Here is a 57463-nt window from a genome sequence, read left to right on the forward strand (position 1 = left end):
TGTGCCACCAAGGCATCCGGGGCCGACTACGACCGCACGGGCATCCGGCATACCTCAGACGACCCAGCCGACGTGGGCCAGCCACGCGCCGGACCAGCCGACGTGGACCAACCGCGCACCGGACCAGTCGCCGTCCCCCAGCGGCACCAGCCGCCGTGGCCCGGCCGTCGCGTCGAACCAGCCACCGTGTCCCGACCACTCAGCGGACCCACGGCTGGGTCCCGCCCCCGCGCCGGACCAGTCGCCGTGGCCGAGCCGCCCGCCGGACCAGCAACCGTGGGCCGACCACTCAGCGGACCCACGGCCCTGCCCCGCCGCACGCCGAACCAGCCGCCGTAGCCCGGCCGCACGCCGAACCAGCCATAGTGGCCCGGCCACTCAGCGGACCCACAGCCGCGGCCCAGCCCCGCGCCGGACCAGTCACCGTAGCCCGGCCGCACGCCGAACCAGCCACCACGACCGACCACTCAGCGAACCCACAGCCGTGTCCCAGCCGCCCGCTGGACCAGCCACCGTAGCCCGGCCACCCGGCGAACCCACGGCCACAGCCCAGCCCCCGCCGAACCAGTCACCGTGACCCAGCCACCCGGCGGACCCACAGCCATGACCCCGCCGCGCGCCGGACCCCTCGCCCTCGCCCCGGTCCGGCTCGTTCAGTTGCCCGGCTCGAGGAAGCCCTGTTCCACCAGCAGGCGGATCTGCGCGGGGGTCCGGTCGCGGAGCAGGACCGGGTCCTCGTTCATGAGCTGGGCGATGGCGTCCAGGATGCGGCCCGCGCTCAGCGTGCCGTCGCAGACGCCCGCGAACCCGGCGCCGACCGTGTCCACCTTCGTGGCCCGGCGCATCCCGCGGTGCTGGCGCAGCACCACGTGCTCCGGGTCCTCCGCGCCGGGCAGTCCGACCTGCTCCTGGACCACCTCGGCAGCGAGCCTGAAGTGGCTTTCGAGCAGCGCCGCGTCGTCGTGCTCCCGGAGGTAGTCGAGCCGCTCGAAGTGCGCCAGGATCGTGTCGCCGAGGGGCTGCTCAACGGGGTGCGGCCACTCCTCCACCGTGACGACGGGCTCGGCGGAACCCGTCCGGCGCAGGGTGATCCAGCCGAAGCCGACCGCCTTGACCTTGCGCGCCTCGAACTCGTCGAGCCAGGCGTCGTACCGCGCCTGGTAGTCCGCCGGATCCCCGCGGTGGTCACCGGCGTCCCTCAGCCACAGCTCGGCGTACTGCGTGATGTCCTGCACCTCGCGCTGCACGATCCAGGCATCGCACCCGCGCGGCACCCATGACCTGAGTCTGTCCTGCCAGTCCTCCCCTGCCATGTGCTGCCAGTTGGCGAGGAACTGCGCGAACCCGCCCTCGTTCAGCCGTTCCCCCGCCTGCTGAACGAGCGAGCGGCACAGATCGTCCCCGCCCATGCCACCGTCCCGGTAAGTCAGCCGGGCGCCGGGCGAGATGACGAAGGGCGGGTTGGAGACGATCAGGTCGAACGTCTCGTCGTCCCGGACCGGTTCGAACAGCGAACCCTCGCGCAGGTCGGCGGCGGGTGCGCCGGAGAGCGCGAGGGTGAGCGCGGTGATGTGCAGCGCGCGCGGGTTGAGGTCGGTCGCCGTCACGCACGTGGCGTGCTGGGCGGCGTGCAGAGCCTGGATGCCGGAGCCGGTGCCGAGGTCCAGGGCGGAGGCGACCGGCGTACGTACGGTGATACCGGCGAGGGTCGTGGAGGCGCCGCCGACGCCCAGGACGACGGCTGCGTCCGCCTGACGGCCCAGCTGCCCGATACCGCCGGCCCCGCCGACCGCGCAGCCCAGGTCGGAGACGATGAACCAGTCCTCGCCGGCGGGGCCGCCGTAGGGCCGTACGTCCACCGTGGCGGCCACCTCGTCGCCGCCCACGCGCGTGAGCCACCGGGCCTCCAGCACCTCCTCGACCGGCAGAACGGCCGCCACGCGCGCGTACGGCACCGGTTGCTGGAGCAGGAACAGCCGTACGAGCGTCTCCAGCGGCGTGTCGCCACGGGTCGCCCTGAGCGCGGGCACGGTCTCGCTGCGGGCCAGCGCCGCGTACGCGGGGGCGCCGAGCAGGTCGAGCAGCCCGTCGGCGGTGAAGGAGGCGGCCAGCAGCGCGTCCCGCAGGCGCGCGGCGACGTCGGGCCGGTCGGAAGCGGGCAGGGAGGCGAGTCCGGAGTCAGTCACGCCCCCCATTGTGGCCCGGGGCAGCTGCCGGACGCGGCCTCAGCACGCCTCGCCGCCCCGGCTCCGATCAGCCTCTGTCGGCCGGGTACCCGACGGACTGGCCGAGCGAGGCCACCGGCCCCGCGTCGGCCGCGCACCACCGGCGGCCGTGAACCGCCGACCACGGACCAGTGGCCGCCCCGAACCGCCTGCCGTGGACCACTGGCCACCGTGAGCCGCCGATCGTGAACCACCGTTCGTGAGCCATCCTTCTGGACCGCCGAACGCAGGCCGCCGCCTGAACGGCCCCGTCAGCCCGCCGACGACGAGGGCGAAGCCGGTGCCGTCGCCGTCGCCGCGGCCTTCTTGCAGCTGGCCTGCTGCGCCATCGCCTGCTGGACGTCGCCCTGCTCCAGACGCTTCAGCGCCTCCGTGCCGCTGTCGCTCTGCTTGCCGACCTCCTTGGTCTGGGTGGCGGCGACGTCCTTGAGGCCCTGGGCGAATTTGCCCTGGTCGCTGGTGTCGAGCCCGTCGACCTTCTTCTTCAGGGCTGTGTACGAAGCGGAGAGACCGGCGAGGTTCTTGGCGGCGTCCTGCTGCCGCTTGGTGCCGTCGGCGACCCCGGGGGGAGCCCCGGCGTTGTCGAGGGCGTCGGCGAGCGCCTTGTAGCCGTCGGCCATGTCCTGGAAGGCCTGCGAGTAGGTCTTCTGGGCGCTCTTGGGCGGCAGGTTGCTGTCGGTGGCGATGGCCGAGATCGACGCGTTCGCCGCCTTGATCTTCGCGTCCTGCGCGGGCACCGCGTCGCACACCGACTTGGCCCAGGCGACCAGTTTGGGGTCGGGCCCCTTGTCGCCGCCGCCGCTGCTGCTGCATCCCGACAGCGCCACCACCAGTACCGCACCGCCGGACAGTGCGGCCGCGAGCTTCTTGTTCACCGGATTGGTCCCTTCCATGGCTCTCGGCCCACGGACCCTACACGGCGGACCCACACCCACCGCACCCCGAACGCCCTCCAAGACGCCCTTTGTGACTCTTTGCACCATGCGAGAGAAGGCTCACCACGCGGGCGAGCCCACGGACGAACCCATGGACGAACCCGCGAACGAACCCCATGGACGACAGCGGGCGGGCGGCGCGTCAGCACGCGCCGTCCGCCCGCCCGTTGAGCAGGGCTTTCCCAGAAGGTCTAGGAAACCACCGCCGTGTTCGGTGAGTTGGCGACCCGCTCGGCGCTCCCCTCGTCACCGACGGCGATCCCGCGCCGCTTGGAGATGTACACGGCAAGGACGATCACCACGAGCGAGAGGGCCGCGATCAGGATCCGCACGCCCAGGTTCTTGTCGGCGCCGTAGGAGAACTTGATCACCGCGGGGGCGATGAGCAGCGAGACCAGGTTCATGACCTTCAGCAGCGGGTTGATCGCCGGTCCCGCGGTGTCCTTGAAGGGGTCTCCCACGGTGTCGCCGATCACGGTGGCCGCGTGGGCCTCGCTGCCCTTGCCGCCGTGGTGCCCGTCCTCCACCAGCTTCTTGGCGTTGTCCCAGGCGCCGCCGGAGTTGGCGAGGAACACCGCCATCAGCGTGCCCGCGCCGATCGCGCCGGCGAGGTAGGAGCCGAGCGAGCCGACGCCGAGCGTGAACCCGACGAAGATCGGCGCCATCACGGCGAGCAGACCGGGTGTGGCCAGCTCCCTGAGCGCGTCCTTGGTGCAGATGTCGACGACCTTGCCGTACTCGGGCTTCTCGGTGAAGTCCATGATCCCGGGCTTCTCACGGAACTGCCGCCGTACCTCGAAGACCACCGAACCGGCCGACCGTGACACGGCGCTGATGGCCAGTCCGGAGAAGAGGAAGACGACCGCCGCACCCGCGATGAGGCCGACGAGGTTGTTGGGCTGCGAGATGTCCAGGGACAGGCTCAGGGGCGCACCGGGGCCGGTGAGCTTCTCCCCGACGTCCTGCACGTTGGTGGTGATCGCGTCGCGGTACGACCCGAACAGCGCCGACGCGGCGAGGACGGCGGTGGCGATGGCGATGCCCTTGGTGATGGCCTTGGTGGTGTTGCCCACCGCGTCCAGGTTGGTGAGCACCTGGGCGCCGGCGCCCTCGACGTCGCCGGACATCTCGGCGATGCCCTGCGCGTTGTCGGAGACCGGCCCGAAGGTGTCCATGGCGACGATCACGCCGACCGTGGTGAGCAGGCCGGTGCCGGCCAGCGCGACCGCGAACAGCGCGAGCATGATCGACGTACCCCCGAGCAGGAACGCGCCGTACACGCCAAGCCCGATGAGCAGCGCGGTGTAGACGGCCGACTCCAGGCCGAGCGAGATGCCGGACAGGACGACCGTGGCCGGGCCCGTCAGGGAGGTCTTGCCGATGTCCCGGACCGGACGGCGGTTGGTCTCGGTGAAGTAGCCGGTCAGCTGCTGGATGACGGCGGCGAGCAGGATGCCGATCGCCACCGCGACCAGGGCGAGGAGCCGCGGGTCGCCGGTCTTGCCCTTGATCGCCGCGTCTGTCACGCCGCCGAGGCCGGAGTACTTCGACGGGAGGTAGACGAAGGCGGCGATCGCGACCAGTGCCAGGGAGATCACCGCGGAAATGAAGAATCCACGGTTGATCGCGGTCATGCCGCTGCGGTCGGTGCGGCGCGGGGCGACCGCGAAGATGCCGATCATCGCCGTGAGCACGCCGATGGCGGGCACCAGCAGCGGGAACGCCAGCCCGGAGTTGCCGAAGGCGGCCTTGCCGAGGATCAGTGCGGCCACCAGGGTGACGGCGTACGACTCGAAGAGGTCGGCCGCCATGCCCGCGCAGTCGCCGACGTTGTCGCCCACATTGTCGGCGATGGTCGCGGCATTGCGCGGGTCGTCCTCCGGAATGCCCTGTTCGACCTTGCCGACAAGGTCGGCGCCGACGTCGGCGGCCTTGGTGAAGATGCCGCCGCCCACACGCATGAACATGGCGATCAGGGCGGCACCGAGGCCGAAGCCCTCCAGCACCTTCGGCGCATCGGCCGCGTACACCAGCACCACGCAGGAGGCGCCCAGCAGACCGAGCCCCACCGTGAACATGCCGACGACGCCGCCTGTGCGAAATGCGATCTTCATCGCGGTGTGCGAGACGGTGGTGAGATCCTTTTCTGGTTCGCCTGGTGCCGGTGTGGCTTCCCGGGCCGCCGCGGCGACCCGGACATTGCTGCGTACGGCGAGCCACATGCCGATATAGCCGGTGGCCGCCGAGAACGCCGCGCCGATCAGGAAGAACACCGATCGTCCGGCACGCTGATTCCAGTCGTCCGCAGGCAGCAGCATGAGCAGGAAGAAGACGACGACGGCGAATACGCCGAGCGTGCGCAACTGCCGGGCGAGATACGCCTTCGCGCCTTCCTGGACCGCCTCGGCGATCGTCTTCATGCTGTCGGTGCCCTCGCCCGCGGCCAGCACCTGGCGCACCAGGATCCCCGCGACCACCAGAGCGGCCAGGGCGACCGCCGCGATGACGGCCACGATGATCCGGTTGTCGTCGGTCAGGACCGCGGCCGCGAGGGATGTGGGGTGATCCGATTGTGGGATGGAAAGCCCCGCCATTCGTCCTCCTTGACGCTTGGACTGAGCTCAAGATGTGGACGGATTCTAGGTACCTCGGAGTGATCTCAACAGGGCGCGGTAAACGGAATTAGCCTCAACGGGCTCATCAGCAAAAGATCGAGATCGGCACACAACCCGAATGGAGTAATGCCCCCAGGGCATTGAGGAATGATCGCGAAAGATCGTGAATTCCTTCACGAATTCGGGAGGTGGCCTGTTCATATGGAAAAACGCCGAGGGCCCTGCTTGGCAGGGCCCTCGTGAAGTGCTACGGCAGCGCTCAGAGAAGCGCTGTGGCCGACGCCGCGGCCGGCGGTGTGGTCGGCCAGGTCATGCGAATCAGGCCGCCGTCGTGTCCGGTGCTGACCTGGACGTCGTCGACGAGGCCGCTGATGACCGCAAGGCCCATCTCGTCCTCCTCGATCTCCTCGCCGTCCTGTGCGGCGCCGGGCGTGTCGCCCGGGACCGCGTGCGGCGCCTCGTCGCCGACCTCGATGGAGAACTGTTTCTCCTCCTCGATCAGCGCCACCTTCACGGGCGCGCTGATGCCGCTGCTCTGATGCAGTCCGACAGCGCGGGAGCAGGCCTCGCCGACGGCGAGCCGGACCTCGTCGAGGACGGCCTCGTCCACTCCGGCCCTGCGTGCCACCGCGGCCGCCACCAACCGGGCGGTCCGGACGTGCTCGGGCAGCGCGCTGAAGCGGAGTTCGACGGTGGCCATGCATCCCCCTCGCGACTACGGGCGTGCGGACGGGGGCGGGGCCGCCGAGCGCCCGCACCCCCTGGTGTGCTTCTGTGCCCCGGACCGCTTCGGAGCCCGGGACGGAACCGGCCGACTCACCGGCCGCGTACGCAACGGGCCGGACGGGACCGGCCGGCGTCGGGACTCCGGCAGGAGCCCGGCGCCGGTGACCGGTCCAGGGTCAGTCGGTGGCCGCCACCGCTTCCTCGACCGAGGTGTGGATCGGAAACACCTTGGTGAGGCCGGTGATGCGGAAGATCTTGAGAATGCGCTCCTGGTTGCAGACCAGGCGCAGCGAGCCCTCGTGGGCACGCACTCGCTTCAGGCCGCCGACCAGCACGCCGAGCCCGGTGGAGTCGAGGAAGTCCACGCCCTCCATGTCGACGACGAGGTGGAAATTCCCGTCGTTCACCAGCTCGACCAGCTGCTCGCGCAGCTTGGGCGCGGTGTATACATCGATTTCGCCACCGACCTCGACGACCGTACGATCGCCGACGGTACGGGTCGACAGGGACAGGTCCACGGATCCTCCAGCACCTTGCTATCGAGCGGTCGCCCCTCGGGCACCTCGGCTTGCGGCCCTCGGGACGCTTCGCCAGCCGCGATGGCATTCAATCACTTACCGGCAGGCGTGCACGACGCCTTGGCTCCATTGTCCGTCACGCCAGTGACACACTCGGTGCCGATGGCCAAGAATCACCGATCCGATCGATCCCCGGCGGACCCGGCGTCCCGCCCGTCTCCGGGCACGGTCCTGGACCGGCTCGCCTCCGGGCCGAGCCGGTCTGCGCGCATCACTCATACGGAGCACTTGCCCCCGCGCGAGGGCCGCCATGCCGTCTGGCCTGACCGGATTCGGTCCGAGGTGATCGCGGCCGTCCAGGCCTGCGGCATCGAACACCCCTGGGCGCACCAGTCGCTGGCCGCCGAGCACGCCCTGGACGGCGATTCGGTGGTCGTCGCCACCGGCACCGCCTCCGGCAAGTCCCTGGCGTACCTCGTGCCCGTCCTGTCGACCCTCCTGGACGGCTCCGAGGCTCCGAACGGCCGCGGGGCCACCGCGCTGTACCTGGCGCCCACCAAGGCGCTCGCGGCGGATCAGTGCCGGTCGGTGAAGGAACTTTCACAACCTCTCGGCAGCGCCGTACGGCCCGCCGTGTACGACGGCGACACCCCGTTCGAGGAACGGGAGTGGATCCGCCAGTACGCCAACTACGTCCTCACCAACCCCGACATGCTGCACCGCGGGATACTCCCGTCCCACCCGCGCTGGTCCTCCTTCCTGAAGTCGCTCAAGTACGTCGTCATCGACGAGTGCCACACCTACCGCGGCGTCTTCGGCTCGCACGTCGCCCAGGTGCTGCGCCGGCTGCGCCGCCTGTGCGCCCGCTACGGCGCCTCGCCCGTCTTCCTGCTGGCCTCCGCGACCGCCGCCGAGCCCGCCGTCGCCGCCCGCCGGCTGACCGGCCTGCCGGTGACCGAGGTCGCGGACGACGCCTCCCCGCGCGGGGAGCTGGTCTTCGCCCTGTGGGAGCCGCCGCTCACCGAGCTGCACGGCGAGAAGGGCGCCCCGGTACGCCGCACCGCCACCGCCGAGACCGCCGACCTGCTGACCGACCTGACCGTGCAGGGCGTGCGCTCGGTCGCCTTCGTACGGTCCCGGCGCGGCGCCGAGCTGATCTCGGTGATCGCCCAGGAGAAGCTGGCCGAGGTCGACCGCTCCCTGGTCCGGCGGGTCGCGGCCTACCGCGGCGGCTACCTCCCCGAGGAGCGCCGCGCCCTGGAGCGCGCGCTGCACTCCGGCGAACTCCTCGGGCTGGCCGCCACGACGGCCCTGGAGCTGGGCGTGGACGTCTCCGGCCTGGACGCGGTGGTCATCTCCGGCTACCCGGGCACGCGCGCGTCCCTGTGGCAGCAGGCGGGCCGCGCGGGCCGCTCCGGACAGGGCGCGCTCGCGGTCCTGGTGGCCCGCGACGACCCGCTGGACACCTTCCTGGTCCACCACCCGGAGGCCCTGTTCGACCAACCGGTGGAGTCCACCGTCCTCGACCCCGACAACCCCTACGTCCTCGCCCCGCACCTGTGCGCCGCCGCCGCGGAACTCCCGCTGACCGAGGAGGACCTGGACCTCTTCGGCCCCGCCTGTGCGGACGTACTGCCGCAGCTGGAGGCCGCGAAGCTGCTGCGCCGGCGGACGAAGGCCTGGCACTGGACGCGCCGGGAGCGGGCCGCCGACCTGACCGACATCCGCGGCGCGGGCGGGCGCCCGGTGCAGGTCGTGGAGTCCGGCACGGGCCGTCTGCTCGGCACGGTCGACGCCGCCGCCGCGCACTCCGCGGTCCACGAGGGCGCGGTCCACCTGCACCAGGGCCGCACCTACCTGGTTCGCCAGCTCGACCTGGAGGACTCGGTCGCCCTGGTCGAGCAGGCCGACCCGCCGTACTCCACGGTCGCCCGCGACACCACCTCGATCTCCATCCTGGAGACGGACACCGAGATCCCCTGGGGCGCCGGCCGCCTCTGCTACGGCTCGGTCGAAGTCACCAACCAGGTCGTCTCCTACCTCCGCAGGCGCCTCATCACCGGCGAAGTGCTCGGCGAGACCAAGCTCGACCTCCCTCCTCGTACGCTGCGCACACGCGCGGTGTGGTGGACGGTGACGGACGACCAGCTGGACGAGGCCCGGATCAACCCGGAGATCCTCGGTGGCTCCCTGCACGCCGCCGAGCACGCCTCCATCGGTCTGCTGCCCCTCTTCGCGACCTGCGACCGCTGGGACATCGGGGGCGTCTCCGTCCCCCTCCACCCCGACACCCTCCTTCCGACGGTCTTCGTCTACGACGGCCACCCCGGCGGCGCGGGCTTCGCCGAGCGTGCCTTCCACACCGCCCGCGCCTGGCTCACCGCCACCCGCGAGGCCATCGCCTCCTGCGAGTGCGAGGCCGGCTGCCCGTCCTGCATCCAGTCCCCCAAGTGCGGCAACGGCAACGATCCGCTGCACAAGAGGGGGGCGGTACGACTGCTCACGGTGCTGTTGCGGGGAGCACCGGAGGAGAAGCCGGGGGAACAGCCGACGGAGGAACCGACGGAGCCGGCGCCGGGGCGGGCGCCGCGGGCTTGAGGGAGCCCGGCACGGGTCTCTCCGGTGAGGCTCCCTCCGACCCGGATCCCGTCGGGACGGATCCGGCCCGCACCGGTTCCTCCGGCCCCCATTCCGCCGGCCCGGGTTCCCGCGGCCCCGATGCCGCCGGATCTGGTCCCACCGGCCCCGCTCTGGCCCTGGCCTCCGCCGCGAACGGTCCTCTTCCGGCGGCTGCCGTCACATCCGAGGTCTCGCCGACGATCGCGCACCGCACCAGCCGTACCCCCTGGGCCGCCGCCAGCCGCTCGGCCCGCGCGCAGGCCGCCGCGCCGCCCTCGGTCCAGTGGGCCGCCGCCGCGAGCGCCGCCAGATCCGCGCCGCCGGCCGCCCGATGCCGGACGACGACGGCCTGCCCGAGCGCGAGCACGGCGCCGAACACCGCACAGAGCACGGCGATCGCCCCCAGGCTCCACACGGTGGCGGACCCACGGTCGGAGCCCGGCCGCTCCCGCTTCACGGCCCCGCCTCCCCCGTGCCCAGGGTCTCCTCGGCCGGCGCGACGGCCTCCTCCCGCACCTCGAACGGCAGCCCGCTCAACACCGGCGGCCTGGCCACCACCGTCACCCGGACCTGGCCGTCCTCGCGCCCGACGGTCACCCGCGCCCCGCGCGGCGCCGCCTCCCGGGTCACCGTCACCACCGCGTCGGCCGGGTCCTGACGCGCGGCGGCCCGGGCGCCGATGCGGGCGGCGTCCACGCACCGGATCTGTGCGGCCACCACGAGCAGCCCCCAGACCAGCGCCATCGTGAACGCCACCAGCACACAGAGCACCACGGCCGCCTCCGCGGTCACGAACCCCCGGTCCGCCCCTCGCTCACATCCGCGCACTGAGGGCCTTCTTCACGATGTCCTGCAGCTCCGTCCGGACCTGGCCGCTGGTGACGACCTCGTAGAGCAGCAATGCGAACCCGACGGCCGCGATGATCCCCATCGCGTATTCGGACGTCACCATTCCGGCATCTGAGCGGCGCATCCCCCGCAGCAGCCGCACCGCCGCGTCCTTGATCTTCCCGTTCATTCCAACCCCCTTGATTTACAGGTCTTTTGTGGTTCCCGCCGGTGACTCAGGCTGGTTCCTTCTCGTACGCCTCACCTGCCTCTCATCACCCCGCCCGCGAGTCCGATCACGACGGGCAGTACGCCGACCGCGACGAAGGCGGGCAGGAAGCACAGGCCCACCGGCGCGGAGATCAGTACGGCCGCACGCCGGGCCCGGGCCGTCGCGGTGCGGGCCCACTGCGCGCGTGCGTCGGAGGCGAGACGGGTGGCCGGTGCGGCCGCCGGAAGCCCGGACTCGTCGGCCCGCTCCAGCAGCCGCGCGAGGGCCCCGGCGCCAGGCAGCGCGGCCAACCTGCGCCAGGCGTCCGCCGGTTCACCCCCGAGCCGCACCTCCGCCGCGCCCCGCGCCAGCGCCTCCCCGACCGGTCCGCCGAGCGCCTCACCCACCGCCTGGGCGGCGACCACCGGCCCGGCGCCGGCCGCGATACAGGCGGCCAGCAGGTCGGCGGCGAGCGGGAGTTGGCGTGCGGCTGTCGCTGTGTCGACCGGATCCTCCCGATCGGCCGCGATCCGGCGACTCCGCCACCGCCACAGCAGGGCCCCGGCACCCAGCCCCAGCAGGGCCCCGGCCACACCACCGACCAGAACCCACGCGCCACACACCACCCCGGCCGGTGGCAGCCAGCGCCGCACCGCGCCCGCCGCGGTCAACCGGCTCCTGGGCACCGGCACTTCCAGGCCGAGCAGCTCGGCCACCCGCCGCCGCGCCCGACGCCGCCGCCGGACCAGATCCAGCCGCCGGACCGCCCAGCCGAGGACCAGCACCACCCCGCCGACCATCCCCAACCTGTGGACAACTTCCCCGTTCACGCCGCCCTCTCTCCCCACGTCCCTTGGCCCGCCCATCGCGTCCCGCACACCGCCGCACACGCCGATCCCCCGCTCACACCGCCCCCGCTCCCCGCACAATCCGCACGGCCCACCACACACCCGCCGCCTCGAACGCCGAGCCGACCACCAGGCAGGCGAGGCCGGCGCCGGTGTGGAGCAGTACGTGGAGGGGGTGCGCGCCCATGGCCGAGCCGAGGAGGAGCCCGAGGGCGGGCAGTACGGCGAGCAGCACCGTGGTCGCCCGGGCGCCCGCCAACTGGGCGCGGAGATCGGCGCGTTGGTCCCGCTCGGCGCGCAGGGCCGCGTCCAGCCGGTCCAGGCCGACCGCGAGTCCGGCGCCCTGGTCCACGGCCACCCGCCAGCACGCGGCCAGCCCGAGCAGGCCCTCGGCGCCCGGCTGCCGGGCCGCCGCGGCGAGCGCGCCCGGCACGTCCCCGCCGAACCGCGCCGCCGCGACCACGGCCGCCTCCGCCTCGCCGAGCCCGCCGGAGTCCCGCGCCGCCCGCAGCAACGCCTCGGCGGGCTGCCGTCCGGCGCGCACCTCCCCGGCGAGGGCCCCGCACAGGGCGATCACCGCGTCCGCCCGCCGCTCCCGGACGAGCCGGGCCTGCCGGGCCAGCCGCACCCGGCGCAGCACCGGCACCCCGGCCGCCCCCGCGACGACCGGAATCACCGAGGCCCCCAGCAGCCCGAGCAGCAGGCCGGCCACGAGCGCCCACCACTCGGCCCCCACACGGCCGCTCAGCCGCCGCAGTTCCGCGAGAGCCTGGTCCCAGGAGGGCGGGCCGGTCGTCACCACTCCACCGCCCGCGAGCAGCAGCCGCGCCCGCCGCATGCCGAAGTGCCACCCGCCCAGCAGCCAGACCAGCGCGCCGAAACAGATCAGCGCGGCACCCATGGACGTCTCACCGATCACTTCCCGTACCCCTCTCCGAGTCCGCTCCGGCGTCCAGGAGCCGCTGCAGCCGCTCCCAGCCCCGCTCCCGTACGAAGGCCCGCTCGCCCCAGCGCAGGGCCGGCACCGTCCGGACCAGCCCCGTGGCGTCCCGCTCCAGTACGTGCACCTCGGCGATCCGGCGCCGCCCGGACCGGTCCCGTACGAGATGCACGACCACCGAGAGCGCGGCCGCCAACTGGCTGTGCAGCGCGGCCCGGTCCAGCCCGGCGGCCGTGGCCAGCGCCTCCAGGCGGGCCGGGACGTCTCCGGCGGCATTGGCGTGGACCGTGCAACAGCCGCCCTCATGGCCGGTGTTGAGGGCCGCGAGCAGATGCACGACCTCCGGGCCGCGGACCTCTCCGACGACCAGCCGGTCGGGCCGCATCCGCAGCGCCTGCCGGACGAGGTCCTCCAGGGTGACCAGCCCGGCGCCTTCCTGGTTGGCGGGCCGGGTCTCCAGCCGGACGACGTGCGGGTGGTCCGGCCGCAGCTCGGCCGAGTCCTCGGCGAGCACGATCCGCTCGCCCGGCCCGACCAGCCCCAGCAGGGCGCTGAGCAGGGTCGTCTTGCCGCATCCGGTACCGCCGCTGACCAGGAAGGACAGCCGGGCCGCCAGCAGCGCCCGCAGGATCCGGTCGCCGCCGGGCGGCACGGTGCCGGCCTCGACCAGTTCCTCCAGCGTGAACGCCCGGGGCCGTACGACCCGCAGGGCCAGGCAGGTGCAGCCGACGGCGACCGGGGGCAGCACCGCATGCAGCCGGGTGCCGTCGGGCAGCCGGGCGTCCGCCCACGGCCTGGCGTCGTCCAGCCGGCGTCCGGCCACGGCGGCCAGGCGCTGCGCGAGGCGTCGTACGGCCGCCGCGTCGGGGAAGGTCACGGGGGTCGGCTCCAGGCCGCGGCCGCGGTCCACCCAGACCCGGTCCGGGGCGGACACGAGCACGTCGGTGACGTCCGGGTCGGCGAGCAGCGGCTCCAGGGGGCCGGCGCCGACGAGTTCGGACCTCAGTTGGCGGGCCGCGCCGAGGACTTCGGCGTCGCCGAGCACCCGGCCCTGTTCCCGCAGCGCCTGGGCCACGCGCGCGGGGGTGGGTTCGGCGCCGCTCTCGGCCAGCCGGCGCCGGACGCCGTCGAGCAGGGCGGCGCCGTCCGCGCGGTCGAGTCCGGGGAGGCTCATCGGGTGCCCCCGGCCTCGACCAGGGCGCGCTCCCAGAAGTGCGTGCAGAAGCGGGCGAGGGGTCCGCGTCCGGTCGCGGCGGGCGGTTTCGCGCCGCCCTGCGGGCGCAGCAGCGGGGTCTCGACCGGCACCTCGCCGGCCAGCGGCAGGCCGAGCAGGCGGGCCACCTCCTGGTCGTCCAGGCCCGGCGCGTACGGCCCGCGTACCGCCACGCGGAGGTCGCGCACGACCATGCCGACGGCGGAGGCGACGCGCCCGGCGGCCGCGACCGCGCGCAGTTCGGCGGGGACCACGAGCAGCGCCAGGTCGAGCTGGGCGAGGACTTCGGCGACCCCCTCGTCGAGGCGGCGGGGCAGGTCCACCACGACCGTGCCGCCGCGCCGTCGGCCGGCGGCGAGCACCGCGCGCACCGCCTGCGGCGGAACGGCGACGCAGTCGCCGCGGTCCCAGCTCAGCACCCGCAGGGAGTGCAGTTCGGGCAGCGACTCCTCCAGGGCGCCGCCGCCGACCCGGCCGCGGGAGGCGGCGAAGGCGGGCCAGCGCAGTCCGTCGGCGCTCTCGCCGCCGAGGAGTACGTCGAGTCCGCCGCCCAGCGGATCGGCGTCCACGAGGAGGGTGCGCAGTCCCTCGCGCGCGGAGGTGACGGCGAGGGCGCACGCGAGCGTGGAGGCGCCGGCCCCGCCGCGGCCGCCGATCACCCCGACGGTGAGGGCCGGGCGGCCGACTCCCTCGGCGACGTCGGCGATCCGGTCGACCAGCCACTGCTCGCCGTCGGGAAGCATCAGGACGTGGTCGGCGCCGATCTCCACGGCGCGTTGCCACACCCCCGGGTCGTCCTGGTCACGGCCGACCAGCACCACTCCGCGCCGGCGCGTAGCCCCGCCGACCCGGCGGGCGGCGTCGTCACCGACCAGCACCAGCGGGGCTCGCTCCCAGCCGTCGCCGTGTTCCGGTACGCCGTGGTGGACCTCGGGTGTGGCGCCGGCGGCCGCGCACAGGCGCAGCAGGTCGTCCAGGAGTTCGGCGTCCTCGGTGACGATGAGCGGCCGGTCCGGCCGGTCCGAGGTGCCGGGCGGCGGGTCGTGGGTGACGGTTCCGGTCACGGGTGTTCCCCCTTCGCTGCACGGGCCACGCAGCCCCTGCGGCCACGCGATTCCCAAAGGTGTGAAGAACCGGCAAGCGGCCCCCCATATGAGCGGCCTGCAGAAACCGGCCGTACGCGCTCCGGCAATCGGAACCGGCCATGAACTCGCCGCGGCCCGAGCGCGTCGGAATCACGGTGCAGCGATCCGCGAAATGATGTGGATCTTGGTGGAAAACTGTGGACAACTCGGCGGCTGTGAATATCGCCTTCACCCATACCGGTGACCTCTGTACCGATCCCTGTGCGACTTCCACAGAGCAGCGCGACGATTACCGGGAGTAACGGATCATGGACATGCGTCAGCGGCGGCCTCGGAGGCGTGTTGCCGGCCCCGCGGTCGCGTGGAGAAAGGGGAGAGGAAGAAAACCCGTCCGGACATGCGACGACCCCCGCCGGGGGGGAGAGCGGGGGTCGTCCCCACGGCCGACTCGGGGGGGGAGGAGTCGGACCGGGTTAGCACGGTCGCGAACGATCCGTGACTTCCATGGTGTACCCGAGAGCCCTCTCAGGCAAACCCACACGCCTCACCTTACGCCGAATGGTGGGCGCCTATGCTCAGGGACGTGGAAAACCACTCCTTGCCCCGCGCAGCAGCCTTCTTTGACCTGGACAAGACGGTCATTGCGAAGTCGAGCACGCTCACCTTCAGCAAGTCCTTCTACCAAGGTGGGCTGATCAACCGCAGGGCCGCGCTGCGAACCGCATATGCCCAGTTCGTCTTCCTGGTCGGTGGCCTGGATCACGACCAGATGGAGCGCATGCGCGAGTATCTGTCCACCTTGTGCCGCGGCTGGAACGTGCAGCAGGTGCGGGAGATCGTCGCCGAGACCCTGCACGATCTGATCGACCCGATCATCTACGACGAGGCCGCCTCCCTCATCGAGGAGCACCACACGGCCGGGCGTGACGTGGTGATCGTGTCGACCTCGGGCGCCGAAGTGGTCGAGCCCATCGGCGAACTGCTCGGCGCGGACCGGGTGGTGGCCACGCGGATGGTGGTCGGCGAGGACGGCTGCTTCACGGGGGAGGTGGAGTACTACGCCTACGGCCCGACCAAGGCCGAGGCGATCCGGGAGCTGGCCGCTTCCGAGGGCTACGACCTCGACCGCTGCTACGCCTACAGCGACTCCGCGACCGATCTGCCGATGCTCCAGGCGGTCGGGCACCCGCACGCGGTGAACCCCGACCGCGCGCTGCGCCGCGAGGCAGTCACGCGCGGGTGGCCGGTTCTGGAGTTCCGCCGGCCGGTGCCGCTCAAGAAGCGGCTGCCCGCCTTCTCCGTCCCGCCCCGGCCCGCGCTGGTCGCCGCGGCGGCCATAGGAGCGGCGGCCGCGACGGCGGGCCTCGTCTGGTACACCAGCCGGCGCCGGAGCACCGCCTGACGCTGGAGCACCGCCCGTCTGGCGCCCGTTTCACCCTGGTTTGAAACCGCAAGTAAAGAACTGCGGGCAGGGGTTCCGCTTCCTTGGGGCTCGCGGTACAAAGGCCTTAGGCCCGCGAGACCAAAGGACATCCGAGAGGATCACCTACCACTACGCACATGGCCCCACGGACCCCGCATGCACACTGGGCACCCACGCGACGTCGACCCGTCGATTACGGGCCAGCCGCACCAGGTGACGGGCAAGGTCCCCGACCTGATGGGCACATATCGAGGACGCTTGGTAACCCGGTGAGCATGCCAGCGGCGGTACGAGGACTCGTACCGCCGCAACTCATGTCCGGGCCGGTTTCCCGGCCGGACGACTCAGGCCGCGCCGCGCTGCAGCGCCTCGCACACCGCCGTCGACTCGCGCGCCCCCAGCTCGATCGCCCTGCCGCAGTGCGCGATCCAGGCCGCCATGCCGTCGGGGGTGCCGGAGACGTATCCCTCCAGCGCGGCCAGATAGGAGGCGCGGCCCAGTTCGGCGTGGCCGACCTCGGCCGGACAGATCGCCTTCGGGTCCAGGCCGCTGCCGATCAGCACGATCCGTTCGGCCGCACGCGCGACCAGGCCGTTGTGGGACGCGAAGGGCCGCAGTGCGAGCAGTTCGCCGTGCACCACGGCAGCGGTCACCAGCGCGGGCGCGGACGTCCCGGCGACGATCAGTTCCGCGAGCCCCTCCAGCCGGCCGGAGACCTCCTGGGCGTCCGGCAGCGGCAGCTCGATCAGCGGCTCGTCCACCGGCTCGCCCACCTGGCGCGGCCTGCCGACCTCGTCACTCCCGCTCGCCGCGGCCACCAGGTGCAGCCGGGCCAGCACCCTGAGGGGCGACTGCCGCCAGACGGACAGCAGCTGTCCCGCCTCCACCGAGAGCCTGAGGGCCGCACCCATGATGCGCGCCTCGGCGTCACCGCCGAAGTCGGTGCGCCGCCGCACCTCCTCCAGCGCCCAGTCGGCGCCGGACAGCGCAGCGGAGCCACGGGCGGCGCGCAGGGCTGCCTCGCCGGTGATCTCGGTGCCGCGCCGCCGCATGATCCGGTGCCCGTAGACCCGGTCCACGGCCTTGCGCACGGACTCCACGGAGTCGGCCACACCGGGCAGCGAGCCCAGGGCCGCGAGCGGGTCGGCGTTCGCGCCTGTCGTACTCATGAGTACGACACTACGCACCCCGTCGGCCGACCCCTCGAAGGAGTGGTCTTCTTCACTTCCAACCGACACCTACAGCTATCTCGTGACTACTGTTGGTGAACATGAAAATTGCTTTCGTTGGGAAGGGCGGCAGCGGCAAGACCACGCTCTCCTCCCTCTTCATCCGCCACCTCGCGGCCGCCGGCGCCCCGGTGGTCGCCATCGACGCGGACATCAACCAGCACCTCGGGCCCGCACTCGGCCTCGACGAGGCGGAGGCCGCCGCACTGCCCGCCATGGGCGAGCGGCTGCCGTTGATCAAGGACTATCTCCGCGGCAGCAACCCTCGCATCCACTCCAGCACCACGATGATCAAGACGACCCCGCCCGGGGAGGGCTCGCGGCTGGTCCGGGTGCGGGAGCCGAACCCGGTCTACGACGCCTGCGCGCGGCCGGTGGAACTCGACGGTGGCGCCGTCCGTTTGATGGTCACCGGCCCCTTCACGGACGCCGACCTGGGGGTCGCCTGCTACCACTCCAAGACGGGAGCGGTGGAGCTGTTCCTGAACCACCTCGTCGACGGCCCCGACGAGTACGTCGTGGTCGACATGACGGCGGGTTCGGACTCCTTCGCCTCCGGCATGTTCACCCGCTTCGACATGACGTTCCTCGTCGCCGAGCCGACCCGGAAGGGAGTCTCCGTCTACCGCCAGTACAAGGAGTACGCCCGCGACTTCGGCGTCGCCCTGAAGGTCGTCGGCAACAAGATCCAGGAACAGGACGACATCGACTTCCTGCGCGCGGAGGTCGGGGACGACCTGCTCGTGACGGTCGGGCGCTCGGACTGGGTACGCGCCATGGAGAAGGGCCGCCCGCCCCGGTTCGATCTCCTGGAGGAGGCCAACGCCCGCGCCCTGCATACCCTTCGGGCCACCGTGGACGCCACGTACGAGCTGCGGGACTGGGAGCGCTACACCCGCCAGATGGTGCACTTCCACCTGAAGAACGCCGACGCGTGGGGCAACGAGCGCACCGGGGCCGACCTGGCGGCGCAGGTCGACCCCGCCTTCGTGCTCGGCGAAGGCGTCGGCGCGGAGGTCACAACTCCCGTGTGAGGAGTGCCGCTTGCGCGCGACGCCCACCGCGCGCAGGCAGCGCCTACTGCTTGACCGCCGGTGCCCCGGGTACGCCCTTCGGCGCCGGGGCCGGGCGGCCGGAGAGGAAGGACGCCCAGCCCTGCCTGGGAGCCTCGCCCACGCTCAGGGTGCGCAGCTTCTCCAGGGTCTTCGGGTCCTGGGCGTCCAGCCAGTCGACCAGCTGGTGGAAGGACACGCAGCGCACATCGGGCTTGTTGCACACCTCCCGCACCGTGTCCTCGACGGCGCGCATGTAGGTGCCACCGTTCCAGGACTCGAAGTGGTTGCCGATGATCAGCGGCGCGCGGTTGCCGTCGTACGCCCGGTAGAAGCCCTTGACCAGGCCGTCGCGCATCTGGTCGCCCCAGTAGTCGAACTTGTCCGGGTCGCCCTGGGTCTGGGTCCCGGACTGATTGACCATGAAGTTGTAGTCCATGGTCAACTGCTCGTAGGTGTGCCCGGGGAAGGGCACCAGCTGCATCGACAGATCCCACAGCCCCTGCTTCTTCTTGGGCCAGACCTGGTTGTTGACGCCGCTGGAGTCATAGCGGAAGCCCAACTGGCGGGCCGCCTTCATGAAGTTCTTCTGGCCCTCGAGGCAGGGAGTGCGGGCGCCGATCAGCTCCTTGTCGTAGTCGAAGGGCAGCGGGGCCGACTTCTTCATGCCGGTGTTGGTCTTCCAGGTCCTCACGAACCGCTTGGCCTGGGCGATCTCGCTCTTCCACTCGCTCACCGACCAGGTGCCGACCCCGCCGTCGGGCCCGCAGAAGTGGCCGTTGAAGTGGGTGCCGATCTCATTGCCCTCCAGCCAGGCCAGCCGTGCCTGCTTGACGGTGTCGGCGATCCCCTTCTCGTCGTTGAAACCGATGTCGGAGCTGCCCGGCGAGTGCTGCGGCGGCTTGTACAGGTCCTTCTTCTCCTCCGGCAGCATGTACACGCCGCTGAGGAAGTACGTCATGGTGGCGTGGTTCTCCTTGGAGACCTCGCGGAAGTGCGAGAAGAGTTTCTGGCTGTCCTCGCCCGCGCCGTCCCAGGAGAACACCACGAACTGCGGCGGCTTCTGACCAGGCTTCAGCCGCTCGGGTCTGGGCAGATGCGGCTGCGCGCCGGTGTACGCGGTGGATCCGTCGCCGATCAGCCGGAACACGCTCTTGGGGGCGGCCGCCCCTTTCGGCGGGCCGGACGCCCCTTCCTTCGGGCCGTTGGAGCCGGTCGCGCAACCGGCGAGCGACGAGGCACAGGCCGCGGCGGCCACGACGCCGACGGCGATCCTCTGGGTGGCGGCCATGTTCCGCCCACCTTCTTCCTTCTCTCAGGCACACGCGGACGAGGGCTGTTTTCTGGTGATGTGCCGGGCTTGCACCGACAGTGCCGCCAAGGTCGCACGAGACCTTAGAAGGAATTAGTACGACAAGCCGATCAAATGATTAGTTCACTCACGCGAGTGATCTGATGCGCCATTTGCCCCGGAAAGTTATGCATTGTCTTTACTCTTCATTACGTTTCTTTTAATGGCGTTGATCCATCCCGCCCAGTCCGCGACCGTGCCGCCCCGGAGGAGACGGGACCATGTCAGCCTGCGCACCCGCACACCCCCAGCACCCGCACCCCCCGCACATTCCGCCGCCGGGCCGACGGCGCCGCTTCCCCATGGCGGGCGCCGACCTGTCCGCGTCCGTCGCGGTCTTCCTGATCGCCCTGCCCCTGTCCCTCGGCATCGCCCTGGCCACCGGCGCTCCGCTCCAGGCCGGCCTGGTCGCCGCCGCCGTGGGCGGACTCGTCGCCGGCCGGCTCGGCGGCTGCCCGTTGCAGGTCAGCGGCCCCGCCGCCGGACTCACCGTGGTCACCGCCGACCTGATCCACCGCTACGGCTGGCGGGCGACCTGCGGCATCACCGTCCTCGCCGGACTCGCCCAACTCGGCCTCGGCTGCCTGCGGGTGGCGCGCGGCGCACTCGCGGTGAGCCCGGCCGTGGTGCACGGCATGCTCGCCGGGATCGGCATCACCATCGCCGTCGCCCAGCTGCACATCGTCCTCGGCGGCAGCCCCGACAGCTCCGTCCTCACCAACCTGCTTGCCCTGCCTGCCCAGCTGGCCCATCTGCACCCGGCCGCCGTCTCGATGAGCGCGCTGACGCTCGCCCTGCTGCTGGTCTGGCCCCGGCTGCCCGGGCGCGTCGGCCGGCTGCTCCAGAGCGTGCCGGCCGCCCTCGTCGCCGTGGCCGGGGCGACCGTCGCGGCGGCCCTCACCGGTCTGGCCCTGCCCCGGGTCGACCTGCCGTCCTGGCGCAGCCATGCCCTGGCCGGAGTGCCCGAGGGCCCGGCGCTCGGCCTCGCCGCCGCCGTGCTCACCACCACCCTGGTGTGCAGCGTGCAGTCGCTGCTCGGCGCGGTGGCCGTGGACAAACTGGTCGCGGCCCGTCCCGGCCCCCTCGCCCGTGTCGGCCGCTCCGATCTCGACCGCGAGCTACTGGGTCAGGGCACCGCCAACATCGTCTCCGGGGCACTCGGCGGACTGCCGGTCGCCGGGGTGGCCGTGCGCAGTACCGTCAATGTGAAATCCGGTGCCGTGAGCCGGAACTCCGCGATGCTGCACGGCGTTCTCGTAGTAGTCGCCGCGCTGCTGATGGTCCCGATCCTGGAGGAGATCCCGCTCGCCTCCCTCGCCGCCCTGGTGATGGCCGTCGGCATCCAGATGGTGTCCCTGCACCACATCCGCACGGTGACGCGCCACCGCGAAGTGCCGGTCTACGCCGCGACCACACTGGGCGTGGTGCTCCTCGGTGCCCTTCAGGGCGTGTTCCTCGGAGTCGCCGTGGCCGTCGCCCTCGCCCTGCACCGCCTCACCCGCACCCGCATCACCCACGAAGAGAAGAAAGGAGTCCATCACGTAAGAATCCGAGGTCAGTTGACGTTCCTGGCGGTGCCCCGGCTCAGCCGAGCCCTGCATCTCGTACCCCAAGGCGCCCACGTCGTCGTGGAGTTGGACGGATCGTTCATGGACCACGCGGCGTACGAGTCACTGCAGGACTGGCGCAGCGCCCACACCGCACGCGGCGGTACGGCCGAGCTGTCGGGCCGACGCGGCGGAATCCGGACCGCCGAGCCAACCCTGTCCACCTCCAGCCCGCCTCTGTCCCCTGCCGGGACGCCCCTGTCCGTCACCGGTCCACCCCTGTCCACCTCTAGCCCGCCCCCGTCCCCCGCCGGGACGCCCCGGACCGCCACCGCCCCGGCCCGGACCGCCACCGGCCCAACCCCGTCCGCCGGGTGCCGGTGCCGGTGCCGGCCCTGGACGCCCTGGCGGGATCACCGGTTCTGCTTCCCGGAAGCGGTCGCCGCTCCGGCGGGCCGGGAGACGGAGCATGAACTGGCCCGTGGGATCGGCTCGTTCCAGCGCAACACCGCGCCGCTGGTACGGGAGGAGCTGGCGCGGCTCGCTAGGGAGGGCCAGCGGCCCGCACAGCTCTTTCTCACCTGCGCCGACTCCCGGCTCGTCACGTCGATGATCACCGCCAGTGGTCCCGGCGACCTGTTCGTCGTCCGCAACGTCGGCAACCTGGTGCCGGTGCCGGGCGAGGAGCAGGGCGACGACTCGGTGGCGGCCGCCGTCGAGTACGCGGTGGAGGTGCTCGGGGTGCGTTCCATCACCGTGTGCGGGCACTCGGGTTGCGGGGCGATGAAGGCGCTGCTGGCCGCGGCCGGCGAGGGCGGGGACACTTCGCTGCGGCGCTGGCTCCGGCACGGGTTGCCGAGTCTTGTGCGGATGGCGGGGGACCACCGCACCTGGCCCCGGCTCGCCGGCCGGTGCCCGGCGGACGCGGTGGAGCAGCTGTGCCTGGTCAATGTGGTCCAGCAGCTGGAGCACCTGCGGGCGCACGGCCCGGTGGCCCGGGCGCTGGCCAGGGGCAGGCTGGAGCTGCACGGGATGTACTTCCACGTGGGCGAGGCACAGGCGTATCTGCTGGCGGGGAGCGCGGAAGACGGGGCGTTCGAGGGCGTCATGGAACACATCGACAGGGGAAGGAGGTATGCGGCGCGGGGTGAGAACCCAGGTTCCCTACAGGTCTAAACCAATTTTTCGGATCGCCCTTGTCATGGGACCCCCGCGTCTGATGAGCTGTGGCCTGGGACACAACGGACACCCTTCGAAAGGGAGATGTCGTGAGCAACGAAAGCCTGGCCAACCTGCTCAAGGAAGAACGCAGGTTCGCGCCGCCCGCCGACCTGGCCGCGCACGCCAACGTCACCGCGGAGGCGTATGCACAGGCCAAGGCTGACAGGCTCGGCTTCTGGGCCGAGCAGGCCCGTCGGCTGACCTGGGCCAAGGAACCGACCGAGACGCTGGACTGGTCCAACCCGCCGTTCGCGAAGTGGTTCAAGGACGGCGAGTTGAACGTCGCGTACAACTGCGTGGACCGGCATGTGGAGGCCGGGCACGGGGACCGAGTCGCCATCCACTTCGAGGGTGAGCCCGGCGACAGCCGCTCGATCACCTACGCCGAGCTGAAGGACGAGGTCTCCAGGGCGGCCAACGCCCTGCTGGAGCTGGGTGTCCGCAAGGGCGACCGGGTCGCCATCTACATGCCGATGATCCCGGAGACCGCGATCGCGATGCTGGCCTCGGCCCGGATCGGCGCCGCGCACTCGGTGGTCTTCGGCGGCTTCTCGGCCGACGCCCTCGCGACCCGTATCCAGGACGCGGACGCGAAGGTCGTCATCACCGCCGACGGCGGCTACCGGCGCGGCAAGCCGTCCGCGCTGAAGCCGGCGGTCGACGAGGCGATCGGGAAGGTCGACAACGTCGAGCACGTACTGGTGGTGCGCCGTACCGGGCAGGACGTGGCCTGGAACGACGAGCGGGACTTCTGGTGGCACGAGCTGGTGGAGCAGCAGTCCGCCGAGCACACCCCGGAGGCGTTCGAGGCGGAGCACCCGCTGTTCATCCTCTACACCTCCGGCACGACCGGTAAGCCGAAGGGCATCCTGCACACCTCGGGCGGATACCTCACGCAGGCGGCGTACACGCACTGGGCGGTGTTCGACCTCAAGCCGGAGACGGACGTCTTCTGGTGCACAGCCGACGTCGGCTGGGTCACCGGGCACTCGTACATCGTGTACGGCCCGCTGGCCAACGGCGCGACGCAGGTCATGTACGAGGGCACGCCGGACACCCCGCACCAGGGCCGGTTCTGGGAGATCGTGCAGAAGTACAAGGTCACGATCCTCTACACCGCGCCGACGGCGATCCGGACGTTCATGAAGTGGGGCGACGACATCCCCGCGAAGTTCGATCTGTCCTCCCTGCGCATCCTCGGCTCGGTGGGCGAGCCCATCAACCCCGAGGCGTGGATCTGGTACCGGAAGAACATCGGCGCCGACAAGACGCCCGTCGTGGACACCTGGTGGCAGACCGAGACGGGCGCGATGATGATCTCGCCGCTGCCCGGCGTCACCGAGGCCAAGCCCGGTTCCGCGCAGACCCCGCTGCCCGGCATCTCGGCGACCGTCGTCGACGACGAGGCGAACGAGGTGCCCAACGGCGGCGGTGGCTATCTGGTGCTGACCGAGCCGTGGCCGTCGATGCTGCGCACCATCTGGGGCGACGACCAGCGGTTCATCGACACCTACTGGTCCCGGTTCGAGGGCAAGTACTTCGCCGGTGACGGCGCGAAGAAGGACGACGACGGCGACATCTGGCTGCTGGGCCGGGTGGACGACGTGATGCTCGTCTCCGGGCACAACATCTCCACCACCGAGGTGGAGTCGGCGCTCGTCTCCCACCCGTCCGTCGCCGAGGCGGCCGTCGTGGGCGCCACCGACGAGACCACCGGCCAGGCGATCGTCGCGTTCGTGATCCTGCGTGGTTCGGCCGCCGAGACCGAGGCGCTCGTCGGCGAGCTGCGCAACCACGTGGGCGCCACGCTCGGCCCGATCGCCAAGCCCCAGCGGATCCTGCCGGTGGCGGAGCTGCCCAAGACCCGCTCCGGCAAGATCATGCGCCGACTGCTGCGGGACGTGGCCGAGAACCGCCAGCTCGGTGACGTGACCACCCTGACCGACTCCACGGTCATGGACCTCATCCAGGCGAAGCTGCCTGCGGCGCCGAGCGAGGACTGAGGCGAAACGGCAGCTAGGCCCTGTCGTTTGGATCATCCCGACGTCGCGGGGTCTGGTCGGTTGGAAGGCGCCGTGACCTACAGCCGGCCTGATCCAAACGACAGGGCCTAGGGGCGCCCGGTGTCACCACCGGGCGCCCTCTTTTCGTTCGCCCAACTAACTTCCGGCGTCAAAATCGAGTAAAATGGCGATCTCAGGGTGTGCCGGGAAGTCTGGTCGGCGACGCCGTCGGCGATCCCGCGCGACGGCGTGATCATCGCCGTACCGACCCCGGAGGTTCCCGCCGTGGCCGCCCCCCGTACTCAGAAAGCCCCCCGTAAGGCGCTCGGACGCCTCTCCCTGCCCGAGCGGGCCTTCGTCGCGGACGCGCTGCGCACCGAGACCGTCGGCGGTGTTCTGCTGCTGCTCGCCGCCGTAGCGGCGCTGATCTGGGCGAACATCCCCGCCCTGCGCCACAGCTACGAGTCGGTGAGCCACCTCCACCTCGGCCCCGGCGCGCTCGGCCTGAACCTCTCCGTGGCCCACTGGGCCGCCGACGGCCTCCTCGCGGTGTTCTTCTTCGTCGCCGGTATCGAGCTCAAGCGCGAGCTGGTCGCCGGAGACCTGCGCGACCCCAGGGCGGCCGTACTGCCCGTGGTGGCCGCGCTGTGCGGCATGGCCGTACCGGCGCTCGTCTACACCCTCACCACCCTCACCGGGCATGGTTCGACACAGGGCTGGGCGGTGCCCACGGCCACCGACATCGCCTTCGCGCTCGCCGTACTCGCGGTCATCGGCACCTCGCTGCCCAGCTCGCTGCGCGCCTTCCTGCTCACCCTCGCGGTCGTCGACGACCTGTTCGCGATCCTGATCATCGCGATCTTCTTCACCGACCGGCTGGACTTCGCCGCGCTCGGCGGGGCCGCCGCCGGTCTGGTGGTCTTCTGGCTGCTGCTGCGCAAGGGGGTGCGCGGCTGGTACGTGTATGTGCCGCTCGCGGTGGTGATCTGGGCGCTGATGTACAACAGCGGCGTGCACGCCACCATCGCGGGCGTGGCGATGGGCCTGATGGTGCGCTGCACCACCCGGGAGGGTGAGCAGCACTCGCCGGGCGAGCACATCGAGCACCTGGTGCGGCCCCTGTCGGCAGGGCTCGCCGTGCCGGTTTTCGCGCTGTTCAGCGCCGGGGTGACGATCTCCGGCGGGGCGCTCGGGGATGTGTTCACCAGGCCCGAGACGCTCGGTGTGGTGCTCGGGCTCGTCCTCGGCAAGACGCTCGGCATCTTCGGCGGCGCCTGGCTGACCGTCCGCTTCACCCGCGCCTCCCTCAGCGAGGAGCTCGCCTGGGCCGACGTCTTCGCGGTGGCCTCCCTCGCCGGGATCGGCTTCACCGTCTCGCTGCTCATCGGCGAACTGGCCTTCGCCGGGGACACCGTGCTCACCGACGAGGTCAAGGCGGCCGTCCTCACCGGGTCGCTGATCGCGGCGGTGTGCGCGACGGTACTGCTGAAGATACGGAACGCCAAGTACCGCAGGCTGTGCGAGGAAGAGGAACGCGACGAGGACCTCGACGGCATCCCGGACGTCTACGAGCAGGACGACCCGGCCTATCACCTGCGCATGGCCGAGATCCACGAGCGCAAGGCCGCCGAGCACCGGCGGATCGCCGCCGAGCGGGCGGCCGCGGCGCGCCACGGGCTTCAGGAAGTGCCGGGCGGGGCAGGCGAGGAGGACGACCGTCCGGCATGATCTGACGAGACGGTACAAAACAAGACGGCCACAGGAGCAGGCCCGCCGGCCGCGTACGGCGGTACGGCGCACTTGCGGCACACGAGAGACCTCTGAGGGAGAAACGCGATGAGCGCACCCGACGGCAGCCCGGTCGGCGCCGAACGCAGCATCGGCCAGCTGTTCGCCTCGGCGACGACCGAATTGTCGGCGCTGGTGCACGACGAGATCGCGCTGGCCAAGGCCCAGCTGAAGCAGGACGTGAAGCGCGGCGCGATGAGCGGCGGCGCGTTCACGGCGGCCCTGGTGCTGCTCGTCTTCTCGCTCCCGATGCTCAACTTCGCCCTCGCCTACGGCATCCGGACCTGGAGCCACTGGAACCTGGCGATCTGCTTCGTGCTGTCCTTCGCGGCGAACGTGCTCGTCTCCCTCCTCCTCGCCCTGATCGGCGTGGCGTTCGCGAAGAAGGCCAAGAGGGGCCAGGGACCGCAGAAGGTGGCCGCGTCGGTCAAGGAGACGGCGGGCGTGCTGCAGAACGCCAAGCCGCACCCGCGCGCGGAGCTGCCCGAGGACCGGACCCCCGCGGCCATCGAAGCTGTGGCACGCTCACAGTCATGACCGACCCCGCCCCTTCCGCCGTACGGATCGACGGCCCCTGGACGCACAGGGACGTCGCCGCGAACGGCGCGCGCTTCCACATCGCCGAGCTGGGCGACGGCCCCCTGGTGCTGCTGCTGCACGGTTTCCCGCAGTTCTGGTGGACCTGGCGGCACCAGCTGGTGGCGCTCGCGGACGCGGGCTACCGGGCGGTGGCGATGGATCTGCGGGGCGTCGGCGGCAGCGACCGCACGCCCCGCGGGTACGACCCCGCCAACCTCGCACTCGACGTCACCGGCGTGATCCGCTCGCTCGGCGAGCCGGACGCCGCGTTGGTCGGCCACGACCTGGGCGGCTATCTGGCGTGGACGGCGGCCGCGATGCGCCCCAAGCTCGTACGACGGCTCGCGGTCGTCTCGATGCCGCATCCGCGGCGCTGGCGCTCGGCGATGCTCCGGGACGCCCGCCAGACGGCCGCCAACTCCTACATCTGGGGCTTTCAGCGGCCCTGGGTTCCGGAGCGTCAACTCACCGCGGACGGCGGTGCGCTGGTGGGCCGGCTGATCCGGGAGTGGTCAGGGCCACGGCTGCCGGAGGACGACGCGGTGGAGGCCTACCAGCGGGCCATGTGCATCCCGTCGACCGCGCACTGCGCGATCGAGCCGTACCGCTGGCTGGTGCGCTCGCTGGCCCGCCCGGACGGCATCCAGTTCAACCGCAGGATGAAGCGGCCGGTTCGGGTGCCCACGCTGCATCTGCACGGCTCGCTGGACCCGGTGACGCGCACGCGCAGCGCGGCCGGTTCGGGCGAGTACGTCGAAGCGCCGTACCGCTGGCGCCTGTTCGACGGGCTCGGCCACTTCCCGCACGAGGAAGACCCGGCCGTGTTCTCCACGGAGCTGGTCAACTGGCTGAAGGATCCCGAGCCCGACCGGTGACGTACCGCGTGCCGCACTCGGTGACGTACTCGTTGACGTACACCGGAGAGGTACACCCGGAACCGGTGATGTTCACCCGGATCGGTGATGCACATCGGTGACCGTACGGTGCCGGTTCGATGCGTGGAGTATCCGGTTCCTGGACAGTTGTCCCTCGAACGGCCACATGCCTGCCGCATAGGCCAATTGGGCGCCGCTCAGGCGGTTATCGACCTTCGGGCGGGGGCACACGTCGGGGTATGGGCTGGACGCACGACTACAGTGACGCACCCCGCAACCGCCGCTCGAGCGCCGGCGTGGGCACGCCTCAGCGAGGCAACCCGCAACTCGCGGAAGGGGACCTCCGCGTGGGGATCCCGCGCATCCTGCGCCGCCGGGCCCGCTGGGTCTCGGTGCGTCTGCGCCACCCGCGCGGCTGAACCTCCGCCCCGGGCTCACAGCGCGCAGCTGTCCGTACCCACCTGCTCGTTCGCCGTACGTCCCTTCTCGACGTCGGGCTGGATCTCGTCCGCCGTGAGGGCGTAACCGGTGTCGGCGTCGTCGAGGGACTTGGCGAACACCACGCCGTACACCCGGCCGTCGGGGGTGAGCAGCGGGCCGCCCGAGTTGCCCTGGCGGACGATCGTGTACAGCGAGTAGACGTCGCGGCGGACGGTGCTGCGGTGGTAGATGTCCGGACCGTTGGCCGTGATGCGCCCGCGCACGCGCGCGGCGCGCACGTCGTACGAGCCGTTCTCCGGGAAGCCCGCGACGATCGCGCCGTCACCGCCGGCCGCGTCCTGGGCGGAGAACCGCAGGGCGTGCGCCTTCAGGTCCGGTACGTCGAGTACGGCGATGTCGCGCTTCCAGTCGTACAGGACGACCTTGGCGTCGTACTTGCGGCCCTCGCCGCCGATCTGCACGGTGGGCGCGTCGACGCCGCCCACCACGTGCGCGTTGGTCATGACCCGGCGGTCGGCGAAGACGAAGCCGGTGCCCTCCAGGACCTTGCCGCAGCTCTGGGCGGTGCCGGTGACCTTGACGATGGACCGCTGGGCGCTCCGGGTGACCGGGCTGTTCGCGAGGGCCGGGTCGGGCGGCTGGACGTCCTTGATCGGCTCGTTGGCGAAGGGGCTGAAGACCTGCGGGAAGCCGTTCTGCGCGAGGACGGAGGAGAAGTCCGCGAACCAGGTGTTGGCCTGCGCGGGCAGCGCCCGGGAGACACCGAGGAGCACCTTGGAGCCGCGGACCTCCTTGCCGAGCGTCGGCAGGGTGGTGCCGGCCAGGGCGGACCCGATCAGCCAGGCCACCAGCAGCATGGCGACGACGTTGACGAGGGCGCCGCCGGTGGCGTCCAGGGCGCGGGCCGGGGACCAGGTGATGTACCGGCGGAGCTTGTTGCCCAGGTGGGTGGTCAGGGCCTGGCCGACGGAGGCGCAGACGATGACGACGACCACGGCGACCACGGCGGCGGTGGTGCCGACCTGCGCGTTGTTGGTCACGGCGTCCCAGATCACGGGCAGCGTGTACACGGCGACGAGGCCGCCGCCCAGGAACCCGATCACCGACAGGATGCCGACGACGAAGCCCTGGCGATAGCCCACGACGGCGAACCACACGGCCGCGACCAGCAACAGGATGTCCAGCACGTTCACAAGCGACACCCTGTCATGACCGCCAGTCGAGTGGGACCTGCTTCTCTCTGTCCCAGGGGCGCTCCCAGCCCGCGAAATGCAGCAGGCGGTCGATCACTCCCGCCGTGAAACCCCACACCAGGGCCGATTCGACCAGGAATGCCGGGCCTCGGAAGCCGCTGGGGTGGATGGCGGTGGCGCGGTTGGCGGGATCCGTGAGATCCGCCACGGGGACCGTGAACACGCGTGCCGTCTCATTCGGATCGACGACGCCGACCGGGCTGGGCTCGCGCCACCAGCCGAGCACGGGGGTGACGACGAAGCCGCTCACCGGGATGTACAGCGCGGGGAGCACGCCGAAGAGCTGGACGCCGGAGGGGTCCAGACCGGTCTCCTCCTGGGCCTCGCGCAGCGCGGCCCTGAGCGGTCCGTCGGTGTGCGGGTCGCCGTCCTCGGGGTCGAGCGCGCCGCCCGGGAAGGAGGGCTGCCCGGCGTGCGAGCGCAGGGAACCGGCGCGCTCCATCAGCAGCAGCTCCGGGCCGCTCTCGCCCTCGCCGAACAGGATCAGCACGGCCGACTTGCGCCCCGAGCCGTTCTCCGGCGGCAGGAAGCGGCTCAGCTGGAGCGGCTCGACCGTCTCGGCGGCCCGCACCACGGGCGCCAGCCACTTGGGCAGCCCCTCCTTGCTGAGCGTCACCGCACCGCCCCGCGTCTCACTGGCCCTCGCCATCGCCACCCCCGTCGCTCTGCCTGTCCAACGCCCGAGGGCCCCGAGATCGTTCCGTCACGCGGCCCCCAGCGGCGGGGCCGGCTTGCCGCCCGCGTCGAGGTAGGCCTGCGGGGGCTTGAGCCGCTGGCCGGGGAAGCCGCCCTTCTCGTACTTCAGGAGCTTCTTCGCCTTCTCCGGGTCGGTCTCGCCCTCGCCGTAGGCCGGGCAGAGCGGGGCGATCGGGCAGGCGCCGCAGGCGGGCTTGCGGGCGTGGCAGATCCGGCGGCCGTGCCAGATCACGTGGTGGGAGAGGTCGGTCCAGTCGCTTTTCGGGAACAGCGCGCCGACGGCGGCCTCGATCTTGTCCGGGTCGGTCTCCTCGGTCCACTTCCAGCGCCGCACCAGCCGCTGGAAGTGGGTGTCCACGGTGATCCCGGGCCGTCCGAAGGCGTTGCCGAGCACCACGAAGGCGGTCTTGCGGCCGACACCGGGCAGCTTGACCAGGTCTTCCAGCCTTCCCGGCACCTCGCCGCCGAAGTCCTCCGTGAGGGCCTTGGAGAGCCCTATCACCGACTTGGTCTTGGCCCGGAAGAACCCGCAGGGGCGCAGGATCTCCTCGACCTCCTCCGGGTTGGCGGCGGCCAGGTCCTCCGGAGCCGGGTACTTGGCGAAGAGCGCCGGGGTCGTCTGGTTGACGCGCAGGTCGGTCGTCTGGGCCGACAGCACGGTGGCGACCAGCAGCTGGAAGGGGTTCTCGAAGTCCAGCTCCGGGTGGGCGTACGGATACACCTCGGCGAGCTCGCGGTCGATGCGGCGGGCGCGGCGGACCAGGGCGGTGCGGGACTCCTCCGCCGGGGGCTTCACCGCGACCTTCTTGGCGGCCGCCGCCTTCTTCACCGCCACGGGCTCGCCGGTCGCCACGGCCTTCTTGGCCGGGGTGACCTTCTTGGCGGCCACTGCCTTCCTGGCGGGGGCCTTCTTGGCCTTCTTGGCGGAGGCCGGGGCGGCCTTCCCGGCCGAGGCCTGGGTGGCCGTTTTTACCGTTTTTCCGGTTTTCTTATCACCGCCGGAACTCTGTTCGCCCACAGCGGAATCGCGACGTACAACCACCCGCTAAGCCCCCTTGGCCTGTGCTCTCACCGGCGATTTGGACACCCGGCCAGCCTAAAGCCCGGCACCGACATCCGCCCCGGACCCGGTGGATCGGTCCCCGATTGGACCCCTGACGCTTACCTCGGGACACCTGTGCGGCATCCTTGTGACAGATCACACTGTTTGGACCGCCCGGCAAAATGGGGAGCACGGTCCCCTGGTACCAACGGGGGAGCAAGATCCCCTGAGCAGGTCGACAAGGAGAGAACTCGTGGACGACGTTCTGCGGCGCAACCCGCTCTTCGCGGCTCTCGACGACGAGCAGGCCGCGGAGCTTCGCGCCTCCATGAGTGAGGTGACCCTCGCACGCGGCGACTCCCTGTTCCACGAGGGCGACCCGGGCGACCGGCTGTACGTCGTCACCGAGGGCAAGGTCAAGCTGCACCGCACCTCCCCCGACGGCCGCGAGAACATGCTCGCCGTCGTCGGCCCCGGCGAGCTGATCGGCGAGCTGTCGCTCTTCGACCCGGGCCCGCGTACGGCGACCGCGACCGCGCTGACCGAGGTCAAGCTGCTCGGTCTCGGCCACGGCGACCTCCAGCCCTGGCTGAACGCCCGCCCCGAGGTGGCCGGCGCCCTGCTGCGCGCCGTCGCCCGCCGTCTGCGCAAGACCAACGACGCCATGTCCGACCTGGTCTTCTCCGACGTCCCCGGCCGCGTGGCGCGCGCCCTGCTGGACCTCTCGCGCCGCTTCGGCGTGCAGTCCGAGGAAGGCATCCACGTCGTCCACGACCTCACCCAGGAGGAGCTGGCCCAGCTGGTCGGCGCCTCCCGCGAGACCGTGAACAAGGCGCTGGCGGACTTCGCCCAGCGCGGGTGGCTCCGCCTTGAGGCGCGGGCCGTGATCCTGCTGGACGTGGAGAGGCTGGCCAAGAGGTCTCGCTGAGGCCCCTGAAGGGGGGCCGATTGGGGGAGGTTCCCTGGGGGCGGCCGCCCCCTGCGCTCGAAAACCAGCTGCCCGCGGCAGCCACGGGCGGCACAGTGGCCTCATGCCCGAACCACCTGCCCCGCACGGCCTCGACGCCCTCGGCTTCATCGCGCGCGAAGGCTCCCTCGCGCGCGTGCCCGTCGTTTTCCGTCCGGTCGTGGCCGCCGCGCGCGACCGGCTGCTGGAGGTCTTCGGGACGCGGCTGGACAGCGCCTACCTCTACGGGTCGATCCCGCGCGGCACCGCGCGCGTGGGCCGCAGTGACCTGGACCTGCTGGTGGCGCTCCGGGACGAGCCGGCCGAGGCCGACCGGGACGCCGTACGGGCGCTCGGCGAGGCGGTCGACAAGGAGTTCCCGCAGATCGACGGCGTGGGCACGCTGCTGTACAGTCGGGACCGGCTGCTGAGCGAACCGGAGCGGTACGACCTGGGCTGGTTCGTCGCCTGCCTGTGCACCCCGCTGCTCGGCGAGGACCTCGCCGAGTACCTGCCGCGCTACCGCCCCGACTCCCTGCTCGCCCGCGAGACCAACGGCGACCTGGCCCGGTGGCTGCCCCGCTGGCGGGAGCGGATCGCGGGCGCCGAGGACACCGAGGAGGCCCGGCGGCCCCTCGTGCGCTTCATGTCCCGGCACCTCGTCCGCACCGGCTTCACGCTCGTCATGCCCCGCTGGAACGGCTGGACCAGCGATCTGCGCGAGATGGCCGAGGTGTGCGGCGCCTACTACCCCGAGCGGGCCGCACAGCTGCGTACGGCGGCGCGGTACGGCTACGACCCCGTCGGCGATCCGGAGGTGCTGCGGTCGTACGTGGACGACCTGGGGCCCTGGCTCGCCGACGAGTACGCGCGCGTGCACGGCGTGAAGGCCCCGCGCCCGGAGGACTGACCGCCCGGAGGCCCGACCGGACAGCGGTGAGCCGTCCCTCCAAGTCGGCCGGAACACGCCCCCGTTACGAGGCAACCCTCCCGCTCTCCGCCGCATCTTGCCTCCGGCAGCAGCGAACCGACCGGAAGGCAGCCGACGTGAGCAGCCCGCCCTCTCCCCCCGTCCGGCGCGGTGCGGCCGTGGCCGCCGCCTTCGCACTCCTCACCCTCGCCGGACCACAGGCGGCCCACGCCGCACCGGCCGCCGCGGTCACCGGCCCCGCGGCCCTGCACTGGTCCACCTGCCCCGCGGGCTCCGAGGCGCCGCGCGGCACGTACTGCGCCACCCTCAAGGTTCCCCTCGACTACGCCAAGCCCGGCGGCCGGCAGATCAAGCTCACCCTGTCGATGGCCGGTGACCTGCACGCCCCGCGCACTCTCGTGGTCAACCCCGGCGGCCCCGGCGAACCGGGCATCGGCACTCCCAAGCTGGTGTGGGGCTCGCTGCCCGAGGACGTCGCCGCGAAGTACAACGTGGTCAGCTTCGACCCGCGCGGTGTCGGTGCCAGCACCCCCGTCTCCTGCGGGGACACCAGCAAGCTGATCAAGCATCCGGCCGCGCCGTACACGCCCGCGACCGCCGCGCAGGAGCAGGCGCGGCGCACGGTCGCCCGCAAGGTCGCCGAGCAGTGCTCCGCGCATGCGCGGGACCTGCTGCCGTACATCACCACCGAGAACGCGGCCCGCGACATGGACCGGATCCGTACCGCGTTCCACCGCGACACGCTGGACTACCTCGGCTATTCGTACGGGACGAGGCTCGGCGCGACCTACGCGACGCTGTTCCCGGCCCACACCGGGCGGATGATTCTGGACAGCGTCGTCGATCCGACCGTCACCAGCTACGGCTCGCAGTTCGAGCAGGACCCGGCGCTCCAGCACCGGGCCGGCCAGTTCTTCGCGTGGGCGGCCCGGAAGGACGCGACCTATCACCTGGGCACCAGTGCGGCGAAGGTGTCGGCCGCATGGGACGCCGTCCGCGCCAAGCTCGCCGCCCACCCCGCCGGAGGCCGCGCGGGCGGCGCCGAGCTGGACGATCTGCTGGCCTCCGCCATGTACACCGATCTGGACTGGGGCAATGTGGCCCAGGCCGTCTCGGACTACCGGCGCGGGGACGCGAGCGGGCTGCTCGGCGCGACCGACCAGCTGGCTCTCGGCGGCGTGAACCCCGCCCAGCTCGCCTACAACTGCGTGGACGACGCCTGGCCCCGCGACTGGGCGACCTGGCACCGGGACACCGCCGCGGCCGCCCCCAAGGCCCCGCTGTTCGCCTGGCTGAACACCTGGTACAGCGCTCCGTGCGCCTACTGGAAGGCCCCGACGGCCCGGCCCGTGAAGATCGGCTCGGCGAAGGTGCCGCCGGTGCTGCTGCTCCAGGCCGAGGACGACCCGGCGACCCCGGTGGTGGGCGCGCGGCGCATGCACCAGGTGCTGTCCGGTTCCCGCCTCGTCGTCGCGGGCGGCGGCAATCACGGCCAGTACCTGTTCGCGGGGAACACCTGCATGGACCGCGCCGGAAACCGCTATCTGCTCACGGGGAAGCTGCCGGCCGCGAACGCCACGTGCCCGGCGCCACCGGCACCGTAGACGGAGACGCTCGGCCACGGTCGGGTACGCGCGCGTACCTGGCACGAACGGTGACCCGGCACGAGCCCGGCCGTATGACGTTCACCGAGACGGACGTCCGGTGGACCACCCGGGCCCGGCCGGGCCGACGCCGGGCTAGATCAGCCCGTGCTCGCTCAGGTAGTCCAGCTGGGCCCGTACCGACAGCTCCGCCGCCGGCCACAGGGAGCGGTCCACGTCGGCGTACACGTGGGCCACGACCTCGGCCGGGGTGCGGTAGCCGTCCTCGACCGCCGTCTCCACCTGGGCGAGCCGGTGGGCGCGGTGGGCGAGGTAGAACTCGACGGCGCCCTGCGCGTCCTCCAGGACCGGCCCGTGGCCCGGCAGGACGGTGTGCACGCCGTCGTCCACGGTCAGGGACCGCAGCCGGCGCAGGGAGTCCAGATAGTCGCCCAGACGGCCGTCGGGGTGCGCCACGACCGTCGTTCCGCGCCCCAGGATGGTGTCGCCCGTGAGCACCGCCTGGTCGGCCGGGAGATGGAAGCACAGCGAGTCCGAGGTGTGCCCCGGAGTCGGTACGACCCTCAGCTCCAGGCCCCCGACGGTGATCACGTCCCCGGCGGCCAGGCCCTCGTCGCCCAGGCGCAGCGCCGGATCGAGGGCACGCACGCGCGTTCCGGTCAGTTCCGCGAAGCGGGCGGCGCCCTCGGCGTGGTCGGGATGGCCGTGGGTGAGCAGGGTCAGGGCTATCCGCTTGCCGGCCTTCTCGGCGGAGTCGACGACGCTGCGCAGATGGCCGTCGTCCAGGGGGCCCGGGTCGACCACCACGGCGAGATCGGAGCCGGGCTCGGCGACGATCCAGGTGTTGGTTCCGTCCAGGGTCATCGCGGAGGCGTTGGGCGCGAGGACGTTGACGGCCCGCGCGGTGGCGGGGCCGGAGAGCACCTGGCCGCGGGGCTGGCCCGGCAGCGTGCTTGCGTCGGTCATACGGGGCCTCCACCCGTCGTCTCGCGGGTCGTCGTCACGCGCGTGCCGGGGGTCGTCGGTATGTGCTTGGTGAACTCGTCGTGTCCCGGCCAGGACAGGACGATCTCGCCGTCCTGGAGGCGGGCGCGCGCCAGCACCGGCGTCATGTCACGCCCGGGGGCGGCCGCGAGCGCCTCGGCGGCGGTGCCGTACGGCAGCAGCTGGCGCAGGGTGGCGATGGTGGGCGGCATCATCAGCAGCTCGCCCCTGTCGTAGCCGGTGGCGGCCTGAGCGGGGCGGATCCACACCGTGCGGTCGGCCTCCGTGGAGGCGTTGCGGGTGCGCTGGCCCTCGGGCAGGGCGGCCACGAAGAACCAGGTGTCGTAGCGTCGGGCCTCGAACTCCGGGGTGATCCAGCGGGTCCAGGCGCCCAGCAGGTCCGAGCGCAGCACCAGACCGCGCCGGTGCAGGAACTCGGCGAAGGACAGCTCGCGCGCGACCAGCGCGGCCCGGTCCGCCTCCCAGTCGTCTCCGGTGGTGTCGCCGACGACCGAGTCCGGGTCGGGTCCGGCGAGCAGCACACCCGCCTCCTCGTACGTCTCCCGTACGGCCGCGCAGACGATCGCCTGGGCGCCGGACTCGTCGACGCCGAGCCGGTCCGCCCACCACGCGCGCGTGGGGCCCGCCCAGCGCACCAGACGGTCGTCGTCGCGCGGGTCGACACCGCCCCCGGGATACGCGTACGCGCCTCCGGCGAAGGCCATGGAGGCGCGTCTGCGCAACATGTGGACGACCGGGCCGGACTCGGTGTCCTTCAGGAGCAGCACCGTGGCCGCGCGCCTGGGGGACACCGGTGTGAGGGCGCCGTCCGCGAGCGCGCGGATGCGGTCCGGCCACTCCGGGGGATACCACTGACCGTTCGCCATGGGCGGAGGCTATCCCGTGTAGGGCGAATGTTCGAGAGGTGCCCGAGGTCAGAGGTAGTTCCGGCGGGTTCCGGTGGGTTACCGGTCGAGTTCCACCTGGATCTCGATCTCCACCGGCGCGTCCAGCGGCAGCACCGCGACGCCGACCGCGCTGCGCGCGTGCACGCCCTTGTCGCCGAGGACCTCGCCGAGCAGCTCGCTGGCGCCGTTGACGACACCGGGCTGCCCGGTGAAGTCGGACGCGGAGGCGACGAACCCGACGACCTTCACCACGCGCGCGATGCGGTCCAGGTCGCCGGTGACGGACTTCACGGCGGCCAGCGCGTTCAGCGCGCACGTGCGGGCCAGGTCCTTGGCCTCCTCCGGCGTGACCTCGGCGCCCACCTTTCCGGTGACCGGCAGCTTGCCCTCGACCATCGGCAGCTGGCCGGCGGTGTAGACGTAGACCCCGGACCGCACGGCCGGCTGGTACGCGGCCAGCGGCGGTACGACCTCGGGCAGGGTCAGGCCCAGTTCGGCCAGCTTGGCCTCGACCGCGCTCATGCCTGCTTCTCCCGCTTCAGGTAGGCCACGAGCTGCTCGGGGTTGTTGGGCCCGGGCACGACCTGGACGAGCTCCCAGCCGTCCTCGCCCCAGGTGTCCAGAATCTGCTTCGTGGCATGGACGAGCAGCGGCACGGTTGCGTATTCCCACTTGGTCATGGGGCCGACTGTAGCCGCTGTGACCGCGGGGACGCTGACCTGCGGCCGCGGGGAGAGTGACCCGCGTTATCCACAGCCGAGCGCGTGAGTGTCGAGGGGACTGGTTAGTCTCGAAGGCGTGAGCAGGCTCCAGGTCGTCAGCGGCAAGGGCGGGACCGGAAAGACGACGGTCGCCGCCGCACTGGCGCTGGCCCTCGCGACCGAGGGGAAGCGGACGCTTCTCGTGGAGGTCGAGGGCCGGCAGGGCATCGCGCAGCTCTTCGAGACAGAGGCGTTGCCATACGAGGAGCGGAAGATCGCGGTCGCTCCCGGGGGCGGCGAGGTGTACGCCCTCGCCATAGATCCCGAACTGGCCCTTCTGGACTACCTCCAGATGTTCTACAAGCTCGGCGGCGCTGGCCGGGCCCTGAAGAAGCTCGGCGCGATCGACTTCGCCACCACCATCGCGCCGGGCATCCGGGACGTCCTGCTGACCGGCAAGGCGTGCGAGGCCGTGCGCCGCAAGGACAAGAGCGGACGGTTCGCGTACGACTACGTCGTCATGGACGCCCCGCCGACCGGCCGCATCACCCGCTTCCTGAATGTGAACGACGAGGTGGCGGGCCTGGCGAAGATCGGCCCGATACACAATCAGGCGCAGGCGGTGATGCGGGTGCTGAAGTCGCCGGAGACGGCGGTGCACCTGGTCACGCTGCTGGAGGAGATGCCGGTCCAGGAGACCGCCGACGGCATCGCCGAACTGCGCGCGGCCCGGCTGCCGGTGGGCCGGGTCATCGTGAACATGGTCCGGCCGGAGGTGTTGGACGCGGCCGACCTGGAACTCGTACGGACCGTGGAGCGTTCCTCTGTCGCACAGGCGTTGTCGGCGGCCGGACTGGGCGGGGCCCGGCGCGGTGGCAACGCGGAGAAGCTGGTGGACCCGCTGCTGCAGCAGGCCGCGGAGTACGCCGCGCGGTACGCGCTGGAGCAGGAGCAGCGCGCGGTCCTCGGCGAGCTGGGCCTGCCGCTGGACGAACTGCCACTGCTCGCCGAGGGCATGGACCTGGCGGGCCTGTACGAACTCGCCACCGAGCTGCGGAAGCAGGGGTTGTCATGAGTCCGGACCCGGCCGGGGCGCCCGAGACGGCGGAGAGGGCCGCGAGGCGGGGGAAGACCCACGGTCTCTCCCCCGCGCGCGTGCTGGAGGTCGACCCGCTGCTGGACGACCCGAAGACCCGGATCGTGGTGTGCTGCGGCTCGGGCGGGGTCGGCAAGACGACGACCGCGGCGGCCTTGGGCCTCCGGGCGGCCGAGCGGGGCCGCAAGGTGGTCGTGCTGACCATCGACCCGGCCCGTCGGCTGGCCCAGTCGATGGGCATCGACTCCCTCGACAACGTCCCGCGCCGGGTGAAGGGCACGGACGGCGAGGGGGAACTGCACGCCATGATGCTCGACATGAAGCGCACCTTCGACGAGGTCGTGGAGGCGCACGCGGACCCCGAGCGGGCGGCCGTGATCCTGGCGAACCCCTTCTACCAGTCGCTCTCGGCCGGCTTCGCGGGCACGCAGGAGTACATGGCGATGGAGAAGCTCGGCCAGTTGCGCGCGAAGGACGAGTGGGACCTGATCGTCGTCGACACCCCGCCGTCGCGCTCGGCACTGGACTTCCTGGACGCGCCCAAGCGGCTGGGCTCCTTCCTGGACGGCCGTCTCATCCGCCTCCTCACCGCCCCCGCCAAGCTCGGCGGACGCGCAGGCATGGCCTTCCTCAACGTCGGCATGTCGATGATGACCGGCACGCTGGGCAAGCTGCTGGGCGGTCAGCTGCTGAAGGACGTCCAGACGTTCGTGGCCGCGATGGACACCACCTTCGGCGGGTTCCGTACGCGCGCGGACGCCACGTACAAACTGCTCCAGGCGCCCGGCACGGCGTTTCTGGTGGTCGCGGCCCCGGAGCGGGACGCGTTGCGTGAGGCGGCGTACTTCGTGGAGCGGCTGGCCGCGGAGAAGATGCCGCTGGTGGGGCTGGTGCTGAACCGGGTCCATGGCAGCGGTGCCGGGCGGCTGTCCGCCGAGCGGGCGCTCGCCGCGGCCGAAAATCTTGAGGACCCCCGCATTGTGGATCAGGCGGACGGGAAAGCTGGACTTCGTAACTCCCCCGAACCACAAGGCAGTTCGCGATCTTCCGCACCCGACGCACCCGAGGCCGCAACCGACGCCCTTGCTTCCGAAGAAGGCTCCCCCGCCGACACGGAGCACTCCGTCGACCAGCTCACCGCGGGTCTGCTGCGACTGCACGCCGACCGCATGCATCTGCTCTCGCGCGAGCAGCGCACGCGTGACCGTTTCACCGCCCGCCACCCCGAGGTGGCGGTGGTCGAAGTGCCCGCACTGCCCGGCGATGTCCATGACCTCACGGGCCTGCGCGACATCGGCACCCTGCTGGCAGCGGGCGCGTCAGGACCCACGGGGCCGCGGTAGCGCGAGCGGCTGCAGGCGCGAGCCGCCACGCCGACCGTCTCCGGAATCGACGACCGTCTCCGCTAACCGCCGGCCGCCTCCGCAATCGCCGACCGTCTCCGCACCCGGGGCCGCAAGGCCGATCGCGGCCTCCCCAGGCGAAGGCCCGATCAGCGCTTCCGCACCTCAGGCGTGCAGCCGACGTATACCCACTCAGCATCCCCCGGGCCCATGCCCGACCCTGCTTCCCATGGCCCACGCCCGGGGCTTCCCGTGGCGTGTGCCGGGTCGGGGTCCTGTGCCCCGGGGATGTGCCGGAGGGAATGCCCGAATGCCCTCAGCTCAAAGCCGCTGCCCTCAGCTCACCGCCGCGTAGTTCTCGTACACCGAGTCGTCGTCGAGCGACACGATGCCCGCACCGCGCTCGTACTCCGTACGAGCGGTCTCGAGCAGCCGGCGCCACGAGGTGACGGTCGGCCGCCTGCGCAGCAGTGCGCGGCGCTCCCGCTCCGTCATGCCTCCCCACACGCCGAACTCGACGCGGTTGTCCAGCGCGTCGGCCAGGCATTCGGTGCGTACCGGGCATCCGGTGCACACCGCCTTGGCCCTGTTCTGCGCTGCTCCCTGAACGAACAGTTCATCCGGATCGGTAGTGCGGCAGGCAGCCTGCGCACTCCAGTCGGTAACCCAGCCCATACCGGCGCCGTCCTCTCCCGAATCGAGGCTCCCCCACGGCGGCAGCGGCATATTCACCGCCGCCAGTTGAGGACGTTACGGAAGGTGGGCACAGCGCAACACCCCCTTCGGGCCCAATCTTGAATGGCCCGAACGGACTATGGGTAAGCGGCAGATCACCCGCGGGAGTGAGCTGGCGACATACGCGACTATCCCGGCATACCGGGACAGCTGTGGTGCGCCACAACGGGCGCCAGGTAACACACGAGGCGGATTCGGACACGTCCCCCTCAGAAGCTGGTCACGCCTGGCGCAAAAAACGGACTACGCTCGGAACGATTCGGGGTCGCCGGACGTATTGATACGTGACCGCACTGCTGTGACAGTTGAGAGCAGCTTAGGCCAAGGCCTGCGCGCGTGTCCGGCGAATGGGAAGGTAGGCGTCCCGCTTTGCCGTGCCGTGACGCGGTCACTCCTTCGGAACGCTCATGAGTACGGATTAGGCTGCCCCCATGCCAAAGAAGCGCTCGGGCGGTGGTCTGTCGCCAACGCAGCAGGCCGCCAAGTTCCTCGGTGTCAGTGTGCTCGCCGGAGCCGTGATGGCGGGCATCGCGCTGCCCGCCGTCGGCGCGCTGGGCCTCGCGGCCAAGGGCTCGGTCCAGAGCTTCGACGAGATCCCGGCCAACCTCAAGAGCCCCCAGCTCAGTCAGCGCACGACGATCCTGGACAACCAGGGCAACCAGATCGCGACCGTCTACTCCCGCGACCGTACGGTGGTGGACCTCAAGGACATCTCGCCGTACATGCAGAAGGCGATCGTCGCGATCGAGGACGCGCGCTTCTACAAGCACGGCGCGATCGACCTCAAAGGCGTGCTGCGCGCCCTGAACAAGAACGCGCAGAGCGGCGGGGTCGCCCAGGGCGCCTCCACCCTCACCCAGCAGCTGGTGAAGAACTACTTCATCGAGGAGGCCGGCGACGACCCGACGAAGGTCGCCGAGGCCACCCAGCAGACCCTGGGCCGCAAGATCAAGGAGCTGAAGTACGCGATCCAGATCGAGGAGAAGCTCGGCAAGAAGAAGATCCTCGAGAACTACCTGAACATCACGTTCTTCGGCGAACAGGCCTACGGCGTCGAGGCCGCCTCCCAGCGCTACTTCTCCAAGCACGCCAAGGACCTGAGCCTCCCGGAAGCGGCGCTGCTGGCCGGCATCGTGCAGTCCCCGAGCCGCTACGACCCGGTCAACGACGAGGCGGAGGCCACCAAGCGGCGCAACATCGTGCTCCAGCGGATGGCGGACGTCGGCGACATCTCCCAGAAGGAGGCCGACGAGGCCAAGCAGACGCCGCTCGAACTGCACCCGAGCCAGCCCAAGAACGGCTGCATCACCGCGGTCAAGGGCGCCGGCTTCTTCTGTGACTACGTCCGCGACGTCGTCCTGAACGACCCGGTCTTCGGCAAGACCAAGGAGACCCGGGCGAAGCTGTGGAACCAGGGCGGCCTGACGATCCGTACGACGCTCGACCCGCAGGCGCAGGACTCCGTGCAGGCGTCCATCAAGCAGCACGTCTACAAGTCCGACCCGGTGGCGACGGCCGCGACCATCGTCGAGCCCGGCACCGGCAAGATCCTGGCGATGGGCCAGTCCCGCCCGTACGGCTTCGGCGGGAACGAGACGCAGATCAACCTCTCCGTCAACTCGGACATGGGCGGCGGCGCGGGCTACCAGCCCGGTTCGACGTTCAAGCCGATCGTCGCGGCGGCCGCGATCGAGGGCGGCAAGCCCCCGACGCAGGAGTACTCGTCGCCGTACAAGATGACGTACCCGAGCCCGGTGCAGGCGTGTGACGGCAAGGTCTGGCGCAACGACCCGCACAACCTCGCCAAGCTGACGAACGAGAACCCGTCGGAGCACGGCCCGTACGGCATGAAGGAAGCGACCGCCAAGTCGGTCAACACCTACTACGTGCAGCTGATCAGCGACATCGGCATCTGCCCCGTCACCGAGATGGCGAAGAAGATGGGCGTGCAGCGCGCGGACGGCCGCACGATGGACCAGGCCCCCTCCATCGCGCTCGGCACCCAGGAGATGTCGCCGCTGACGATGGCGAACGCGTACGCCACCTTCGCCTCGCGCGGTATGTACTGCACCCCGGTCGCCATCGCGTCGATCACCCAGAAGGTCGGCAGCGAGCAGAAGTCCCTGGAGGTGCCGAAGTCGACCTGCTCACGCGCGATGTCCGAGAAGACCGCGGACACCGTCAGCACGATCCTCAAGGGCGTCGTCGAGGACGGCACGGGCCAGGAGGCCGGCCTCGACAACCGCCCGAGCGCGGGCAAGACGGGTACGACGGACCAGCGCTACGCGGCCTGGTTCGTCGGCTACACCCCGAACATGGCGGGCGCGGTCTGGGTCGGCGACCCGCAGCACAAGCGCCAGATGACCGGCATCACCATCGGCGGCGTCCCGTACGACAAGGTCTACGGCGGTAAGGTCCCCGGCCCGATCTGGCGCGACATGATGACCGGCGCGCTGAACGGCAAGCCCGCGGAGGACTTCCACCTGATCGACATCCCCGACGACAACCACAAGCGGGACGGCCGGGGAAAAGGACACGGGGGGACGGACGGCGGGAAGAACGGGGACACCACGGGCGGGATCGGCGGACTGATCGGCGGTCTGACGGACGGGGGACCGACGGACGGCGGCACCACGGGTGACACGACCGGCGGCGCCTTCCCGACGCCGACCATCTCCCTCCCGGGGAACTTCATCCAGGGGCAGGAGAACGGCGGAAGCAAGGGGAACGGAAACGGGGGCTGGCGGGGGTAGCCCCCTGGTGTGAGTACGGCGGCGGGGCCGCACCCTCCGGTTCGGGGGTGCGGCCCCGCTTGTTCGCCCCTGAAGGAGCTTGTTCTCCCTGAAGGAGCTTGTTCAGCCCTGAAGGAGCTTCTTCACCGCGGCGGCGACGCGGCCGCCCTCGGCCAGGCCGGCCACCTTCGGGTTCACGATCTTCATGACGGCACCCATGGCCCGCGGCCCCTCGGTGCCGGCCGCCTTGGCCTCTTCCACGGCCTGGGCGACGATCGTGTCCAGCTCGTCGTCGGACAGCTGCTTGGGCAGGTACTCGGCGAGCAGCTCACCCTCCGCCTTCTCCCGCTCGGCCTGCTCGGGACGACCACCCTGGGCGAAGGCGTCCGCCGCCTCACGGCGCTTCTTCGCCTCCTTGGTGATCACCTTGAGGACCTCGTCGTCGGACAGCTCGCGCTTCTCCTTGCCCGCGACCTCCTCCTTGGTGATCGCGGCGAGCGTCAGCCGGAGCGTCGAGGAGCGGAGCTCGTCGCGCTCCTTGATCGCGGCGTTGAGGTCGTCCTGCAGCTTCGACTTGAGCGTGGTGGTCATGCCGTCGATTGTCGCAGGTGTGCCGGTGTGAACGCCCGCTGATTTAAGGGAGGCCGGCGATTGGGGGGAGGCCGGCCGGTCTGTTCGTACCGCCGGGGTCTGACACGATGGACGCATGCGCGCGCGATACGGAGTACCCCTGGGAATCATGGCGGCAGGCGCCGCCGGGCTGGCGTACGCGGCGGGCTTCGAGGCCCGCTCCTTCCGCCTCCGACGAGTGACGGCCCCGGTCCTCCCGCCGGGCATGCGCCCGCTGCGCGTGCTCCAGGTCTCCGACATCCACATGGTGAGCGGCCAGCGCAAGAAGCAGAGGTGGCTGCAGTCGCTGGCGGGCCTGCGCCCGGACTTCGTGATCAACACGGGCGACAACCTCTCGGACCCCGAGGGCGTCCCCGAGGTCATGGACGCGCTGGGGCCGTTGATGGAGTTCCCGGGCGCGTACGTCTTCGGCTCCAACGACTACTACGGTCCCCGACTCCGCAACCCCGCCCGCTACTTGCTGGAGAAGACGAGCGGCCGCCACGGTCTGAACGGCAACCCGCCGGCGGTGGGCGTCATCCACAACCCGTGGGAGGACCTGCGGGACGGCTTCGACGCGGCGGGCTGGCTGAACCTGACGAACACGCGGGGTGTCCTGAAGATCGAGGGCGTCTCGATCGAGCTGACCGGCCTCGACGACCCCCACATAAAGCGCGACCGCTACGCCCGGGTGGCGGGCGGCCCGTCGGGCACGTACGACTTCTCGATGGGCGTGGTGCACGCGCCGTACCTGCGGGTGCTGGACGCGTACGCGGCGGACGGCTACCCCTTGATCCTGGCCGGCCACACCCACGGCGGCCAGCTGTGCATCCCCTTCTACGGCGCGCTGGTCACCAACTGCGACCTGGACACGGACCGGGTGAAGGGCCTGTCCACCCACACGGCGGAAGGCCACACCTCCTACCTCCACGTCTCGGCGGGCTGCGGCACCAACCGCTACACGCCGGTACGGTTCGCGTGCCCGCCGGAGGCGACGTTGTTGACGTTGGTGGGCCGGTAGCAGGGCTGTGAGGGGGCATCGGGGGTCCTGCGGGGGTGCCGCGAGGCTCCGGCGGCGTAACCCACCCGGGCTACGCCACATGGCCTCATCCCTCCCCCGCTCCTAGCGTGAGGGCATGACCGCCCCGATACCCAGGGACATCCCGGACCTGCCCGCGGTGCCGCGCAAGCCCCTGCTGCTGCCCTCCCCGGTCCCGGCCACGGCGGTGGTGCCGCCGGTCCGCCGCCCCATGGTCGCGCTCTTCCGCCTCCTGACCGCCTTCGCGGCGGCAGCCGGCGTAGCCCTGGAGCTCCTGCTGGGCGCTCCGGCCCGCACCCTGAGCTACTTCAGCGTCCAGACCAACATCCTGCTGGCCATCGTCATGCTCCTGTCGGCATCGAGGGCGTGGCGGGCCCGCCACCCGCTACCGTCGGCCGTGACAGGCGCCACACTTCTCTACGCCATGGTCACGGCGCTCGTCTATCACCTGCTGCTGGCCCACACGACGCCCCCGTTCTCCATGACCGGCACGACGGCGGTTCCGGAGCGCTGGCACGGCGCCTGGGCGACCCTCCAGATCCTGCACACGGTAACGCCGGCGGCGGCCGTACTGGACTGGCTGCTGCTCACACCCGCGGCCCGCCTGCACCTGCGCCAGACGGCCACCTGGCTCCTGTACCCCCTGGCCTACCTGGCCTTCTACCTGATCCGAGCGACGTTCCTCCCGCCCCCGAACCCCTCCCGCTACCTCTACCCCTTCCTGGACGTGGTGGCCCACGGCTACCGCAGCACCCTGGCCAACGCCCTCCTCCTGGGCCTCGCGATCTACGCCCTGGCCGTCCTCCTCGTGGCCCTGGACCACACCCGCCCGACCCCGGTCCGCCGCCGCGTCTAAACCGGATTTCGCCTACAGCCACCAGTGGGCTAAAGTAAACGTCGTCGCCGCGACAAGCAGCGACATCGGGGTGTAGCGCAGCTTGGCAGCGCGCTTCGTTCGGGACGAAGAGGTCGTGGGTTCAAATCCCGCCACCCCGACAGTGAAGTACCAGGTCAGGGGCCTGATCCGCTTAGCGGGTCGGGCCCCTGAGTGGTTTCTGGGGTGTCCTTGGGAGCCGCTTGGGAGTAGACGCCGGGTTCCAGGAGCGGAGCGTGAATGCACTGCCCCGGAAGCCGTCCGCGCCATAGGCCTCTCCAACGTCCATGGCGTCTAGGTCGCACGATCGACGTGAGCTATGGAGCACGCACGCCCCGCGTGCCCGCGGGCGACGGCAGATGGGATGGAAGCGGGGGGTAATGGACTGAGATGTCCGCTGACGCCGTACGACAGCAGCCACTCTCAAGGCTGTGCCACATCACTTCGGAGAGATCAGTTGTTCCACGGAACCCCGCATATATCCGGAAGGTGTTCGCGCTGGTGCATTAGGTAGTCTCGCGCGGCTGCACCAACGTCGAAGGCCACAAGCTGACCGTCGACCGCAGCGAGGAGTTCCCCAACCACACCAAGTGGTGCACCGCTTGGAGCTACGAACCCATCCTGTGCCCCTGCGAGACTGTCCACGACTGATCACTCGCTCTAAGCGCCCGTCGGCTCGCCCGTCGATGCTGTCGGTGAGGCTGAGGAGATCGGGGTGCGCACCGACCAGAAAACGGAGTGAACGTAAGGGAGTCCCTTGGATTCCGGGGAGTTCGGATCAAGGGGCTTCCTGGGCGCCTCGGTGACCTTCGACTCGTCGACGCACGGGGAGGTCACGTGGAAACCGGCCTGCCCCTTGTACCCGAACTCCAGGCTGACCTCGAAGCCGTCTGGCGCGTTCGCGAAGATCGCCGGCATGTCGGCACTCTTTCGTACCGACGTGATCTTGTAACCCTGCTTCTTCCAGTAGCGCTCGACGACACCGAGAAAGCTGCCACGACGCTCGGCCGAGATGATCGTCATCACATACCGCCGCCGGGTCACCGACCCGGTACCGGTACCGTCGTTCTTGAAGTCGGTGCAGCTGGAGTCGCTCGACGGCCCCCGCATGACCTCGACCGACGGGTTGATCGCCTTGAGGGTCGCGTCGATGATCCCCTCTGCGCGATCGGCCGCCTCCTGCATGTTCATGTTCGTCTCCTTCGTCGCGTCCGTCTTCCCTTCCTCACTTCCGCTGCCGCCGATGAGGCCGCAGCCGGAAACGATGAGGGTTGACGCTACGACGGCCACAGCCCGAGTTTTCATCGGTATTTGTCCCAGGTCACGAGGTCAGGACGGTCCGCGACGATGGCCGCGATGTTGGCAGCGGACACAGGGTCCTTGTCCCTGGCCGGGTTGAAGTAGTTGGAGTGCGCCGGAGTAAGCCCCTGCCCGTCGACCACCGGCACCGGGCCGTCCGACACCTTGAAGCGTCTGGCACCGAACGCCCCGCTGGCCGGGTCCTTGCCGAACCAGAGGTCGTCATCGCCCTGGTCCGCAATGTCCCCGAGGAGGTACGCACCGGCCGGACCGCCACCGAAGAAGCCGGCTGTGCCCGCCACGGCCTCCTTCTTCGACGGCAGGTGCGTGACGGGGTCGTTCTTGGCCGCGCCCACGAACACGTGATCCTTTCCGACGCCAAGATCGCCTGCATGGTTGACCCCCGTGCCGGGGCTCCCGACGAGGATGATGTCATCGGCCCCGGGGATTCCCCCTGGCTCCTGCGTTGCCGCGCCCACGAGACGGGAACCGTAGGAGTGTCCGATCGCGACGAGGTGCGGGGCCTTGTGGTCGTTCGTCGCGGCGAGTCCGCCCATGAACGAGTTGTACGCCGACGCGCCCTTCTCCGCGCCATGTGTGGACATGACATCCGTGTCGGACACCAAGGTGGCGGGGTCCAGGGAGCCGTCGAGCTGCGGTGCGTCGTAGCCCAGCCACACGATGGATGCGCTGGACGGATCGATGTTCCGGGCGTCGACCGCAGTGTCATAGGCGCGCTTCACATCGCCCCCGGCGAAGTCCGTGTCCAGGGCGGTACCTAGGCCGGGAACGTATGCCGACACGTTCTTCGACTTGTCGGGATTCCCGAACGCAACGATGGCTCGACCACGTCCTTCGTCGCCGATCCCCAGCAGGTACATGGGCGGCTCTTTGGGATCCACCAGTTGCTTCGCGGCGTTGTCCTGTAGCTGCTGCTGGATGCTCTTGAGGGCGTCCAGCTGGGTCTTGGCCTTGTCGCCGTGCTCACCAGAGAGCTTGCCGATCAGAATGTCCAGGTTCTCGCGGTTGACCTCGTCCCGGACCGTGGACGGAATGCCGTCCAGGTTGCCGATGATCTCCGGAAAAGCCCTCTTGTACTCGCCGCGCTGCTCATCACTGAGGCTGTCCCACCACTTCTTGCAATCGGCAGGTGACTTGTCCAGAGGAATGTGATCCTTGATGTACTCGCTCGCGGCCGAGCTGACGGCGTCGGCATCGGCGGCCACGTCCGTCCATGTCCTGGTGTCGACCGTCAGCCCCGGGGCTGCCTTGAGCTTCCCCAGTGCCTTGCTGTAGCGGTCGTCGATCGCCGTGGCTTCCTGCACAGCGTGGGCGATGCGGTCGGCGATGTCCTGGGCCTTCGCGCGGTTCGGGTTGGGACTGCGCAGACCGGACATGTCCGGACCGGGCCCGGGGCTGTAGATACCGCTGAACCCGGTGACCGTTCCGCCGGCGACCTTTTCGCCGGTCAGTTCGTTCTCGCCACCGGCGGGGTACGTGACGCTTCCATTTGCATTGACGGTGTACGACAGCGCCTTCGCGTCATCAAGTGCCTCGAGCAGGCGGCGACGTGGGGCGGCGATCTCGGACGAAAATCCGTTGAGTGCTCCGCTGATCAGGCCACATTCGACCTGGGTGTAGTGGAAGTTCTGCGACAGCTTGGCCAGCTGCTTCTGCGCCGCGTCCGCCGCCTCGCCCTCGTTGGCTTTCTGCATGGCCTGGGTGATCTGCTTGTCGATGCGGTCCTTGGCCGCATCGGCCATGTCACTGATCGCGCAGTATCCGTCCGCTGCGTCCGCGTACTCGGAGGGGTTGATGGCCGGAAGCTTCTTGAGGTCCATGCGTCCGGATCACCGGCCTTTGCCCGTGCCGCCGGCGGCGGACCTGTCCTCGGAGTAGACCTTCAGGCCGGCGATCTCGGCCTCGATGGCCTCGTCGGTCCTGAGCTGGTCATGCCCCACTTTTTCCAGCACGCCGGCGAGCCCGTCGCACAGCTCGCTGATGTCTTTCACGCGGCGTTCCCAGGAGTCGTGCACGCTCTTCTGAGCCGCCGCGGTCAGACAGCCGGAGCCCTTGCCGAGCCCGGTCTGGCCGTCCGCCAGCTTCTTCAGCGCCTTTCCGATGTTGTCCCGCAGGTCGCCCACGCCTTCGGCGGCCGCGGACCACGCCTTCTTGTCGGACCGGAGCCTGCCGGAAGCGCCGCTACCGCTCGAACTCGTGCCGTTCTGGTCGCCGGGTAACTGGTTGAGCTGCATCCGTGCGGAGTCTCGTTCTGCCGCCGCGGCCTTGAGCTGCTCCCACTCCTCCCACGCCACGCGTGGTTCCCCCCTCCCGTGCGGCACGCCCACCGATTCGTTGTGAACGTGCGTCCGCAACGCTGCGGTAAATCGCGAAGCACGCTACAGCCGTCCATCACCTGCCCCATCCGTACCGGTGACCATGAGCGTCTGATGTATTTGGTGGTCAGACGGGACCAGGCCCTCGATCGGGCGGCGTGAGATGGCGCGAAGTGCCGACGCCGCTGTGCACACGGCTTCTTCCTACGCAACCCATATGGACGACTCCGCCCATGAGATGGTCCGCCACCCGTACGGGTACACGACTCGGGTGGTCCGTTGGCCACATCCGCCGAGGTGGTGTATCAAGGGCACCGCCTGCGGGAGGGGCGCCCTTGATTCCCGGCTCATCGCCTACAGCGCGGCGGGAGCCTTCTTGTACCAGCCAGCGATGACGCCCACCAGGTGGACAATGTTCTGCGTACGCATAATGGGTGCCGCAGCGTTCGGCTCGAAGTCGACGTTGGCCGCGGTGGTACGCCAAATGCTGGTCTCGGAGACCGGCGCAGCCATGTGCGGGTCGAGGCGCTTGAAGAAGTCGGTAATGTCATCGAGCTCGGCCGGATTCTCGCCCGACCGGAGTTCTCGGAACACACCGCCGAGAACGCGGAGCATACCCACCGATCCGAGGAGCGAGGTCCGGCGGACCTCCTGGGCCATGGTGAGGCCCCCGGGCCGACGCTCCGCCTCGGGGTCGTCCTCGGTGAGGGAGGCGAGGGCGTTGAAGGCGTTGGAGATGACGTCGAGGAAGTCCTTGACCTGCTCGATCACCTCGCCGTCCGTGAGAGTTCGCTCAGCCTTCTTACTGATCCGGCCACCGGCGCCGGCGATGACGGCGCGGGTGATGTCGGCAACGTGCTTTGCACCCATGAAGTTGGGATTCTTGAGTGTCATGCGGTCCTGCTCAGCGTCCACGCGGCCCTTGAGCAGCGGATGGTCGATGACATCGGACAGGGTGCGGTTGGCCACCTTGTAGCTGTCGAACCGGGCACGGACGGCGCTGCTGATGCCCTTGGCGTTATCTGCTACGTCGACGAACATCTGCTGAGCCTTGATCGGGTCCGGCTCGACATAGATGTCCAGGCCGACGTACTCGGCCTTTAGGCGATCCATCTGCCCAATCAGCTTCTCGCGTTCGACCTCAAGCTTCGCGAACTTCTCCGGGCTGACCTTGCGAGCCATTTCGCGGTCGACCGCGGAGATGGCATCGGTGATGCGCTGCTTCTCGATTGCGACGCCGAGCACACGGTGCTGACCGTCGATGGTCCGCAGGCTGGAGATGCCGCCGATTGCCCACGGAACGGTGAGGTAGCCGACAGCGCCCTGATCATCCACCTTCTCGAAGGTGCATCCTCCCCCGTCCCGAGCCAGCAACGCTGGTGCCACCCAGTCCTGCTTGGTGTCGAGGTACTCACCGAAATGCTTGGCGTGCAGGCGGTCGACCTTGCGGTTGTCCTTGTCAACGTTGTTCGGGTCGGGGACGGGAAGGATAGTCGGAAGGTCAAGGAGGGGAACACGCACGCTGTAGACCGTCCGTCCACCCTGCGGGGTCTTGATAGCGAGATACGTGCTCGAGTCCTGCGGCTTGGACAGTCGCAGCGGGTCAACGGCAATGCTCACGCGAGCCCCCCAATGGGATCAGCCGCGCACTTGACCGGCACGGCAACAATCAGACCGTAGAGCGCAGCCGGTAATCCTGGTGAGTAATTTCTTATTCTCTGACAGAAACTGATAATTTCCTTCCTCGAGGTTTTCCGACTAGGCGTAACCCGACGGCAACTGACCGACTGCGATTGGCCTCAGGCCATCGCATCCGCGCCGCTGTGGTGACTGGCGTCGCTCCCCAAACTCCTTCCAGGCCACCCCACCCCGGTCCGCTCGCGTCGCACCTCGAGGCGTGCTCCCCTGGACGTATTCGCAGGAGAGCGCAGCGATGCGGAGAGCACAGGGATGTGTCACAGGCGGGGTTTCGCCGTCGTGTCCGGTCGGGCGGCGGCGTCGGCCGGGGCGGGTGGGGGGTTGTTGCGGGGGCGGGAGATCGCGGTCGGTTGGGGGGTGGCTGTGCTGGTTGCCGTGCCTGCCTGGGTGGTGACCGTCGGGCAGGCCCGGGAGATGGGGATACGGCCCGGGACCATGGGGATGGCGCTGCCGCTGTTTCTGCTGCTCTGGGTGACGATGATGGCGGCCATGATGCTGCCGTCGATGGCGCCGGTGGCCATCACGTGGGTGCGGGGGATCGGGCGGCAGTCCTCCGGCTGGGCACGGGTCGTACGCACCGTCGGGTTCGTGGGCGGATATCTGCTGGTGTGGACCGCCTTCGGGCTGCTCGCCTACGCGGCCCTGGCCTTCACCGGCGGTCTGGTGGACGACCGTCCCGGCGCCGGACGCTGGATCGGTTCCGCCGCCTTCCTGCTCGCGGGTCTGTACCAGCTCGGCCCCCTCAAGTACGTCTGCCTGCGGCACTGCCGTGACCCCATGGGCCATCTGCTGCGCTACGCCGGCTTCCGGCGGCCGGCCCGCGATCTACGGGTCGGCGTCCACCACGGCGCCCACTGCGTCGGCTGCTGCGCGGGGCTGATGGTCGTCCTCGTTCCGCTGGGCGTGATGGACGTGGCGGCGATGGCCGGTCTGGCCGTGGTGATCTTCGTGGAGAAGCTGTGGTCCCGGGGCCCTCTGCTGGCCCGGTTCGTCGGCGTCACCTTCCTCGTGCTGGCCCTGCTCGCGCCGTTCCAGGGCTGGCTGCTGCCTGGGCTCCAAGGGGGCTCGATGCCCTCGATGGACCGCGCGTGAATCAGCGCGGCGCGCCGGTGCCTCACCCGTGCTCCTGCCCGGCCCCTCAGGCGCGGCCCGGCGGCCCCTTCGGGGATGCGCTCCAGAGCGCGAGCCCCGGGTCAATACCCCCGTGGGGTACATTGAAGCCGTGATGCTCGCGCAGCCCGCCGCCGGCACGGCCAGGGCCCGTATCCGCTCGGCGGTGCGGCCCTCCGTTCTGGTTGCCGTCCTGCTCGGGCTGTTCCTCATGCACGGCGGGCCGGCCGCGGCCGGCGGCGGCTGTCACGGGGGCATGCGGGACACCGCCGTCCTGCAATCGGGTCCGGTGCATGACGTGATGGGCGCGGCCCCCGCCGAGCACTCCGTGGCCGTGCACCCCGCCGAGCACTCCATGGCCGTGCACCCCGCCGATTACTCCCTGCCCTCCGTGCACTCCATGGCCGCGGACACCAAGGCCACCGCGCACGCGTACGCGGACGGGGCCATGCCGGGCATGCTGTGCCTGGCCACCACGCCCCGCTCCGAGATCCCGTCGCCCCCGGTCGCGGCGGTCGCCTTCGTGCTTGCGGCCGTCGTCCTGTTGCCGTGGGCCCGGCGGGCTTACGGCGGCAGCCGTCGGCGGGGTCCACCGGCCGGTGGACGCCCTCTCCTGCTCCAGGTGTGCATCGCGCGGACGTGACCGGACCCCGGGACGCCGGCTCAGCGCCGTCGTCCCGCGCAGGTCTCACACGTTCGGCCGCGCCGCCTCACGGCGCACACCTGGAAAGACACATCCATGTCCAAGTTCTTCCGCACACCCCGCCGCGCCCTCGCGGCGGCCGCCGCCACCGCGGCGCTCACCCTGACCCTCGCCGCCTGCGGCTCCGGTTCCGGCTCCGACAGCGGCAACGGCCGAGGCCACGGCCACGGCTCCGCCATGGGCGGCATGGACCACAGCGCCACGCCGTCCGCCTCGGCCTCGGCTTCCTCCGACGACATGGGGTCGATGCCCGGCATGGGCTCCGCGTCCACCGGCAACGGCCTGGCCGACACGAAGGACGGCTACCGGATGACCTCCACGGCCGCCACCCTCCCCGCCGGCAAGACGACCGACTACCGCTTCACCATCACCGGCTCGGACGGCAAGCCCGTCACCGCCTTCACCGTCGACCAGACCAAGCGGATGCACTTCTACGCCATCCGCTCCGACCTCACCGGCTTCCAGCACGTGCACCCCACCATGGCCCGTAACGGCATCTGGACCGTGCCGCTCGCCGCGCTGCAGCCGGGCACCTGGCGGCTGTACGCCTCCTTCACCCCGGGCAGCGGGTCCGGCAAGGGCAAGGGCCTGGTCCTCAGCCGCACCGCGAAGGTGCCCGGCATGGCGATGACCTCACCCCTGCCGCAGGCCTCCGGCACCGCCACCGTCGACGGGTACGGCGTGACGGTGCAGGGCGACCCGATGGCGGGCATGGCCCACCAGCTGACCGCCACCGTCACCAAGAACGGCAAGCCGGTCACCGACCTCCAGCCCTACCTCGACACCTACGCCCACCTGACCGCCTTCCACCAGGGCGACCTCGCCTTCGCCCACCTCCACCCGGAGACCAAGGTCAACGGCGACCACGGCGGGCCGACCCTGACCTTCCACGCCGAGTTCGCCCAGTCCGGAGACTGGCGGCTGTTCCTCCAGTTCCGGACCGGCGGCAGGCTCCACACCGCGGCCGTGACCCTGCACGTCAGCTGACCGACGCGCCCTGATCGGTGACGACGGGCTCAGGAATCAGTGCCCGCTGACCGCGAGTTCGTAGTCACCGATCAGATCGCCCCGCAGCGTTCGTCAATTGCGGCCCGCCCGCATCCCCGAGTGCGCGCCCGAGTTCCGCCGACCCCGTGGCCACATCGGCGCATGCAGCTACAGGCCCACGTCACGGCTGCGGATGTCCTCCAAGGACTCGCGGCGGACCAGCAGGCGGGCGAAGCCGTCGCGTACGGCGACCACGGGCGGGCGGCCGACCAGGTTGTAGCCGGAGGCCATGGACAGGTGGTAGGCACCGGCCACCGGTACGGCGAGCAGGTCACCGGGGCGGATGTCGGCGGGCAGTTCCGCGTCCGCGGCCAGGACGTCCCCCGCCTCGCAGTGCCGGCCCACCACGGTGACCCGGGCCCGGTCGGCCGTGGCGGGGCGGCCGATCAGACGCGGCGCGTACCGGACGCCGTACAGGGCGGGGCGCGGGTTGTCGCTCATCCCGCCGTCGACGGCCACGAACACGTGCTCGCCCGTGTGCTTCACGGAAAGGACGCGGTACAGGGCGATCCCGGCGGGGCCCGCGATCGCCCGGCCCGGCTCGATGATCAGACGGGGGACGGGGAGCCCCGCGGTCGCGCAGGCGTCGGCGAGTTCCGCGCGGACCCGGCGGGCCAGCGCCGTCAGGTCCAGGGCCGCCTCGCCGGGACGGTAGGCGATGCCGTGGCCCCCGCCGAGGTCGAGCTCGGGCAGGACCAGGCCGTGCTGCTCGTGCAGCCGGGCCATCAGCCCGACCAGCCGTCGTACGGCGACGAGGTACGGCTTGACGCCGGTGATCTGTGAGCCCAAGTGGCAGTGCAGGCCGGTGAGTTCCAGCTGCGGCTGGTCGAGTATGCGGGCGATGGCGTGCTGGGCGTACCCGTCGGAGATGCTGAGGCCGAACTTCTGGTCGTCCGTGCCGGTGCGGATCTTCTCGTGGCCGCCCGCGCTGATGCCGGGGACGACCCGGACCATGACCTTCTGGCGGCCGTCCGGTCCGACGGCGGCGGCGAGCCGCGCGATCTCGGCGGGGCTGTCGATGACGATCCGGCCGACGCCCAGGCGCAGGGCGGTGTCCAGGTCGCGCGGGGACTTGGCGTTGCCGTGCAGCACGATCCGCTCGGGCGGGAAGCCGGTGGTGACGGCGAGTTCGAGTTCACCGGCGGAGCAGACGTCCAGGCCCAGGCCCTCCTCGTCCATCCAGTGGGCCATGGCCCGGCACAGGAACGCCTTGGCCGCGTACAGGACTTCGGCGTCGGGGAAGGCGTGCAGATAGGTACGGCAGCGGTCGCGGACCTCGGCCTCGTCCAGGACGTAGACGGGGGTGCCGAAGCGGTCGGCGACCTCGGCGAGCGGTACGCCGCCGACGGCGAGGTCGCCGTGGGTCGCCTCGGTGGTCGACGCGGGCCACACCAGCAGGTCACCGGTGGTGGTGGGTTCGTGAACCGTGGTCATCGTGTCCTCCCCTTCAGGCGGCCCGCAGCGCGGGGATCCCGGATGTGACCGGTGTGGCGGCCGGTGCGGTGAACTGCGGATCCACCGTGGGGACGGTGACGCCGAGCGGGGCGGTCAGCGCGCGCAGGGCGGGCTCGGCGAGGCGGATCCAGGCCTGGCCGGGGCCGAGGGTGGCGCTCAGCCGGCGCTCGGAGGTGAAGGCGACGGCCGTGCGGTGGCCGAGGGGGGTGCGGAAGAGCCGGGCCGCATACCCGGAGGGCCCCGGCCGGACCGGGACGTACAGGGGTCCGGCCGGGAACTGATCGGAGGGCTCGGGGTCTTCGCCGTAGCGGAGTTCTGCCATGGGGTGCCTCCCGAAAGGCAGGGAGCGTGAGTGTTGGGCTGCCCCGGGCGCGGGGAGGCGGGCCGGGGCGCGGTGTCGACGGTATGCCCGGGGGGCGGGGGTTGGGGGCGGGCCCTGACGTGACGCTGACGTCGACCCGGACGACCTTGATGCCGCGCTGACGCCGCTGTAGTGGTCGTACCGGGGGCTCGACCGCCTGTGGCTACGGCGACGGCACCGCAGCCCTTGGCCGTTCGCGATCCGGAGCCGTCGGTAGCGCGAGCACCATCGTGAGCCCGCCCCCCGGCGTGTCCTCGGCACGCAGCGTGCCGTCGATCGCCTCGGCGAAACCGCGGGCCACCGCGAGACCGAGGCCGACGCCGACCCCGCGCGGAGCGTCGCCGTAGCGCTGGAACGGCTCGAAGATGCGGTTCTTGGCCTCGTCCGGGACGCCGGGTCCGCGGTCCACGACCCGCACCTCGACCCGGTCGGCGAGGGCGCTCGCCGACACCAGGACCCGCTTCCCCGGCGGGCTGTACTTGACGGCGTTCTCGACGACGTTCGCGACGGCCCGCTCCAGCAGGCCCCGGTCGACGTACACCATGGGCAGGGTCTCGGGGATGTCCAGTTCCACGCTGTCCTCGGGGACCCCGCCGAGCGCCATGGGCACGACCTCGTCGAGGTCGGTCTCGCGGATGATGGCAGTGACCGTGCCGGTCTGCAGGCGGGACATGTCCAGCAGGTTGCCGACCAGGTGGTCCAGCCGGTCGGCGCCCTCCTCAATGGCCTCCAGCAGGTCCGCCCGGTCCTGTGCCGACCACTCGACGTCGTCCGAACGCAGCGACGTGACCGCGGCCTTGATGCCGGCGAGCGGCGTGCGCAGGTCGTGGCTGACGGCGGCCAGCAGGGCGGTGCGGATGCGGTTGCCCTCGGCGAGTTCCCCGGCCCGGTCGGCCTCGCTCTGCAGCCGCTGGCGGTCCAGGACGACGGCGGCCTGCGCGGCGAACGCGGCCAGCACCCGGCGGTCGGCGGCGGGGAGCACCCGGCCGCGCAGGGACAGGGCCATGTGGTCGCCGACCGCTACGTCGACGTCCGCGTCCTCCGGGATCCGCGCGGGCTCGGGCCCCACGCTGCCGGCGCAGGTCCAGGGGGCCTTCTCGCCGGTCCGCTCCAGCAGGGCCACCGACTCCATGCCGAAGGTCTCGCGGACCCTCTCCAGCAGCGCCTCCAGTGTGGTCTCGCCGCGCAGGACGTTGCCCGCGAGGAAGGACAGGATCTCGGACTCGGCGCGCAGCCTGGCGGCCTGGTGGGTGCGCCGGGCCGCGAGGTCCACCACCGAGGCCACGGACACCGCGACCCCGATGAAGATCGCGATGGCGACGATGTTCTTCGGGTCGGCGACCGTCAGGGTGTGGACGGGCGGGGTGAAGTACCAGTTGAGGAGGAGGGAGCCGACGACCGCCGAGGCCAGCGCCGGGAACTGGCCGCCCAGCAGGGCCGCCGCCACCGTCAGCGTCAGGAACAGCAGCATGTCGTTGGCGAGGCCGACCTGCGGGGTGGCGGTGGTGAGCAGCCAGGTCAGGAGGGCGGGGCCGAGCACTCCCACGGCCCAGCCCCAGATGACCCGGGAGCGTCCGAGGCGGGCACCGCGCGCCACCGGCAGTCCGCGTCCCTTGCCCGCCTCGTCGTGCGTGATGAGGTGCACGTCGAGGTCGGGGCCGGACTCGCGGGCGACGGTGGCGCCGACAC

Annotated in this window: 49 protein-coding genes, 1 tRNA gene and 1 pseudogene (1 of these 51 only partly in view); 21 read left to right on the forward strand and 30 right to left on the reverse strand. The window is 71.0% G+C overall.

Going from position 1 to position 57463, the window contains the following annotated elements; genetic code table 11:
- Positions 1-653: 653 nt before the first annotated feature.
- From ACWC0C_RS29270 to bldG, 5 genes are all read right to left on the reverse strand, one after another.
- Complete coding sequence (locus ACWC0C_RS29270) at positions 654-2195, reverse strand: DUF7059 domain-containing protein (RefSeq protein WP_450866955.1); 1542 nt, start codon at positions 2193-2195, stop codon at positions 654-656.
- Positions 2196-2476: 281 nt separating this feature from the next.
- Positions 2477-3100, reverse strand: a complete 624-nt coding sequence (locus tag ACWC0C_RS29275) for a small secreted protein (RefSeq protein ID WP_449198564.1) — start codon at positions 3098-3100, stop codon at positions 2477-2479.
- 251 nt (positions 3101-3351) lie between these two features.
- Positions 3352-5754, reverse strand: coding sequence for a sodium-translocating pyrophosphatase (locus ACWC0C_RS29280; RefSeq protein ID WP_449198563.1), 2403 nt, complete (start codon positions 5752-5754; stop codon positions 3352-3354).
- A 280-nt stretch (positions 5755-6034) separates the two neighbouring features.
- The gene (locus ACWC0C_RS29285) at positions 6035-6475 is read right to left on the reverse strand and encodes an ATP-binding protein (protein WP_449198562.1); all 441 of its coding nucleotides are present in this window, start codon (positions 6473-6475) and stop codon (positions 6035-6037) included.
- A gap of 202 nt (positions 6476-6677) precedes the next feature.
- The gene (bldG, locus tag ACWC0C_RS29290) at positions 6678-7019 is read right to left on the reverse strand and encodes an anti-sigma factor antagonist BldG (protein ID WP_010986038.1); all 342 of its coding nucleotides are present in this window, start codon (positions 7017-7019) and stop codon (positions 6678-6680) included.
- A gap of 81 nt (positions 7020-7100) precedes the next feature.
- Here bldG and ACWC0C_RS29295 point away from each other — a divergent pair, with 81 nt between their 5' ends.
- Entirely contained in the window at positions 7101-9617 is a 2517-nt protein-coding gene (locus ACWC0C_RS29295) for a DEAD/DEAH box helicase (RefSeq protein ID WP_449198561.1), read from the forward strand.
- A gap of 115 nt (positions 9618-9732) precedes the next feature.
- On the opposite strand, the pseudogene ACWC0C_RS29300 reads toward ACWC0C_RS29295, so the two are convergent.
- From ACWC0C_RS29300 to ssd, 7 genes and pseudogenes are all read right to left on the reverse strand, one after another.
- Positions 9733-10095: pseudogene (locus tag ACWC0C_RS29300) on the reverse strand (Rv3654c family TadE-like protein); the annotation flags it as partial.
- Positions 10092-10430: a TadE family type IV pilus minor pilin gene (locus ACWC0C_RS29305; RefSeq protein ID WP_449198560.1), complete on the reverse strand. Its 339-nt coding sequence runs from the start codon at positions 10428-10430 to the stop codon at positions 10092-10094. The pseudogene ACWC0C_RS29300 and the gene ACWC0C_RS29305, both read right to left, overlap by 4 nt.
- A gap of 22 nt (positions 10431-10452) precedes the next feature.
- Entirely contained in the window at positions 10453-10656 is a 204-nt protein-coding gene (locus ACWC0C_RS29310) for a DUF4244 domain-containing protein (protein ID WP_450866958.1), read from the reverse strand.
- 71 nt (positions 10657-10727) lie between these two features.
- Positions 10728-11507 carry a type II secretion system F family protein gene (locus ACWC0C_RS29315; RefSeq protein ID WP_450866960.1) on the reverse strand — a complete coding sequence of 260 codons (780 nt, stop codon included), beginning with the start codon at positions 11505-11507 and terminating at the stop codon, positions 10728-10730.
- Positions 11508-11580: 73 nt separating this feature from the next.
- Complete coding sequence (locus ACWC0C_RS29320; RefSeq protein WP_450867015.1) at positions 11581-12426, reverse strand: type II secretion system F family protein; 846 nt, start codon at positions 12424-12426, stop codon at positions 11581-11583.
- Positions 12427-12433: 7 nt separating this feature from the next.
- Entirely contained in the window at positions 12434-13639 is a 1206-nt protein-coding gene (locus tag ACWC0C_RS29325; RefSeq protein ID WP_450866961.1) for a TadA family conjugal transfer-associated ATPase, read from the reverse strand.
- Positions 13636-14742, reverse strand: coding sequence for a septum site-determining protein Ssd (ssd, locus tag ACWC0C_RS29330; RefSeq protein WP_449198556.1), 1107 nt, complete (start codon positions 14740-14742; stop codon positions 13636-13638). Before ssd ends, ACWC0C_RS29325 begins: the two co-directional genes overlap by 4 nt.
- Positions 14743-15334: 592 nt before the next feature.
- On the opposite strand from ssd, the gene ACWC0C_RS29335 reads away from it, so the two are divergent.
- Complete coding sequence (locus tag ACWC0C_RS29335) at positions 15335-16165, forward strand: HAD family hydrolase (RefSeq protein ID WP_450866963.1); 831 nt, start codon at positions 15335-15337, stop codon at positions 16163-16165.
- Positions 16166-16530: 365 nt separating this feature from the next.
- On the opposite strand, the gene ACWC0C_RS29340 is transcribed toward ACWC0C_RS29335, so the two are convergent.
- Positions 16531-17355: an oxidoreductase gene (locus ACWC0C_RS29340; protein WP_450866965.1), complete on the reverse strand. Its 825-nt coding sequence runs from the start codon at positions 17353-17355 to the stop codon at positions 16531-16533.
- Between the two features lie 101 nt (positions 17356-17456).
- On the opposite strand from ACWC0C_RS29340, the gene ACWC0C_RS29345 reads away from it, so the two are divergent.
- A complete protein-coding gene (locus tag ACWC0C_RS29345; protein ID WP_449198553.1) occupies positions 17457-18449 on the forward strand; it encodes an ATP-binding protein in 993 nt (330 codons plus the stop codon).
- Positions 18450-18492: 43 nt separating this feature from the next.
- Here the strand turns inward: ACWC0C_RS29345 and ACWC0C_RS29350 are convergent, their stop codons facing one another.
- A complete protein-coding gene (locus ACWC0C_RS29350) occupies positions 18493-19758 on the reverse strand; it encodes a hypothetical protein (RefSeq protein WP_450866967.1) in 1266 nt (421 codons plus the stop codon).
- 281 nt (positions 19759-20039) lie between these two features.
- On the opposite strand from ACWC0C_RS29350, the gene ACWC0C_RS29355 reads away from it, so the two are divergent.
- From ACWC0C_RS29355 to ACWC0C_RS29380, 6 genes are all read left to right on the forward strand, one after another.
- Complete coding sequence (locus ACWC0C_RS29355; RefSeq protein WP_450866968.1) at positions 20040-22541, forward strand: SulP family inorganic anion transporter; 2502 nt, start codon at positions 20040-20042, stop codon at positions 22539-22541.
- Positions 22542-22633: 92 nt separating this feature from the next.
- Entirely contained in the window at positions 22634-24589 is a 1956-nt protein-coding gene (gene acs / locus ACWC0C_RS29360; RefSeq protein ID WP_450866970.1) for an acetate--CoA ligase, read from the forward strand.
- Between the two features lie 285 nt (positions 24590-24874).
- Positions 24875-26317 carry a Na+/H+ antiporter NhaA gene (nhaA, locus tag ACWC0C_RS29365; protein WP_450867017.1) on the forward strand — a complete coding sequence of 481 codons (1443 nt, stop codon included), beginning with the start codon at positions 24875-24877 and terminating at the stop codon, positions 26315-26317.
- 108 nt (positions 26318-26425) lie between these two features.
- Positions 26426-26914, forward strand: a complete 489-nt coding sequence (locus ACWC0C_RS29370) for a phage holin family protein (protein ID WP_450866972.1) — start codon at positions 26426-26428, stop codon at positions 26912-26914.
- Positions 26911-27831: an alpha/beta fold hydrolase gene (locus ACWC0C_RS29375; RefSeq protein ID WP_449198548.1), complete on the forward strand. Its 921-nt coding sequence runs from the start codon at positions 26911-26913 to the stop codon at positions 27829-27831. Before ACWC0C_RS29370 ends, ACWC0C_RS29375 begins: the two co-directional genes overlap by 4 nt.
- 239 nt (positions 27832-28070) lie before the next feature.
- Positions 28071-28250: a hypothetical protein gene (locus tag ACWC0C_RS29380; RefSeq protein ID WP_449198547.1), complete on the forward strand. Its 180-nt coding sequence runs from the start codon at positions 28071-28073 to the stop codon at positions 28248-28250.
- 15 nt (positions 28251-28265) lie between these two features.
- Here ACWC0C_RS29380 and ACWC0C_RS29385 read toward each other — a convergent pair whose 3' ends face one another.
- From ACWC0C_RS29385 to nth, 3 genes are read right to left on the reverse strand one after another with little or no spacing between them, the layout of a single operon-like run.
- Positions 28266-29465 (reverse strand): MarP family serine protease, encoded by a 1200-nt coding sequence (locus ACWC0C_RS29385; protein WP_449198546.1) that lies wholly within the window; start codon positions 29463-29465, stop codon positions 28266-28268.
- A 13-nt stretch (positions 29466-29478) separates the two neighbouring features.
- Positions 29479-30174: an NUDIX hydrolase gene (locus tag ACWC0C_RS29390; protein ID WP_449198545.1), complete on the reverse strand. Its 696-nt coding sequence runs from the start codon at positions 30172-30174 to the stop codon at positions 29479-29481.
- Between the two features lie 54 nt (positions 30175-30228).
- Entirely contained in the window at positions 30229-31239 is a 1011-nt protein-coding gene (nth, locus tag ACWC0C_RS29395; RefSeq protein WP_450866975.1) for an endonuclease III, read from the reverse strand.
- 277 nt (positions 31240-31516) lie between these two features.
- Here nth and ACWC0C_RS29400 point away from each other — a divergent pair, with 277 nt between their 5' ends.
- The 3 genes from ACWC0C_RS29400 (at position 31517) to ACWC0C_RS29410 (ending at position 34744) form a co-directional block, all read left to right on the forward strand.
- A complete protein-coding gene (locus ACWC0C_RS29400) occupies positions 31517-32191 on the forward strand; it encodes a Crp/Fnr family transcriptional regulator (RefSeq protein WP_014674022.1) in 675 nt (224 codons plus the stop codon).
- 103 nt (positions 32192-32294) lie between these two features.
- Positions 32295-33119 (forward strand): nucleotidyltransferase domain-containing protein, encoded by an 825-nt coding sequence (locus ACWC0C_RS29405; RefSeq protein WP_450866976.1) that lies wholly within the window; start codon positions 32295-32297, stop codon positions 33117-33119.
- A 137-nt stretch (positions 33120-33256) separates the two neighbouring features.
- Positions 33257-34744 carry an alpha/beta hydrolase gene (locus ACWC0C_RS29410; protein WP_450866978.1) on the forward strand — a complete coding sequence of 496 codons (1488 nt, stop codon included), beginning with the start codon at positions 33257-33259 and terminating at the stop codon, positions 34742-34744.
- A 135-nt stretch (positions 34745-34879) separates the two neighbouring features.
- On the opposite strand, the gene ACWC0C_RS29415 is transcribed toward ACWC0C_RS29410, so the two are convergent.
- The 4 genes from ACWC0C_RS29415 to ACWC0C_RS29430 form a co-directional block, all read right to left on the reverse strand.
- Positions 34880-35710, reverse strand: a complete 831-nt coding sequence (locus ACWC0C_RS29415; protein ID WP_449198541.1) for an MBL fold metallo-hydrolase — start codon at positions 35708-35710, stop codon at positions 34880-34882.
- Positions 35707-36615, reverse strand: coding sequence for an NUDIX hydrolase (locus tag ACWC0C_RS29420; protein WP_449198540.1), 909 nt, complete (start codon positions 36613-36615; stop codon positions 35707-35709). The genes ACWC0C_RS29415 and ACWC0C_RS29420 overlap by 4 nt, the downstream gene beginning before the upstream one ends.
- A gap of 78 nt (positions 36616-36693) precedes the next feature.
- Complete coding sequence (locus tag ACWC0C_RS29425) at positions 36694-37158, reverse strand: RidA family protein (protein WP_450866981.1); 465 nt, start codon at positions 37156-37158, stop codon at positions 36694-36696.
- Positions 37155-37316: a DUF4177 domain-containing protein gene (locus ACWC0C_RS29430; protein ID WP_003975360.1), complete on the reverse strand. Its 162-nt coding sequence runs from the start codon at positions 37314-37316 to the stop codon at positions 37155-37157. Before ACWC0C_RS29430 ends, ACWC0C_RS29425 begins: the two co-directional genes overlap by 4 nt.
- Positions 37317-37434: 118 nt before the next feature.
- On the opposite strand from ACWC0C_RS29430, the gene ACWC0C_RS29435 reads away from it, so the two are divergent.
- The gene (locus ACWC0C_RS29435) at positions 37435-38412 is read left to right on the forward strand and encodes an ArsA family ATPase (RefSeq protein WP_450866982.1); all 978 of its coding nucleotides are present in this window, start codon (positions 37435-37437) and stop codon (positions 38410-38412) included.
- Positions 38409-39776 (forward strand): ArsA family ATPase, encoded by a 1368-nt coding sequence (locus ACWC0C_RS29440; RefSeq protein WP_450866984.1) that lies wholly within the window; start codon positions 38409-38411, stop codon positions 39774-39776. Before ACWC0C_RS29435 ends, ACWC0C_RS29440 begins: the two co-directional genes overlap by 4 nt.
- Before the next feature lie 336 nt (positions 39777-40112).
- Here the strand turns inward: ACWC0C_RS29440 and wblA are convergent, their stop codons facing one another.
- Entirely contained in the window at positions 40113-40451 is a 339-nt protein-coding gene (gene wblA, locus ACWC0C_RS29445; RefSeq protein ID WP_449198536.1) for a transcriptional regulator WblA, read from the reverse strand.
- 491 nt (positions 40452-40942) lie between these two features.
- On the opposite strand from wblA, the gene ACWC0C_RS29450 reads away from it, so the two are divergent.
- A complete protein-coding gene (locus ACWC0C_RS29450; RefSeq protein ID WP_450866986.1) occupies positions 40943-43264 on the forward strand; it encodes a transglycosylase domain-containing protein in 2322 nt (773 codons plus the stop codon).
- A 102-nt stretch (positions 43265-43366) separates the two neighbouring features.
- Here the strand turns inward: ACWC0C_RS29450 and ACWC0C_RS29455 are convergent, their stop codons facing one another.
- Positions 43367-43834, reverse strand: coding sequence for a GatB/YqeY domain-containing protein (locus tag ACWC0C_RS29455; RefSeq protein WP_450866987.1), 468 nt, complete (start codon positions 43832-43834; stop codon positions 43367-43369).
- Positions 43835-43949: 115 nt separating this feature from the next.
- On the opposite strand from ACWC0C_RS29455, the gene ACWC0C_RS29460 reads away from it, so the two are divergent.
- The 3 genes from ACWC0C_RS29460 (at position 43950) to ACWC0C_RS29470 (ending at position 45887) form a co-directional block, all read left to right on the forward strand.
- A complete protein-coding gene (locus ACWC0C_RS29460; protein ID WP_449198533.1) occupies positions 43950-44873 on the forward strand; it encodes a metallophosphoesterase in 924 nt (307 codons plus the stop codon).
- 115 nt (positions 44874-44988) lie between these two features.
- On the forward strand, positions 44989-45747 hold the full coding sequence (locus ACWC0C_RS29465; RefSeq protein WP_450866989.1) for a Pr6Pr family membrane protein: 759 nt from the start codon (positions 44989-44991) through the stop codon (positions 45745-45747).
- A gap of 66 nt (positions 45748-45813) precedes the next feature.
- Positions 45814-45887 (forward strand) — tRNA-Pro (locus ACWC0C_RS29470).
- A 538-nt stretch (positions 45888-46425) separates the two neighbouring features.
- On the opposite strand, the gene ACWC0C_RS29475 is transcribed toward ACWC0C_RS29470, so the two are convergent.
- From ACWC0C_RS29475 to ACWC0C_RS29490, 4 genes are all read right to left on the reverse strand, one after another.
- Positions 46426-47055 (reverse strand): hypothetical protein, encoded by a 630-nt coding sequence (locus tag ACWC0C_RS29475; RefSeq protein WP_450866991.1) that lies wholly within the window; start codon positions 47053-47055, stop codon positions 46426-46428.
- 11 nt (positions 47056-47066) lie between these two features.
- Positions 47067-48905, reverse strand: coding sequence for an alpha/beta hydrolase (locus ACWC0C_RS29480; protein ID WP_450866993.1), 1839 nt, complete (start codon positions 48903-48905; stop codon positions 47067-47069).
- Between the two features lie 9 nt (positions 48906-48914).
- Positions 48915-49379, reverse strand: coding sequence for a hypothetical protein (locus ACWC0C_RS29485; protein ID WP_450866994.1), 465 nt, complete (start codon positions 49377-49379; stop codon positions 48915-48917).
- Between the two features lie 375 nt (positions 49380-49754).
- Complete coding sequence (locus tag ACWC0C_RS29490) at positions 49755-51020, reverse strand: DNA sulfur modification protein DndB (RefSeq protein WP_450866996.1); 1266 nt, start codon at positions 51018-51020, stop codon at positions 49755-49757.
- Between the two features lie 330 nt (positions 51021-51350).
- Between ACWC0C_RS29490 and ACWC0C_RS29495 the strand changes: the two genes are divergently transcribed.
- The 3 genes from ACWC0C_RS29495 to ACWC0C_RS29505 all read left to right on the forward strand — a co-directional run bounded on the left by ACWC0C_RS29495 (position 51351) and on the right by ACWC0C_RS29505 (position 53898).
- Positions 51351-52190 carry a DUF2182 domain-containing protein gene (locus ACWC0C_RS29495; protein ID WP_450866998.1) on the forward strand — a complete coding sequence of 280 codons (840 nt, stop codon included), beginning with the start codon at positions 51351-51353 and terminating at the stop codon, positions 52188-52190.
- A gap of 112 nt (positions 52191-52302) precedes the next feature.
- Complete coding sequence (locus ACWC0C_RS29500) at positions 52303-52851, forward strand: hypothetical protein (RefSeq protein WP_450867000.1); 549 nt, start codon at positions 52303-52305, stop codon at positions 52849-52851.
- Between the two features lie 96 nt (positions 52852-52947).
- Positions 52948-53898, forward strand: coding sequence for a hypothetical protein (locus ACWC0C_RS29505; RefSeq protein ID WP_450867002.1), 951 nt, complete (start codon positions 52948-52950; stop codon positions 53896-53898).
- A 168-nt stretch (positions 53899-54066) separates the two neighbouring features.
- Here ACWC0C_RS29505 and lysA read toward each other — a convergent pair whose 3' ends face one another.
- From lysA to ACWC0C_RS29520, 3 genes are all read right to left on the reverse strand, one after another.
- A complete protein-coding gene (lysA, locus tag ACWC0C_RS29510; RefSeq protein ID WP_450867003.1) occupies positions 54067-55392 on the reverse strand; it encodes a diaminopimelate decarboxylase in 1326 nt (441 codons plus the stop codon).
- Between the two features lie 13 nt (positions 55393-55405).
- Positions 55406-55735: an SAV_915 family protein gene (locus ACWC0C_RS29515; RefSeq protein WP_450867005.1), complete on the reverse strand. Its 330-nt coding sequence runs from the start codon at positions 55733-55735 to the stop codon at positions 55406-55408.
- Between the two features lie 202 nt (positions 55736-55937).
- Positions 55938-57463, reverse strand: part of the annotated coding region (locus ACWC0C_RS29520; protein ID WP_450867007.1) for a DUF4118 domain-containing protein (this coding region is incomplete at its 5' end). Its footprint extends 455 nt past the window's final position; 1526 of its 1981 annotated nt are in view.

It is taken from the genome of Streptomyces sp. NPDC001709 (genome assembly GCF_053596375.1).

Bases quoted from the DNA above. Each gene is read 5' to 3' on its own strand.
- ACWC0C_RS29270 (WP_450866955.1), bottom strand. From the start codon at position 2,195: ATGGGGGGCGTGACTGACTCCGGACTCGCCTCCCTGCCCGCTTCCGAC.
- ACWC0C_RS29280 (WP_449198563.1), bottom strand. From the start codon at position 5,754: ATGGCGGGGCTTTCCATCCCACAATCGGATCACCCCACATCCCTCGCG.
- ACWC0C_RS29285 (WP_449198562.1), bottom strand. From the start codon at position 6,475: ATGGCCACCGTCGAACTCCGCTTCAGCGCGCTGCCCGAGCACGTCCGG.
- ACWC0C_RS29295 (WP_449198561.1), top strand. From the start codon at position 7,101: ATGGCATTCAATCACTTACCGGCAGGCGTGCACGACGCCTTGGCTCCA.
- ACWC0C_RS29310 (WP_450866958.1), bottom strand. From the start codon at position 10,656: ATGAACGGGAAGATCAAGGACGCGGCGGTGCGGCTGCTGCGGGGGATG.
- ACWC0C_RS29320 (WP_450867015.1), bottom strand. From the start codon at position 12,426: ATGGGTGCCGCGCTGATCTGTTTCGGCGCGCTGGTCTGGCTGCTGGGC.
- ACWC0C_RS29325 (WP_450866961.1), bottom strand. From the start codon at position 13,639: ATGAGCCTCCCCGGACTCGACCGCGCGGACGGCGCCGCCCTGCTCGAC.
- ACWC0C_RS29335 (WP_450866963.1), top strand. From the start codon at position 15,335: ATGCTCAGGGACGTGGAAAACCACTCCTTGCCCCGCGCAGCAGCCTTC.
- ACWC0C_RS29340 (WP_450866965.1), bottom strand. From the start codon at position 17,355: ATGAGTACGACAGGCGCGAACGCCGACCCGCTCGCGGCCCTGGGCTCG.
- ACWC0C_RS29345 (WP_449198553.1), top strand. From the start codon at position 17,457: ATGAAAATTGCTTTCGTTGGGAAGGGCGGCAGCGGCAAGACCACGCTC.
- ACWC0C_RS29350 (WP_450866967.1), bottom strand. From the start codon at position 19,758: ATGGCCGCCACCCAGAGGATCGCCGTCGGCGTCGTGGCCGCCGCGGCC.
- ACWC0C_RS29355 (WP_450866968.1), top strand. From the start codon at position 20,040: ATGTCAGCCTGCGCACCCGCACACCCCCAGCACCCGCACCCCCCGCAC.
- ACWC0C_RS29370 (WP_450866972.1), top strand. From the start codon at position 26,426: ATGAGCGCACCCGACGGCAGCCCGGTCGGCGCCGAACGCAGCATCGGC.
- ACWC0C_RS29375 (WP_449198548.1), top strand. From the start codon at position 26,911: ATGACCGACCCCGCCCCTTCCGCCGTACGGATCGACGGCCCCTGGACG.
- ACWC0C_RS29380 (WP_449198547.1), top strand. From the start codon at position 28,071: ATGGGCTGGACGCACGACTACAGTGACGCACCCCGCAACCGCCGCTCG.
- ACWC0C_RS29390 (WP_449198545.1), bottom strand. From the start codon at position 30,174: ATGGCGAGGGCCAGTGAGACGCGGGGCGGTGCGGTGACGCTCAGCAAG.
- ACWC0C_RS29405 (WP_450866976.1), top strand. From the start codon at position 32,295: ATGCCCGAACCACCTGCCCCGCACGGCCTCGACGCCCTCGGCTTCATC.
- ACWC0C_RS29415 (WP_449198541.1), bottom strand. From the start codon at position 35,710: ATGACCGACGCAAGCACGCTGCCGGGCCAGCCCCGCGGCCAGGTGCTC.
- ACWC0C_RS29420 (WP_449198540.1), bottom strand. From the start codon at position 36,615: ATGGCGAACGGTCAGTGGTATCCCCCGGAGTGGCCGGACCGCATCCGC.
- ACWC0C_RS29425 (WP_450866981.1), bottom strand. From the start codon at position 37,158: ATGAGCGCGGTCGAGGCCAAGCTGGCCGAACTGGGCCTGACCCTGCCC.
- ACWC0C_RS29430 (WP_003975360.1), bottom strand. From the start codon at position 37,316: ATGACCAAGTGGGAATACGCAACCGTGCCGCTGCTCGTCCATGCCACG.
- ACWC0C_RS29440 (WP_450866984.1), top strand. From the start codon at position 38,409: ATGAGTCCGGACCCGGCCGGGGCGCCCGAGACGGCGGAGAGGGCCGCG.
- wblA (WP_449198536.1), bottom strand. From the start codon at position 40,451: ATGGGCTGGGTTACCGACTGGAGTGCGCAGGCTGCCTGCCGCACTACC.
- ACWC0C_RS29450 (WP_450866986.1), top strand. From the start codon at position 40,943: ATGCCAAAGAAGCGCTCGGGCGGTGGTCTGTCGCCAACGCAGCAGGCC.
- ACWC0C_RS29455 (WP_450866987.1), bottom strand. From the start codon at position 43,834: ATGACCACCACGCTCAAGTCGAAGCTGCAGGACGACCTCAACGCCGCG.
- ACWC0C_RS29460 (WP_449198533.1), top strand. From the start codon at position 43,950: ATGCGCGCGCGATACGGAGTACCCCTGGGAATCATGGCGGCAGGCGCC.
- ACWC0C_RS29465 (WP_450866989.1), top strand. From the start codon at position 44,989: ATGACCGCCCCGATACCCAGGGACATCCCGGACCTGCCCGCGGTGCCG.
- ACWC0C_RS29480 (WP_450866993.1), bottom strand. From the start codon at position 48,905: ATGGACCTCAAGAAGCTTCCGGCCATCAACCCCTCCGAGTACGCGGAC.
- ACWC0C_RS29495 (WP_450866998.1), top strand. From the start codon at position 51,351: ATGTGTCACAGGCGGGGTTTCGCCGTCGTGTCCGGTCGGGCGGCGGCG.
- ACWC0C_RS29505 (WP_450867002.1), top strand. From the start codon at position 52,948: ATGTCCAAGTTCTTCCGCACACCCCGCCGCGCCCTCGCGGCGGCCGCC.
- lysA (WP_450867003.1), bottom strand. From the start codon at position 55,392: ATGACCACGGTTCACGAACCCACCACCACCGGTGACCTGCTGGTGTGG.
- ACWC0C_RS29515 (WP_450867005.1), bottom strand. From the start codon at position 55,735: ATGGCAGAACTCCGCTACGGCGAAGACCCCGAGCCCTCCGATCAGTTC.